The sequence below is a fragment of the Flavobacterium sp. UBA5153 genome (assembly GCA_002413745.1).
Taxonomy (GTDB): domain Bacteria; phylum Bacteroidota; class Bacteroidia; order Flavobacteriales; family Flavobacteriaceae; genus Flavobacterium.
Window position 1 is genome coordinate 135,224 of record DHXP01000031.1, and the last position, 45,570, is coordinate 180,793.

Sequence of the window (45,570 nt, forward strand, 5' to 3'; positions counted from 1 at the left end):
AATTATAGTAAGATTAGCCTCGCTCCTATCAGATAGGAGAGCAGGATTTACCTCGAAAGCTTTGGTTTATAGCGGTCGATACAGGTGAATCGTAAATTTAAACCTAGATTACCACAAGCTTCGGGTGGTTTTCGAAATTAAGAAGCTAAGTGTTGTGCGACTGTTTCTGGTCAAACACAATATCGAAAATCTAATCAGGAAATAAGCGTGTAGAAAGTTTTTTAGTTGCTTGTTTGGACCCGGGTTCGATTCCCGGCGACTCCACAAAACAAAACCGCAATCACTTATTAAATAAGTGATTGCGGTTTTGTTATTTGAACATTTGAATGATTTATGTACAAAAAGTCAAAATGGGCCATTATTAACCTGTTTTAATCCATAAATCAACTATCATATAAATTCGGATTTCAAACTACAGGTTTTTCAACAAGGGATAAACGCGTTTGAATTTTTCAAAACTTTGTTCATAGACCATTTTATGCGTTTTATTAGGTAAAAATAATTTTTCTTTTTTCTTTTGGGAGGGATTGTCAATGCCGGTAGCTTTAAAGCCAATCATTACCGCTCCCCAAGCAGAAGCCTCAATAGTTTCGGCCACGACAACTTTCATTTGGAAAATATCGGCGACCATTTGTAACCAAAGTTCACTTTTTCCGAATCCGCCACTTGCCATAATGGTAATTCCTTGTCTCTTTTCTGGGTCAGGGAGTAATATTTCAGTGATACTGAATAGTCCAAACAGTATCCCCTCTAAAGTAGCTCGAATCAGGTGCGCCTTGGTATGGATAATTTGTATGCCTAAAAGTGTTCCTTGGGCGGAAGCATCCCAAATAGGAGCTCTTTCCCCTAATAAATAAGGAACGAAAAGTAAACCTTCAGACCCCGCAGGAATTGTTTTGGCTTGTTCGAACAATTCTTCAAAAGATTCGTCCGTTTTCAGGATGGATTCTTTTAGCCATTGTAAAACAATTGCTCCATTGCTTACAGCTCCTAAAGTAAGGTACTGATTTCCAATCAAATGATAGCACTGTGTCCGCATTTGGGAATCAATATAAGGCTTGTTAATAGGTAATCGTACCGCTCCGCTGGTTCCAATTGTCAAGGCGATTCGTCCTTCTTCCATTGCTCCGGTTCCTAAATTGGCCAATGCACCATCACCACCTCCAATAACATAAATAACATCATCTGTTAGTCCTTCGCTTTGGAACGTAGGACTGACTATTTCAGATAGTTGTGAAGGCTTTATTTCCAAATAATCCAAAATATCCGATTCCCATTGTAGGGTATGAATATTCATCAGTCCTGTGCCGGAAGCCATAGAAGAGTCAATGACGTATTTGCCTGTAAGTTGGTGCCAAACATATTCTTTGATGCTGATAAATTTGAAAGCTTGTAAAAATATTGTTTTATCAAATTTTTTGAGCCAGGCGATTTTGGTCATCGGAGAAAAAGCATGAATCGGAATTCCTGTTTTTTGATAAAAACTTTTACCTTGTTCCGTCTCTTTGAGTGCCTCAGCTAATAAATGAGCCCTATTATCAGCCCACAGAATCGCATCGGTGAGTGGATTTCCGGCATCGTCTATAGCTATTATACTTTGCATAGCTGAACTAAAACTGATAAATTGTGGTTGAATATTTTTTGTGATTTGGCGGATACATTCCAAAACAGCAGCCAATATTTCATCGGTTTTTTGCACAGTCCAACCTAGCTCAGGGTGATACATTGGGTAAGCCTTTGTATATTGGTTTATCACTTTGCCGGTCTTATTAAAAGACACCGCTTTGGTGGCTGTAGTGCCTATGTCTATTCCTATATATAGTTGCTCCATTTTTTCATTCTCGTTTGTTCAGATATATTCAAAATTGCCTTGTTATCCCACAAATAAATTCAGAACTAATACTCCTATCAATCCCATAGTTCCCACAATAGTTTCCATGACTGTCCACGTTTTGAATGTATCAGAAATGCTAATCCCAAAATATTCTTTAAACATCCAAAAACCAGTGTCATTTACATGAGAACACATTAAACTTCCTGCTCCGATGGACAGTACCATCAATTCTGGACTTATGCCTGAACTAACCACCAAAGGCTGGACAATACCTGCCGCCGTTAATCCCGCTACTGTTGCTGAACCCAATGCAATGCGAATGATTGTAGCGATAAGCCATCCCAACACCAATGGGGAAAGGGTTGAATCTTCAAAAAAAACAGCTAAATCTTTGCCAATTCCGCTATCTATAAGTAGTTGTTTAAAAGCACCGCCAGCTGCAATAATCATAATAATCATTGTAGCTGAATTCAGGGCCGAACTGGATTTATCCATAATATCCTGCATCTTTCGTCCACGTTTTATACCTAAAAAAACGACTGCAAACAATACCGCAATAAGCATTGAAGTTGTTGGATTTCCAATGAATCCGAGTATATGACGCAATGAAGATGCTGTTGGCAAGATTAATTCGCTTGTTGTTGCCAATGCCATTAAGATAACAGGAATTAGAGCAGTCAGAAAACTAATGCCGAAAGAAGGCATTTCGTTTTCAGGGAGTGTTTTACTTTCGAATAATCCTTTGGGTGGATTGGCGACAATTTTCTTAATGAATTCTGGAAAAACAATCCCCGCAATCCCTAAAGTAGGAATGGCTATTACTAATCCATAAAGTAAGGTTTTGCCAATATCGGCTTTAAAGATTACGGCAATGGCTGTTGGTCCCGGATGAGGTGGTAAAAAACCGTGTGTCACCGAAAGTGCCGAAGCCATAGCAATTCCCAGATAAATAATGGGTTGTTTGGTACTTTTTGCTACAGCAAAAACCACTGGAATCAATATCACAAAACCAGCATTGTAAAACATGGATATTCCTACGGCAAAACTGGTAAGTAACATAGCCCATTTGATGTGTTTAATACCAAAAAACTGAATCATTATCAAACTAATCCGTTGCGCAGCACCACTATCTGAAAGAATATTTCCTAATATAACTCCTAAAGCGATGATCAATACCAAAGAACCTAACGTGCTTCCGATTCCTTGTTGAAGAGAGTCAATAATATCAGGAAAGAGCATGCCCTTAGCAATTCCTACAAAAAAAGAAGCGATTATCAATGAAATGAAAGCATTGAGTTTTATTGCGGAAATCAAAACAAGTAATAAAATGATACTTGCAATTAAAATCAATATAGACATATTTTTGAATTTGAAATTATACTTCGATTTGTTTAAAAATGACTGTTATTTACATTAGTCATTCGTTTCCACTGCATGACCACCAAATTCATTACGAAGTGCTGCCACTACTTTTCCGGAGAAGGTATCCTGCATTTGGGAACGGTAGCGCATCATTATCGAAAGGGCAATCACAGGAGTTGGGACACCTAAGTCTAATGCCGTTTCCAGTGTCCATTTTCCTTCACCGGACGAGTGCATAATTCCTTTAATGCTGTCTAAATGTGGATCTTTTGAAAAGGCGTTTTCTGTTAATTCCATCAACCAGCCACGCACTACGGAACCATGATTAAACAATTTGGCTGTTTTTTGAAAATCAATATCAAATTCAGAATGTTCGAACACTTCGAAACCCTCAGCGATGGACTGCATCATACCATACTCGATACCGTTGTGAACCATTTTGGTAAAATGCCCGCTGCCTGCAGCACCCGTATATAAATGACCATTTTCTACTGAAATGTCTTTGAAAACTTGCGCTACATATTCAAACACATCTTTGTCTCCGCCAATCATCGTGCAGGCACCGTTCAGTGCACCCGAAGTGCCACCCGAAGTGCCACAATCCAAAAAGTCGACACCCTGTTCTTTGAGTTGGGAATAGCGGCGTTTGGAATCTTTATAGTTTGAGTTTCCTCCGTCAATGATAATGTCACCCTTTTCTAAAAAGGGAATTAAGGAAGTGATAACTGTATCCACAATTTCTCCAGCGGGCACCATCAACCAAATGACTTTTCGTCCATTCAGTTTTTGACATAATTCGGCTACCGAATGAGCTGTACTAATTCCTTTCTGACTTATTTTTTCAACGAAGTCTGCATTCACATCATTCGCTACTACTTCGTATCTATTTCTCTGTAAGTTAAGGGCAAGGTTGAAGCCCATTTTTCCTAGTCCTATAATTCCAATTTGCATTGTTGGTAAGTTTTAAAAGTAATTTAAAGAAACCGATGATAACATTTTCCGGTAAAAATATTGGTTTTAATTTATTTAATAGTTGTTGGTTATAAGAAATATTTAATCTTATGAAAATTAATATTTTAATCTAATTTAAAAAGTGTTAATTAATTCCATTTATTCCATAGACTTATTTGAAAATGAATAAAAAAAAGCCTTGAAAACCATATGATTCAAGGCTTTTTTTATTTACCAAAGCAGTAAATTTTATGCTTTTATTTTTTTTTCTTATTTACTTCCAGTTCTCTAATGTAATTTACCAACTTCCATCGTTGATCTTCCGTCAATAACTCTTCATAAGTCGCCATTGGAGCTTTTCCATGGGTTATTTTCCAGAAAATGTTACCATCAGTTTCATTTACAACTTTTAAAGCGAGAAAATCCGCTGGTTTTCGCTCAAGGCTTAATCCAGCTTCACCATTACCTTCCCCTGTTAGACCGTGGCATAAAACACACATCTGGTTAAAAATTCTCTTTCCATCGGCTGTGGCGTTTGAATTTCCTTTAAATGGATTTTTTGGGGAATTTGAATATTCTGGAGCTGACCAACTGCTGGGTTGAGCAACGATTTCATTACTCCCAATAATTATCAATGCTATTACTATTAATACTGAACAATTTTTTTTCATTGGATTAAAGTTTAGATTAAGTATAGTAAAGTTACCATAGTTTTTTGAAAAATAAAATGATATTTATCACAAATTAATTAAAAATTCAAATTAATTAAACAATTTAACCAAATTAAGAATTTGATTTGGATAAAAAACTGTTGCGGCTTACTTTTTATAAAAAAAAATCAACTGCAAAATATAATTCGTACTGATAAAATTGGATTCTTTTCTATTTAATACTATTATTAACCCGTTGGGTGCAATTAATAGAAATTTCAAATTGTACTAAAATATAAAATTTTAACGCATAGATTCATAGAAAAAAGAACTAGATAGACCAATTCTTGGTTGCGCATAGCTATGTTTTGCTATACAAAAGTGAAACGTCTATACAAAATCATTAAAAACTATGTTTCTATGTGTTAAAAAATAATCAAATTTGAATTACACCCAACGGGTTATTATTATATTCATTCCCTTTGAAGCTACAAAGTAAAAAATAAATTTTATCTTCCTAATTAAGTATACAGCCTGTCTTTTTATCCTATTATTCAAATAGTTCCATTCCATATTCGAATTCATAAAAAAAACCGCAACAGTCATAAACTGTTGCGGTTCCTATTTAAAAAAAATCAATTACAAAATATAATCCGTATTGATGAAATTTGATTCTTTGCTGTTCAATAATTCCTGTAAAATTTTGTTGTTGTAATCAATGTCTTTTGAAGCCACAAAGGTTCTAATAGAGAACGATCGCAACGCATCGTGAATACTTAAAGTCCCCACAGCAGAATCTTTCCTTCCCGTAAACGGAAATACATCAGGCCCTCTTTGGCAAGAACTATTCAAGTTCACTCTACAAACCAAATTGACCAAAGTATCAATAAGCGGTGCAATAGTCTTTATATTTTGACCAAACAAACTTACCTGTTGACCATAATTAGACTCAGCCATATCGTTTAATGGTTCTTGAATGTTTTTGAAAGAAATAATTGGCACAACCGGACCAAACTGTTCTTCATGATACACACGCATTTCCTTATTTATTGGATACAAAACAGCCGGAAAGATAAAATTATCTGAAAGCTCTCCCCCTTTTGCGTTAATAACTTTTGCCCCTTTACTTGTGGCATCATCAATCAATTCTTGGATATAAGCGGGCTTGTCTTTTTCCGGTAAAGGAGTAAGAAAGACTGATTTGTCCCAAGGATTTCCAAAAGTTAGTGCATCCACTTTGGCAGCAAATCGCTTATTAAATTCATCCGCGATAGTTTCATGAACATATAATATCTTCAATGCCGTACAACGCTGCCCATTAAAGGATAAAGATCCTGCAACGCATTCCTGAATAGCCAAATCTAAGTTAGCATCCGGTAAAATTATCGCTGGGTTTTTTGCCTCTAACCCTAATACTAAACGCAATCTATTTTTGTTGGGATGCAAATCTTGCAAAGCAATCGCCGATTTACTATTCCCGATTAAAGCCAAAATAGAAACCCGCCCCGATTTCATAATTGGTGAAGCTACCTCACGACCACGACCATATAATATATTGATTACTCCTTTTGGAAAACTGCTTCTAAAAGCCTCCAATAAGGGCGAAATTAATAAAACTCCATGTTTGGCTGGTTTAAAAATAACAGGATTTCCCATAATTAATGCCGGAATCAACAAAGAAAAGGTTTCATTCAAAGGATAATTATAAGGCCCAAGGCATAATACAACACCTAGCGGACCTCTTCGTACCATGGCATTTATACCTTGTACTTTACTAAATCGAGCACTGCGGCTGTTTAATTCTTTGTAACTTTCAATAGTATCATAAATATATTCTACGGTTCTGTCAAATTCTTTTTCTGAATCACCCAATGATTTACCAATTTCCCACATCAAAAGCTTAACCACTTCACTTCGGGTCGCTTTCATTTGTGTGACAAAATTATCCATACATTTTATGCGATCCACCACTTTCATTGTAGGCCACAAACCTTGCCCCTTATTGTATGCGGCATCTGCGGCATCAACGGCTTCCATGGCTTCTTTTTCTCCCATAAAAGGGATTGAACCCAACAAAGTAGGTTCGTATTTTTCGGTAGACGAAATCGTGGAAAAAACAGATGTGGTTTGTCCTGTCCATTTTTTTAATTCACCGTCGACTAAATAAGTGTCTTGAATAAGTAGTGAGCTAATTTGAAATTCTTGTGGTATTGTATTCATTATAAAAGTGTTATGTTTTTTATTTTAAAATATAAAAAAGAGGCGCACACCTCCTTTAATCTTCCGGATAAACTATATCTCCACTCCATTCTATAATTCCTCCAAGTAAATTATAGGCATGGTCAAAACCCAATTCGTCCATGATTTCACATGCCTGTTCACTCCTGATACCTGAGCGACAGTATACATAATAATTCTTGGTTTTATCTAATGCTTCCAGTTTTTTAATAAACTCATATCCTTCGTAAATATCCATAATTATGGCATTCGGAATAATTCCGTCATTGCACTCCTCTTCGGTTCTTACATCCAATATTACTGAATTTTCATCAGCCTCAAGTTGAGAAACCCATTCTTCTTGTGTTAAATTCATTATATAGTTTTTGGTAAAAATACAATGTTTTTGCCTAACAATAATCGACACAATTGTTAATTAGACAATAATTTGAAGAAAACGTTTTCGCATAAACGTAAAATACAATAAATTATGAATTTATCAAATAAATCACAAAATAATTGATTAAACATACCAATGATACTGTTACATTATTTTTTATTCATATTTATTACTAATTTACACATTGAACAATTCATTTAAAACACACTCTTTTTGGATAAATTTTCCATAAATTTAATTCAAATTAATTTTATGTATTAGCCAAAAAAATAGCACACAATCTTTGCGGCAAAATTTTAATATTACATTTATAAAAATTATTTATATAAAAAAATTATCAAAACATTTGTACATACAAACAAAATTATTGTATATTTGTATCTACAAATTACATATATACAAATATGAAGATTGAAGAAGAAATAAAAAGCACAATCCCATTAGATAATTCCAAAAAAATTATCTTGAATGTCTTGTATACGCAAAACGTGATCACTGATAGATTTAATGAAATATTGAAGCCCTATGAATTGTCGGGAGAGCAATATAATGTATTGAGAATATTAAGAGGTCAAAAAGGAAATCCGGCAAATATGTTCGTTATACAGGAACGCATGTTGGCCAAAACAAGCAATACCACTCGATTAGTCGATAAATTATTATTAAAAAAATTGGTGACACGAAACGTTTGCCCTGAAAATAGAAGGAAAATAGAAGTCTTAATCACTCCAAAAGGGTTAGACGTTTTAACCGAATTGGATCCCAAAGTAATAGAACACGAACAATTTTTTTCAAAAAATTTGAATCCGGAAGAATTGGAACAATTAAATCAATTATTAGAAAAATACAGAAATCAATAAACATAAATCACAAACTATGAGTCATTTTTTAAACAATCAAAACTGGAGATATGCAACAAAGAAATTTGATGCTGCCAAAAAAATTTCAACCGAAGATTTAAATACTCTAAAAGAGGCAATTAGATTAAGTTCTTCTTCTTTTGGTTTACAACCTTACAAAGTAATTATTGTGGAAAATCCTGAATTGAGAGCAAAATTACAACCTGCATGCTGGGGACAATCTCAAATTGTTGATGCTTCCCATTTAATCGTTTTTGCAAACCAAACTAATATTGGAGATAGAGAAATCGATTCCTACCTGAAAAATGTTAGTGAAACCAGAAGCATTCCAAGTGAATCTTTGGCGGGTTATGGTGACTTCATGAAATCTAATATTACCTCTCTTTCTGAAGATGCCAAAAACATCTGGACATCTAAACAAACCTATTTGGCTCTAGGAAATTTATTAAATGCCGCAGCCGAATTGAAAATAGATGTCACTCCAATGGAAGGTTTTGTTCCGGCACAAGTAAATGAAATATTAGGATTAGACAAATTGGGGCTTAACGCATCTTTAATGGCAACATTGGGCTACAGACATGCAGAAGACGCAACGCAACATCACAAAAAAGTCAGAAAGTCTAATGAAGAATTATTTATCACACTTTAATTATTAATTCACAAACAAATTTAACACAATGAAAAACTTAAAATCAATTGCATTAGCATTAGTAATAGTTTTATCTACTTTATCAGTAACAGCCCAAACCAAGAAAGTTGACACTTCAAAAAGTTCAATCAACTGGTTAGCAAAAAAAGTGACCGGACAACATAATGGAACCATAAATCTGAAGGATGGCGCTTTAGTTTTCAAAGGGAAAAAATTAGTTGGCGGAACTTTCTCCGTTGATATGACAAGCATAAATGATCTTGATTTAACCGGAGATTACAAAGGAAAACTGGAAGGTCACTTAAAATCTGACGACTTTTTTGCTGCTGAAAAATTCCCAACCTCAACACTTGTTTTCAAAACTATTGCCGCAAAAAGCAAAGATAATTATACTGTAACCGCTGATTTGACCATAAAAGGAATTACAAATCCAGTTACTTTTGACATAGCTGTCACCGAAAATTCTGCTACTGCCAATTTAAAAATTGACAGAACAAAATATGACATCAAATTCAGGTCAACCAATTTCTTTGAAAACCTGGGAGACAAGGCAATCTATGATGATTTTGAGTTAACTGTAGCTTTAAAATTCTAATTTCAAATACAATCTTCTACAAAATCCCAACGAGAAATTGTTGGGATTTGTTTTTTTAATTGCATTTCAGCACATAAAAACATAACAAAATCATAAAAAATAGTATTTTTTGTTTATTCTGTTTGGATAATCAAATTTCATTTATATATTTGTGGCAAGAAATCATGAAATGAGCATAAAGAAAATTCATCGCTAACACTGATGAAAATATGCGAATTCCATATTCCTTTAAAGAAAAATATTAGATTCGTATGAAAACAATTACAAACAATACTTGGTGGTGGAACAATTTACGTCAAACGTCGTGAACAAAGCTCCTGTAGTATTAAAACTATAAATATAAAAGGCTTGTCATCACGACAGGCCTTTTTTTATGCTCATCAGTACTGACAAGTCGCGAGTTGTCTTTATCAAAAAACAAAAATGAAATGAAAACATTTACACTAAATACAAATTACAAACAAATCCTTGCCGATACGATAACTCCCGTGAGTGTGTATTTTAAAATTCGGGATCAATTTCCCAACAGCTTGCTGCTGGAAAGTAGCGATTATCACGGCAATGACAACAGTTTTTCCTATATCTGCTGCAATCCGATTGCTTCCATAAAAATTGAAAACGAAACCATCCTCAAAACCTATCCCGACGGAAGTTTTGAGAAAATTGCCATTGATGCGAATACCAATATCCCGCAAGTAATTCAGGAATTTTCGGGACAATTCAAATCCGAGAAAAACGATTTCAAATTCATAACCAATGGATTGTTTGGTTACATATCCTATGATGCCGTTCGTTATTTCGAAAAAGTAACTATCGCCAAAAAAGACAACAGTATTTCTATTCCAGATATCTATTATGCTGTTTACCAAAACATCATAGCCATCAATCATTTTAAAAACGAAGCTTATATTTTCTGTCACAGTTTAGACGGGAAAAATAATATTTCGGAAATCGAGCAATTATTACAATCCAGAAATATTGCTTCCTATAAATTTTCGAAAGAAGGAGAAGGTTTTTCGAATTTGACAGACGAAGAATTCAAGCATAATGTGGCTTTGGCCAAAAAACATTGTTTTAGAGGCGATGTGTTTCAATTGGTTTTGTCCCGACGATTTACCCAAGATTTCAAAGGAGACGAATTTAATGTTTATAGAGCGTTGAGAAGCATCAATCCTTCGCCTTATTTGTTCTTTTTTGATTATGGCGATTTCAAAATATTTGGTTCCTCTCCCGAAGCCCAAATTATTGTCAAAAACCGTAAAGCCGAAATTCATCCTATCGCCGGAACTTTCAAAAGAACGGGAGATGACGAGCAAGATGCCATTCTTGCCAAAGAATTATCCATAGATAAAAAAGAAAATAGCGAACACGTAATGTTGGTCGATTTGGCCAGAAACGATTTAAGCCGAAATGGTCACGATGTAAAAGTGGAAAAATATAGAGAAGTGCAATTTTTCTCCCACGTAATTCATTTGGTTTCAAAAGTGACAGGACATTTGCACGAAAAAGCCACAACAATGCAAGTCGTTGCCGACACTTTTCCGGCAGGAACTTTGAGCGGTGCCCCAAAACACAGAGCGATGCAACTCATTGAAGAATATGAAAAAACCAATCGGAATTTTTATGGTGGAGCCATCGGTTTTATGGATTTCGAAGGGAATTTTAATCACGCCATCATGATTCGAACTTTCCTCAGCAAAAATCATCAGTTGCATTACCAAGCCGGAGCCGGAATCGTGGCGAGTTCTGATGAAGAAAGCGAAATGCAGGAAGTGTATAATAAATTGAGAGCGCTGAATGCGGCTTTGGATTTGGCAGAAACAATTTAAAATAATTTAAAACAATTTAAAGATTTAATAATTTAAGAATTTAAAGATTGCTGAAACACTAGAATTTTTCAATCTTTAAATCTTTCAATTTTTCAATAAAAAAATGAAAAAAATACTAGTCATAGACAATTACGATAGTTTCACCTACAATTTGGTGCATTATCTTGAAGATTTAGATTGCGAAGTAACCGTTTACAGAAACGATGAATTTGATATTGACGAAATTGCAATCTTCGATAAAATATTGCTTTCTCCTGGCCCTGGAATTCCGGATGAAGCTGGGTTATTGAAAGCCGTAATTGCCAAATATGCCCCGACCAAAAGCATTCTTGGCGTGTGTCTTGGACAACAGGCAATCGGAGAAGTTTTTGGAGGAACGCTTTCGAATTTGGACAAAGTGTATCACGGCGTGGCCACAATGGTGAAAACATCGGTTGATGATGAGCTTTTATTTGAAGGTTTAGGAAATGAGTTTGAGGTGGGACGCTACCACTCTTGGGTTGTCGACGCTAATTTGCCTGATGTTCTCGAGGCTACGTCCTTCGACGAAAATGGACAAGTAATGTCCTTGCGACACAAAACTTTCGATGTGCGTGGCGTACAATTTCATCCCGAAAGCGTGTTGACACCAAACGGGAAAAAGATTTTAGAAAATTGGGTTAAATCCTAGTTGGCTGTGTTCATTCGCAGTTTACAGATTTTAGATAAAAATAATTAATGCAAATCGCAGAAAAAAATCTGCAATAATCAGTTAAAATCCGCGTCCCATTATATGAAAACCATATTAAACAGACTTATCAATCACGAAATGCTTTCGAAGGAGGAAGCAAAAAACGTATTGGTCAATATCTCCAACGGAAGTTATAATCCGAGTCAAATTGCGGCATTTCTTACCGTATATATGATGCGAAGCATCAGCATCGAAGAGCTTTCCGGTTTTCGAGAAGCCTTGTTAGATTTATGCATTCGGGTAGATTTATCAGCCTATAACACCGTCGATTTGTGTGGAACCGGTGGTGATGGCAAGGACACTTTCAACATTTCCACTTTGGCATCATTTGTCACAGCTGGTGCAGGAATAAAAGTGGCGAAACACGGTAATTATGGCGTTTCTTCCATTTCGGGTTCCAGTAATGTGATGGAAAAATTAGGCATCAAATTTAGTAATGACAATGATTTTCTGGAAAAATGTATCGACAAAGCCGGGATTTGTATTTTGCACGCACCATTGTTTCACCCTGCCATGAAAAACGTAGGGCCCATCCGAAAAGAATTGGGTGTAAAAACATTTTTCAATATGTTGGGGCCAATGGTAAATCCGTCGTTTCCAAAAAACCAATTGGTGGGTGTTTTTAATTTGGAACTGGCCAGAATCTACGCCTATTTATACCAAAATACCGACATAAATTTCACCATTCTGCATTCATTGGATGGTTATGACGAAATCTCCTTGACTTGTCCGACCAAAACTATTTCGAATACAATAGAGGGAATGTTAACCCCTGAGGATTTTGGAGTTCGCCTTTTGGCGCAAAGCGAAATCGAAGGCGGTAAAACCATCGAAGAATCGGCACAACTATTTACCAATATCATTTCCGGAAAAGGAACCGAAGCCCAAAACAATGTGGTTTGTGCCAATGCCGCAATGGCCATTGCAACGGTTACAAAATGCACGCCATTGGAGGGCTTTGAATTGGCAAAAGAAAGTTTACTTTCAGAAAAAGGTCTCGCGGCATTGAATACTTTGAAAGAATTGAGTAAATAAAATGGTTTAAAGTTTAAGGTTTAAAGTTGTTGGAATGTATTATTTACCTTTAAACAATTTTAAGAATATTGCACAACTTTAAACTTTAAACAAAGAAAACTTTAAACAAAAATTAATGAACATACTCGATAAAATTATAGTTGACAAAAAAAGAGAAGTGATTCTCAAAAAATCAATCATTCCCGTTTCGCAATTGGAAGCTTCGGCGTTGTTCGAAAGAGAAACTATTTCTTTAAGTAAAAACTTAAGAAACAGCAATTCGGGAATCATTGCCGAGCACAAACGTCGTTCTCCTTCAAGAGCAGAAATAAATTATAGTTTCACCGTTGAAGAAGTTGTCAAAGGCTATGAAAATGCCGGTGCTTGCGGAATTTCGGTTTTGACGGACGGCAAATACTTCGGTGGTTCTTTGGACGATTTACTTTTGGCAAGAGCTTCGGTGCACCTTCCGCTGTTGCGAAAAGAATTCATAGTTGACGAATATCAAATCTTGGAAGCAAAGGCGTACGGAGCCGATTTAATTTTGCTAATCGCGGCGGTTTTGACAAGAGATGAAATCAAATCCTTATCGGAATTTGCTAAAAGTTTAGGTTTGGAAGTCTTATTGGAAGTTCATAATTTAGAGGAATTAGATAAATCGATAATGCCAACCTTGGATATGATTGGCGTGAACAACCGAAACCTAAAAACATTCGAAGTTAGTTTGGATTTCAGCAAGCAATTGGCGTCGCAAATACCGGATGAATTCGTGAAAGTTTCCGAAAGCGGCATTTCGTCTATTGAAGCCATCAACGAACTAAAACCTTATGGATACAAAGGATTTCTGATAGGTGAAAACTTTATGAAAACGAAAAATGCGGGTGAAGCAGCAACAGAATTTATAAATAATTTAAACACAAATTTCACAAATTAACACAAATTCAATCTGTGAAAATCCGTGAAATCTGTGGCAAAAAAACAAAAAAAATGAAACTCAAAATCTGCGGAATGAAATATCCCAAAAATATTACAGAAGTGGGTTCACTCCTACCCGATTATATGGGCTTTATATTTTGGGAGAAATCGGCTCGATATTTTGATGGAATCATGCCTGATTTACCAAAATCAATTCAAAAAGTAGGCGTTTTTGTAAATGCTTCGTCTTCTGAAATTTTAGAAAAAATAGAAAAATACAATTTGCAAGCGATTCAATTACACGGTCAGGAATCTGTAGAATTTTGTTTAGATTTGAAGAATAAAATTGGAACAAAAATTAAAATCATAAAAGCCTTCTCGGTTAATGAGGATTTTGACTTCGCTATTTTGAAACCTTTTGAAGACGTTTGTGATTATTATCTTTTTGATACCAAAGGAAAATTACCCGGCGGAAACGGAATCACTTTCGATTGGAAGGTGCTAAAAAATTATCCGTCGACAAAACCATTTTTTCTAAGTGGCGGCATCGGATTAGACGAAATCAGCGCCCTAAATGAAATTTTGAAAACCAATTTACCCATACACGCCATTGATATAAACAGTAAATTTGAAATAGAACCCGGATTAAAAAATGTACAATTATGTAGAGACGTTGCATTGCAACGTCCCTACGAAATAAAAAATAAAAATATGTCATACAACGTCAACGAAAAAGGCTATTACGGAGAATTTGGCGGAGCCTACATCCCCGAAATGCTATATCCAAATGTAGAGGAATTACGCCAACAATACCTAAAAATTACGGCGGAACCCGAGTTCCAAGCCGAATTTAATGCGCTGTTAAAAGATTATGTAGGTCGCCCTACTCCGCTTTATTTTGCCAAACGGTTATCCGAAAAATACAACACTAAAATCTATCTGAAAAGAGAAGATTTGTGTCACACCGGCGCCCATAAAATCAATAATACTATTGGGCAAATCCTACTCGCTAAACGTTTGGGTAAAACCAGAATTATTGCCGAAACCGGTGCAGGACAACACGGCGTTGCTACCGCAACGGTATGTGCCTTAATGGGACTGCAATGCATCGTTTATATGGGCGAAATCGACATCAAACGTCAAGCGCCAAATGTGGCTCGTATGAAAATGCTGGGCGCCGAAGTTCGTCCGGCACTTTCAGGATCAAGAACGCTGAAAGATGCCACAAACGAAGCCATTCGCGATTGGATCAACAATCCCGTGGATACGTATTATATCATCGGATCTGCCGTGGGACCGCATCCCTATCCTGATATGGTTTCCCGTTTTCAAAGCGTAATTTCACAGGAAATAAAAGCCCAATTATTGGAAAAAGAAGGCCGTGAAAATCCGGATTACGTGATTGCCTGTGTGGGAGGCGGAAGCAATGCTGCCGGTGCATACTATCATTTTCTTGACGACGAAAAAGTGACACTTATTGCCGTGGAAGCCGCAGGTTTGGGAGTAGATTCCGGCGAAAGTGCCGCAACTTCCGTTTTGGGAAAAATCGGAATTATTCATGGCAGTAAAACGCTATTGATGCAGACTCCCGATGGACAAATCACCGAGCCGTATTCTATTTCTGCCGGATTGGATTATCCGGGCGTTGGCCCAATGCACGCCAATTTATTTGCAACAGGAAGAGCTAAATTCATCTCGATTACCGATGATCAAGCCATGCAATGGGGATTACAACTTTCGAAAATGGAAGGCATCATTCCAGCCATCGAAAGTGCGCATGCCTTTGCCGTTTTGGACGAAATGAAGTTCAAACCCGAAGATATTGTGGTCATCAATCTTTCGGGACGCGGCGACAAAGATTTGAATACGTATATAGATTATTTTAAATTATAATTGGGGTCTAACAAAAATTAAAACCATGATAAAATTATTCACCTACGGTACTTTGCAACATGAAGATATTCAAGAAAATCTTTTTGGACGTATTCTGCAAGGAACATCTGAAACATTAATTGGATATGCGTTACAGGAAATCCAAATCGAAGAAGAATTTGGAATAGTACAGTACGATATCCTTGTGGAAACGGGTAATCCGGAAGATACCATCAACGGAATAGTTTACGAAATTACAACCAAAGAACTTTATCAAGCGGATCTATACGAGGGATTGCATTACAAACGCGTTGAAGTGCACTTGCAATCGAACCAAAAAGCCTGGGCATACAGTGCTGTAACATAGGCTATTGAATTAATTATACCCGCTCCACAATCCCGAAATTTCGGGATTGTGGAGCAAATAACAATAACATCAAACGACCTGCAAGGTTTCTAAAACCTTGTAGGTCTTAATTGCAAAACCAAACCTACGCAGGTTTTTGAAACCTGCGTAGGTTAAAAAAGAAAATAATATGAACAGAATAAACCAAAAATTACAAGAAAACAAAAAGATACTTTCCATCTATTTTTCGGCGGGATATCCAAGTTTGAACGATACGGTACAAATCATTCAGGATTTAGAAAAAAGCGGTGTCGATATGATAGAAATCGGCTTGCCGTTTAGTGATCCATTAGCCGATGGTCCAACAATTCAAGCGAGTTCGACCCAAGCCTTGCATAACGGAATGACAACCCAGATTTTGTTTGACCAACTAAAGGACATTCGGAAAACGGTTTCCATTCCATTGATAATTATGGGGTATTTCAACCCGATATTGCAATACGGCGTGGAAAATTTCTGCAAGAAATGCGCAGAAATTGGCATCGATGGATTAATCATCCCCGATCTTCCCGTTGATGTTTATGCCGATGAATACAAAGCCACTTTTGAAAAATACGGGTTAATCAATGTGTTCTTGATTACGCCACAAACTTCTGACGAGCGCATTCGCTTTATTGACAGTGTTTCCAACGGATTTATTTATATGGTGAGCTCGGCGAGTGTTACCGGTTCCCAGTCTGGTTTTGGAAGCACACAAGAAAGTTATTTCAAACGCATTGCCGACATGAATTTGAAAAATCCCCAAATCATCGGTTTCGGAATCAGCAATCAAGAAACTTTCAATCAAGCCACGCAATTTGCCAAAGGCGCGATTATTGGCAGCGCCTTTATACAGCATTTGACAGAGAATGGTGTTTCTAGCATTGGAAAATTTGTTGGGAATATAAGATAGAGAACTATTTAGTCCATTCGCTATCAAAAAAATCCCGATATCTCGGATTTGACAACACGGAAATAGTTGTAGTGCCTATTCCAACTATCAATCCAACCTAAATGCGAATTCGCAACCTTTAAAATTCACCACCCAATTATATACAAAAAAGAGGCCTGAAAAAGCCTCTTTTAAATTTTATCACTATTGAATTTTACTTATAGCTAATAACTCTCCGCTACAACAGCAGCATCAAATTCCATTGCATCCTCCATTTCAACAGCATTATTTTCAGGCTTGGAAGCTTTTAGCGTATTAAACTTTTCTAATTGTTCTAATTCTCCTTCTTCACCAGAAAAATAAGGAAATACATCCATAATCGGAGATTCCGAAATGGCAGGAATAGTATAATCGCCCATGGTGCCATTCATCACTTGAACCGTGTTGTCAAAAGCTTCTTTGACATCGTTGGCTTGCACTAATAAATACATATTGGTCTTGCGTTCTTTACCGCTTTCTTCGTCATAAGCCAATAAAGAAACTCTAGATTTAAACCAACGATCGGCATTTTCGAAAGGATGTATCTCGGCATAATTCGCCACTTTAATATTCGTGATTTTAAACTCTTCACTAATATAGGCAGCCATTTCTTCATTAATTCTGGATTCCGCTTCGGTATAGGATAGTGCATCTACCAAATAAGGTTCGGTTGTGATTTTTTGATTTCCAGTATCATCTGTTTTTCTGTATTTTACTTTGCATTCGTACCACATTGCGCTCATAACTTTTTTTTAAGAATGCCAAAGATAGATTTTAGAGGAGAAAAAAAACATCATTCTTAAAATAGATATTCACAATTTCGAATCAGTTCCGTAAAGTTTTCTGCTTCAGGGTAGTGGGTTTAAAACCTAACTTATTTTTCAATAACTAATGATTTATTATGTCAGTCAAAAGTTGAGTGTACTTCCTTAAAGTGACTTTTCCAAAATAACAAAATCCCCTCAACATTCGTTTATCGAAAGGTTTGAGGGGATTTTTTTGACAGTCAAACCAGATGTTAAAGAAAAGTTAAAGAAAAATTAAACAGTTGTTTAATTTAAACGGTTGTTTAATTTTGATATTTTTAAAACCAAATGCATTGAAAACCGAATTCAACGACAAACAAATTGAAATTCTCGAAGTAGCCCAAACACTATTTGCCGAGAAAGGTTTTGACGGAACTTCGATTCGGGATATTTCGAAAGTGGCGAAAATCAACATCGCCATGGTTTCGTATTATTTTGGTTCGAAAGAGCGTTTGCTGGAATCCTTGATATTATTCAAAACCGCCGGCCTGAAAGTGCAATTGGAAAATTTATTGGAAGAAAACCTTGAGCCTGTTGATAAAATCGATAAACTAATCGAGCTTTACATCAATAGAATTAATTGTAACAGGGGAATTTACCGCATTCTGCATTTTGAATTATCCTCAAAAAAAAGGGTATTGGATCTTCAATCTTTTTCAGAATTGAAAAAGGTAAACTTAAAATCATTGGAACTTATTATTCAAGAAGGGCAAGCCAAAGGCGTTTTTAGAAAAGATGTCATTATTCCGCTTATAACCCCAACAATTCTTGGGACTTTCTTTCATTTTCAGATGAATAAACCCTTCTTTGAAGAAATATTAAACTTGAAAACCGAAACTCAATACAACAATTATATACAAAACGATTTGACAAAGCACATTCAACAAACCATAAAAGCCCTTTTGATATATGAAAATTAGTCAATTATTACTCTTGGGGATTTACTTTATTGGATTTTCATCAATAGATGCACAAGAAAAAACCAGCTTAACCCTCGACGAAGCCGTTAACATGGCCTGGAGCAAAAGCAATGATGTTATCTTGGGAAACACCAAAGTAAATACCAAAAAATACGAATTACAAGCGGCAAAAAATAGTCAATATCCCGATTTAAAAATAGCGGGACAATACCAAAGATTGACGAAAGCCACGATAAACCTAAAAATAAATCAAGGCAATAGTTCACAGGCTCCACCTATCGTAGATCGCTTGATGATTGGGCAAATCAATGCCAGCCTTCCCGTTTTTGAAGGTTTCAAAATACAAAACAGCATCCAAGTTTCCGAAAATCTGTATCAGGCCGAAGCAGCGACAGCTTCGCAAACGAAGGAAGAAATTGCGATGAAAGTCATAGAATATTATGCCAGTTTGTATAAGTCCCAGAAAACGCTCGAAATCCTGAAAGAAAATCAAAAACGGGCGGAACAACGCGTGTTCGATTTTAGCGAAATGGAAAAAAACGGAATTATTCCAAGAAATGATTTACTGAAATCACAATTGCAAGTTTCGAGAATACAACTTTCCATTGACGAGACGAACAACAATTTGAACATTGTAAACTATTATCTGGTTACACTTTTAAAACTACCTGCCGAAACAAAATTAGAAGTTAGAGAAAGTGATTTTTTCAATTTTAAAATGGATAATATTCCGACGGATGAAAAACCAGCACTTGAAAATCGCAAGGATTTAGAAGCGATGCGATTTGAGGAAAAGGCAAGCAAGGCAAGCATAAAAATGGCACGAAGTGCCTATTATCCTAAGATTACACTCGTTGGTGGTTACACTTCATTAGATTTGAAAAATTTGGTTACGGTTCAAAACGCAATGAATTATGGAGTTGGAGTTTCCTATGATTTGAGTGACATTCTAAAAAATGGTGCCCTGGTAAAACTGGCTGAAAGCAAATCCCTTGAAGTACAAAATTCACAAGAAATCCTAACCGACAATATCAAAATTCAGGTTGAGCAGGCCATTGAAAACTATGATTTGTCGCTAAAACAAAGCCAGGTTTACCTTCAGGCATTCGAACAGGCGTCGGAAAATTACCGGATTGTAAAAGACAAATATGACAATGGACTTTCGGACACCAATGATTTACTCGAAGCCGATGTTGATCAGCTAAATTCCAAGATCAATACCACATTGGCAAAAGCCAATATTATCCAAAAATATTACGAGCTGCTTTCGGCAACAGGACAATTATCGCAATCTTTCAATCTCCCGATAGCTATCGGGACAAAAAACTAATATAATCATTCCCATGGAAAAGAAAAAAACAAATACAAAATTCATAATCATCTTTGTGGTTTTGGTGGCTATAGGCATTACTTATGGTAGTTTCAAATACATTCATTCCTTGTCTCATGAAAGCACAGATGATGCGCAAATCGAGAAAAACATGAATCCAATTATTCCTAAAGTTTCTGGTTATGTCAACAAAGTGTATGTGAAAGACAATGCCTTTGTCAAGAAAGGAGATACCTTATTCACCATCGACACACGAGATTTTCAATTAAAAATAGAGGAGGCAAATGCCGCAATGGTGGCAGCCGAAGGTAATTTTGAAGTTGCTAAAGCTGATATTGGAAGTGCTATGGCCAGTATTTCAGTTTCTGATGCCAATATGCGTTCGGCAGGTGGAAATATTGAGTCAGCAAAAATTAGATTGGGACGAGTTACGAGCGATTACATTCGATATGATAATTTATACAAAAATCATTCCATCACCAAACAGCAATTTGAGCAAGCCTTGGCAGCAAAACAAGAAGCTGAAAATCAAGTTCGAATATTACAACAACAAGAAAAAGCAAGTTCTTATCAAAAATCGGCCATTATAGCCAAATCGAAAGTTTCAAGTAAACAAACCGAGGTTGCCGCCGCCAATATCAAAAGAGCAAAAGCCCAACTTGATGCAGCAAAACTAAATTTATCCTATACCGTTGTAACGGCTGCCATTGACGGACAGGTTTCGAAAATTGACATCCAACCGGGACAATTGGTTCAACCGGGACAATCGTTGTTTTATATTATCAATAATGCAACTGCATGGGTAATTGCCAATTTCAAGGAAACGCAATTGGACAAGATGGTCATTGGGCAAAAAGTAACCATAAAAGTGGATGCCTATCCTGATTATAAATTTGAAGGTGAAATTGCGTCCTTTTCGCCTGCAACGGGATCTGTATTTTCTTTACTGCCTCCAGATAACGCTACCGGAAACTTCGTGAAAACCATCCAACGTTTACCCGTAAAAATAAGTTTGAATGCGTCAAACGATGCCAAAAAAATAAAATTACTTCGTCCTGGGATGAATGTAAATGTTGATGTTCATTTGAATTAAAACCACCTTCTTTTAGAAAAAGACAAATAATTAATCTAAAATAGCAAAATAAACGGTGGAAGACGAATTAGTAGAATACGGTTTCAGAAGGATTATTATTACGGTAACAGCCGTACTATGTGCCTTGCTTGAAATCGTGGATACCACAATTGTAAACGTGGCTTTGAACAATATGCGAGGTAGCCTTGGCGCCACTCTTACGGATATCGCTTGGGTGATTACGGCTTATGCTATTGCCAATGTAATTGTAATCCCGATGACAAGCTGGCTTTCACAGCAATTCGGTCGACGCAATTATTTTGCGGTTTCGATTATTATTTTTACTGTTTCCTCCTTTTTATGCGGCAATGCCGATAATATATGGGAACTCGTCGCCTTCCGATTTGTTCAGGGACTTGGAGGTGGAGCCTTGTTAGTAACAGCACAAACCATCATTACCGAAAGTTATCCTGTTGCCAAAAGAGGAATGGCACAAGCTATTTATGGCATGGGAGTTATCGTGGGACCTACGCTTGGACCACCTTTGGGCGGTTATATTGTGGATCATTTTTCTTGGCCATTTATTTTTTACATCAACATTCCAATTGGGATTATCGCTACCATACTAACGCTAACGTTTGTTAAAAGCCCGAAATATGGCGACAAACTAAAAGCAAATCAAGTCGATTGGTGGGGAATTGCCTTTTTGGCAACATTCATCGGTTCCTTACAATTTGTCTTGGAACACGGGCAACAAGATGACTGGTTCAACGATAAGTTAATTTTGGGTTTAAGTATTGTATCCTTATTTGGATTGATCCTTTTTATCAAAAGAGAACTCACTTATAAACATCCTATTGTCAACTTAAAAGTGTTGAAAAACACCAATTTGAGAGTGGGAACCATCATGAGTTTCATTATGGGATTTGGTTTGTATGGCTCCACTTTTATAGTGCCCATTTACACCCAATCCGTTTTGGGTTGGAGCGCTTTGGATGCAGGTTTATTGCTAATTCCAAGTTCCATAACTACCGGAATTATGATGCCTTTTATTGGAAAAATGATTCAACGAGGTGTGCCACAAGCTTATATGGTGGCTGTAGGATTCATGATATTTTTCTTTTTTACTTTTTGGATGCACAACATAATTACGCCAAATACCAGCGCAGAAGAAATGTTTTGGCCATTAATATTAAGAGGCATCGGACTTGGATTATTGTTCGTGCCAATCACTACACTTTCCTTATCGACACTTTCGGGGAAACATATTGGAGAAGGAGCCGCTTTTACGGGTATGATGAGACAACTTGGAGGTTCTTTCGGGATTGCCATCATCACCACTTTCATTGCGATATTCAATCAAGGACACCGTGTGAATTTAATTTCACACCTTGACAAAACTTCTTTTCAAGTACAGCAAACTGTGCAGAAAATGCAACAAGGTTTTATGTCAAAAGGATTTAGTTTCAATGAATCTTTGGCAAAGGCCTATAAAGCTATCGAGTTTAAAGTTATGGTTCAAAGTTCCGTATTGACGTATATGGATGTGTTTTTGTATTTGGGTATCCTGTTTTTACTTTGCATTCCTTTCATTCTTATGATTAAAAAAGGAAAAGGGAAAATTAATCCTGCTGATGCAATGCATTAGATTATCGTGTAAAAACCAAATGATTTCCTTTTGACAAATTGGAGTCAAATTGATAGCCTTCATAATTGAAACCTTTCAAATCTTCAATGGTTTTTGCATTGGTATCGATAATATAACGCACCATCATTCCCCTCGCCTTCTTGGCAAAAAAGCTGATTATTTTTAGTTTTCCGTTTTTGTAATCCTTGAATTCGGGCGTGATTACAGGAACTTTCAATGCTTTTATGTCAATAACCGAAAAATATTCGTTGCTCGCCAAATTGATAAAAAGCTCGCCTTTTTCGAGTTCTTTGTTCAATGCTTTTGTAATGGCGGCTTTCCAAAATTCGTATAAGTTTTTGCTCTCGCCAATGGGCAATTTGGTTCCCATTTCCAGTCGGTAAGCCTGAATTAAATCCAATGGTTTCAGGATTCCATACAAACCTGATAGAATTCGAACGCTGTCTTGCAAAGTTTCTAATTTCTCCGTTGGAATCGAATAAGCATCCAAACCAGCATACACATCACCATCAAAAGCAAATAGGGCAGGACGGGCGTTTTCTGGAGCAAAAGGCGTTTTCCAATCTTGATTGCGTTGCCAATTCAAATCGGCCAGTTTATCCGAAATATCCATTAATTCCGAAAGGTCTTTGGGCGATTTTTGTTTCAAAACTTTATGAACCTGTCTTGCTTCTTTTAAAAACAGAGCCTCCGAGAATTTTGCTGTTGGCAATGTTTTTTCAAAGTTCAACGATTTGGCTGGCGATAGTACAATTTTCATAATTATTTGTTCTCTTGATTGGAATTTTCAAAAGTACAAATTGAAAAACCGAAAATGAAAATTGTCTGTCATTATATTTATGTATTTTTGGATTTGAAAATGAACACAGATTGCACAGATTCCCACAGATAATTTTTAGATTTACAAGAATCTTTCAGTTGAATTATCTGTTCCGTTAGGAACTAAACATTGGTAGAAATTAATTTTTAGGTTTGCAAGAATCTGTTTGATTAGATTGCTTGTTCCGTTAGAAACAAAATATAGGTAGAAAATTTTTTTTTTAGATTTACAAGAATCCGTTTCATTATATTGCTAGTTCCTAACGGAACAAAAAACTGACTAACTTTTATGAATCCGTTAAGTCCATACCAATTTAAAATTCCACATTTTTTTATGTCCAAAATCGAAATCAAGAAAGCAACAATTTCCGATCTTGAAATTATTCAGGAAATCAGCAAGCAGACTTTCACCGAAACTTTTGCAGCCGTGAATACGCCAGAAAATATGGCCAATTATGTCCGTGAAAATTTCAATCCAGAACAAATGACTTCGGAAATAAACAACCCGGAATCGGCTTTTTATCTTGCTGTTTTAGAAAATAAAACCATTGGCTACTTGAAAATAAACTTTGGCAACTCCCAAACCGAAAAACAAAAAGAAAACACTTTAGAAATTCACAGAATCTACGTATTGCAAGCCTTTCACGGGAAAAAAGTGGGTCAATTGTTGCTTGACGAAGCGATAAAAATCGCAAAATAAACTAACGTTGATTGGGTTTGGCTGGGCGTTTGGGAAGAAAATCACAGAGCGCTGCAATTTTATTCTAAAAATGGTTTTGTCGAATTTGACCAACACGTTTTCACCTTGGGCAATGATGTACAAACCGACTTGTTGATGCAACTCAAAATAAACAATTAACCAAGTCACTCCCAGTGAATCGAATTTCGTATTTTTGAAGAATGAGCACAACACCTGATTCTGAAGCCAAAGGATATAACAATTACGGAGCGCACTTGCGCAAAAAATACAACGGACAACGTGTCTATAAAGTGATTGTCGACGGTGGTTTTTCCTGTCCCAACAGAGACGGAAGCAAAGGCTACGGCGGTTGCACCTATTGCAATGTCGATTCCTACACGCCGGAAATTTCGAGAACTTCGACTACAATGCAAGCGCAGTTAAAGGACGGAATGCAGCGCGCCAAAAACTTTTACAAAGCCGATAAATATATCGTTTATTTCCAGCCAAACACCAATACGTATGCTCCAGTTCATTATTTAAAAACGATGTACGACGAAGCATTATCCGTCAACACCGACGATGTTGTGGGGTTTTCTGTTGGCACGCGACCCGATTGCATCGATGCCGAAAAAGTGGCGTTATTGGAAAGTTATTGCGACCGATTTGACGTGGATTTGGAGATGGGAATGGAATCGATTTATGACGAAACTTTAGAGCAAATTAACCGAGGTTGCAGCCACGCCGAGTTTGTTGCCGCGGTAGAATTGCTCAAAGACAGTCCACTCGATTTGTGTGTGCATACCATTTTTGGATTTCCTTGGGAAACCCGGGAAATGATGTTGGGTTATATCCACGAAATCAACCGATTTCCACAAATAAAATTCGTGAAATTCCATCATTTGCATATTGTCGAAGGCTCGATTATGGGAGCCAAATACAAGAAAAACCCATTTAAACTCTTCACTTTGGAAGAATACACCGACTTGCTTTGCGAGTTAATCCCGCTTTTGCGACCCGACATCGTGATCCAGCGCTTGTTTGGAATATCCGATTGGGATTTGCTCATTGCGCCCAATTGGGGATTGAACAAATCGAATATTCAAAGCTATATCGAGAAGGAAATCGACCGCAGGGGAATTGTCCAGGGTTCTGATTATGCTGGTTCGGATGAGATTATTTTTAAAAAGTAAGTAAATTTTTACTTTGTTTATTTTGTTATATTTGAAGGGAATAAAATATATACTTTCGAAAACACATTAGATATAGTGCTTTTTTGAGTTGCGTATATATACGAGTTAGCGGTCATACTAAAAAAAAGTAGAAATTAATATATAAATTATGTTATCAGAAGAAGAAAAAAGAAAAATAATTTTTGCATTGAACCAAAAAATTCCCAATTTGAAATGTCCAATGTGTAATCATAATAAATTCTCTTTGACAGAAGGTTATTTCAGTAATTTTATACAAGATCTGAAAAACATTTCATTAGGTGGTCCAAATATTCCAACAACTGCAATAATATGTGAAAATTGTGGATTTGTAAGTCAACACGCTTTAGGAGCTTTAAAATTATTACCACAAGAAACTAAAAATGAAGAAGATGGCAAATAATATTAACCCCGACAATATGAATAATATTGACCTAAATGATGAGTTTTCTAAAAATATGACTGTTCACAAAAATGTTGAGCAAGAAATTATAATAACAACTTCTGATAAAATAGAACTAGTTCTAATTAAAACAAAAGAGATATTAACTTCCCAAAGAGATTGGTGGACACCATTTGGTTTATTACTTGCTTTTGTTACAACATTTTGTACAGCCGATTTTAAAGAATTTGCTGGTATAACTAAAGATACTTGGGAAGCACTTTTCATATTGCTTACAATCGGTGCATTCATTTGGCTTTTGAAAAGTCTAATAAAGCTATGGAAATATTGGGGAAAAGATGATTTGAAAATGATAATCAATCAAATAAAAGTTAAAGAATAAAGTACGAACCGCTAACACCCCCGTGCTTTGCGATGGTCTCCCGACCTCGTAGCCTGTTTGCCATAACGAGAATATTATTTACGTGATTATCCAATCAGAAGATAATGGATGGAGCGATTCTAATTAGCAACAGAAACTCATACCAGATTATTAACACTTGAAAATGCAGATAATCCTGTTGCTGATATTTTAAATTTGAACATTTTTTTAAGAGTACTGCTGCGAGGTCGGGAGACCTTCGCAGAACAGGGGCTTAATTCAAAGTTAGCCTTGTGCTCGAATTATAAGAGTCTAATTTATGCTAATTCCATTTTTTTCAAGTATTGTAAAAAGATAAATACTTTCATTTGGATCATATTTTTCTATACCACTTAGATACCATTTCGCTATTATATTAAGCTGAAACGATGTGTAACCATCAGTCTCAATACTTAATCCAAGCAAACCTGACAGAAGAAAATCTTCTAAAACTTTATTGGTAACAATACATTGAGGAATTCCTTCAATAATAGAGCCGTTCATTCCCTCATAATCCATCCTTCCGGAATCGAATCCAGAATTAAAAGCGTCCCCTTTGTTGTCGCAATTAACTTGCAGGAATGGATTCAAACCATTTGAATATCCTTCAAAATAATCTTGTCTATAGGCAGGGCTAAATATATTTTTAGTATTCATGAAATGATGTATTTTAAAATTTCATTCCAAAAATATCAACAATATTTAACTAAATATACAAAAATCGTTGAAAGGAAAAAATACCCTTTAAATTACAATGGCAATGCCGTTTGTCGATAAAATAGATACTAGACAACAGCACAACTAAAGTTCCGCATAATACCTCTCCTCTATTCTCTTGATATCCTTTATGGAATTCCGTGCCCAAGCCAAACGTTTTTCCAAGATTTCTTCTTCGGATAAATGCCAATCGATATCCGATTTGCGTAACCTACTCATTAGATTTTGAATGATGATGGCTGCCGAAACCGAGATATTCAAACTTTCGGTAAAACCAACCATTGGGATTTTAAGAAATCCATCCGCCTTTTGCAATATTTCTTCCGACAATCCGTCTCTTTCCGTTCCAAAAAACAAGGCACTTGGTTTCGAAATATCAAAATCATCCAGTACGCAATCATTCTCGTGCGGCGTCGTGGCGATGATTTGGTATCCTTTGTTTTTTATGGAATCCACACAATTCGAAATACTGTCAAACGTTTTTATATCGACCCATTTCTGGGCACCCATCGCAATTTCCTTGTCGATACTTTTTCCGTAACGCTGCTCAATTACATTCAATTCCTGAATCCCAAAAACCTCGCAACTGCGCATCACCGCGCTGGCATTATGCATCTGGAAAATATCTTCCACCACGACCGTAAAATGGTTGGTCCTGTTTTCCAGCACTTTAAGAAACTTGTTTTTTCTGTTTTCGGTTAAGATATTTTCGAGAAAATGAAGGTAATCAACATCAATCATTGCAAAGTTTTTTTGGTAAAAATACTAAAAAAACACTAACTTTATTTTTCTTACCTTATAAGAAAATCCGTGCTATCAGCGTCCAAATTTTAAAAAATGAAAAAGAAACTAGTTATATTAACCGGAGCGGGAATTAGCGCCGAAAGCGGCATCAAAACCTTTCGAGATGCAGGCGGACTTTGGGAAGGACACAACGTTATGGATGTCGCAACACTCGAAGGCTGGAAGAAAAATACTGAATTGGTTCTTGATTTTTATAACCAAAGACGCAAACAATTACACGAAGTGCAACCCAACGTAGGACACGAAATCCTGGCTGAATTAGAAAAGCATTTCGAGGTTTTCATCATCACCCAAAACGTCGACAACTTGCACGAGAAATCAGGAAGCTCGAATGTTTTGCACCTCCATGGCGAATTATTGAAAGTACGAAGTACAATTAATAAAAATTACATTCTAGATTGGACAGACGATTTAAATTTTGGCGATGTTGACGACAAAGGGAACCAATTGAGGCCTCACATCGTTTGGTTTGGCGAGGAAGTACCCGCATTAGAAGAAGCCTTGGAAATAACGCAACAAGCCGATATTTTTGTGGTCATAGGAACTTCGCTGCAAGTCTACCCAGCGGCGGGATTAATTGAATTTACAAATCCTGAAATCCCCATTTTCTATATCGATCCAAAACCTGCCATGATGCGTAATTTGCGAAATCCCGTGGAAATTATTCCAATGAATGCAACAGAAGGTGTTTTAGTTTTGAAACAAATGTTATTTGATTTACACTAAAAAACTGAACTCGGAATACGGAATACTGAACACTATTCCTTATTTTTGTGCTTCAAAACAACACAATAACAATGAATACATTAAACGAATTAAACGCCGTATCTCCAATAGACGGAAGATACAGAAGCAAAACCAGTTCACTTTCAAAATATTTTTCGGAAGAAGCCCTAATCAAATACCGTGTATTGGTTGAAATTGAATATTTCATTGCGCTTTGCGAAATTCCTTTGCCACAATTAAAAGATGTAAATCCCGATTTATTCGAAAGTTTACGTAATATCTATAAAAATTTATCTACCGATGATGCACTTTGGATAAAAGAAACTGAAAAAATAACCAACCACGACGTGAAAGCGGTCGAATATTTTATCAAAAATGCTTTCGAAAAGTTGGGAATTTCTGAATATAAAGAGTTTATCCATTTTGGGCTGACCTCGCAAGACATCAATAATACGGCGATTCCGCTTTCGACCAAAGAAGCTTTCGAGAAAGTATATATGCCGTCATTGATCACTTTGACATCAAAATTAAAAGATTTAAGCGTTGAATGGCGCGACATTCCAATGCTTGCCAGAACACACGGGCAACCCGCTTCGCCAACACGTTTGGGCAAAGAAATTGGTGTTTTTGTGGAACGTTTGGAAGAGCAAATGCGTTTGTTATTCAACATTCCGTTTGCGGCAAAATTTGGTGGTGCAACCGGAAATTATAATGCCCATCACGTAGCCTATCCTCAAATCGACTGGAGAAATTTTGGAAGTAGTTTTGTAGAGGAAACACTTAGCTTACATCACTCTTTCCCAACCACCCAAATTGAACATTACGATCATTTTGCAGCGTTTTTTGATGCATTGAAAAGAATAAATACCATCATTATCGATTTAGACAGAGACATTTGGACGTATGTTTCAATGGAATATTTCAAACAAAAAATCAAGGCTGGAGAAATTGGTTCTTCGGCAATGCCACATAAAGTAAACCCAATAGATTTTGAAAATTCGGAAGGAAATTTAGGAATGGCGAATGCCATTTTCGAACATCTTTCGGCTAAATTACCCTTGTCAAGATTGCAACGCGATTTGACTGACAGCACGGTTTTGAGAAACATTGGCGTTCCTATGGGACATACTTTAATTGCTTTTGAAGCCACTTTGAAAGGTTTGAATAAACTGCTTTTGAATGAACCAAAATTTGCCGAAGATTTAGAGAAAAACTGGGCCGTTGTTGCCGAAGCGATTCAAACAATCCTACGTCGTGAAGGCTACCCAAATCCGTATGAAGCCTTGAAAGGATTGACCAGAACCAATGAAGCGATTGACAAAAAAGCAATCCATAATTTTATTGCAACGCTAGAAGTTTCAGATGAAATTAAGAAAGAATTGATGCAGATTACACCGAGTAACTTTTTGGGGATTTAATAAAAAAATACTCTTAAAGTACAAAGTAATTATGAAGAATTGCCTACTGAAAAATATATTGCTTTGCACTTTGTTTCTCCTATTTTCCTGTGAAAATAAAAAAAGCAAACAAGAAATCAAGCCTTACCAAGCGGGAGTCGTTTTATCCTTTGATGATGCTTATGTAAATGAGTGGTTTGATGCTGATAAATCATTAAAAAAATACGATTGGAAAGCCACTTTTTGTGTGAGTAAAATAAACACTTTAGACACGATTGAAATAAATAAACTCCTAAAATTACAAAAGGAAGGTCACGAGATTGCAGGTCATGGACTCCATCATTACAATGCGGTTAAGTTTATTTCTAAATACGGAATTAATGAATATATAAACCAGGAAATAAATCCGATGCTTGCCATAATGAAAAAACTCTCGTTGAATGTTACTTCATTTGCCTACCCGGATGGGGAAAGAAATGCGACACTTGACACCACTTTATTAAACAAATTTCAGATAGTGAGAGGAAGAGCGTTTGGAGGAGAAAGTCCTTCAAAACAAGTCTGTTATTTCAATAACTCGAGAATTGTATATGGTTTCGACATTGACAATAGCCATATTCATTTTAGCATTCCATATCTTTTGAAGTTACTGGATTATGCAAAGAAAAATAACAAAATTTTGATTTTGGTTGGTCATAAAACAGTAAAAGATGTAACTGCAAATTATCAGACAAAAATGAAAACATTGGAGCTAATCTGCAGTTATGTCCATCAAAACAATATGAAGTTTTATACTTTATCTGAATTGAATAATTTAGAATAAAATATATTTTCATTACAACAATGAAATGCGATTCGTAATTTCATTGTAACACTAAAAATTTAAAAGAAAATTAAAAGTGAGTTATTGCATATAATCCTATTAATTATTTGGTTATTAGCTAAATAAAAAAAATAAACCCCGTTAAAGCGAAAATAACACCATCTCGATTTGACGGGTTTTTCTGTTTATTGTGATAATAATATCATAAAAATTGGCTTCGAAGGAAGGTTACTTTTTTTATACTGAGCATTATTTATTAACTTTCATCAAGCATATCCTCTATCAGAATAAAGCTGTTATTTTTAACAAAATAGCCTGATGGAGACAGTAATATTTTTTGTACCTCCCCTTACACAAAAAAAGGAGAACATTCCGATAACTTTCGAAAGCAGAAATCTAAAATTTAACGTAGCTAAATAGCTTTAAAAAATAGAAACTATGCCAAAAAACAAAATCTTGATCCTGTTTTTTCATCCGCTATTCGAGAAATCGAGCACGAATAAGGCTTTGGTGCAAAATATTCCCGATTCAGAAAACATTACTTTTCACGATTTATATGAGGAATATCCCAATTTTGATATTGATGTAAAACGAGAGCAATTGCTGTTAAGCCGGCACAATATTATTATATGGCATCATCCCATGTATTGGTACAATTGTCCGCCACTCATGAAGCAATGGATTGATATGGTACTCGAATATGGCTGGGCTTATGGAAAAAAAGGAAGTGCTTTGAAGGATAAAATTATTTTTCAGGTAATTACAACCGGTGGAGACAAGAAAAGTTTTTACGAAACGGGTCGTGATCGGTATGCGATTCCTAATTTATTGGAACCGTTTTATCAAACGGCAAAAGTGTGCAATATGGAATATTTACCGCCTTTTGTAGTGCACGGAACGTATAGCATGACCAAAGAAGATTATGGTAAAAACGGTTTGGTTTATGGGCGTTTTCTTGATTATTTGGAAAATAATGATTTAGACATCAATAAAATTTTGCAATACCATTATTTAAATGATTGGTTTGCCACAATAGAAACATAATATGGAAACGGACTATCTATTTCATGCGATTATATATTTATCGGCAGCGGTTGTTTGTGTTCCCATTGCCAAAAAACTAGGAATGAGTTCTATTTTAGGCTACTTGCTTGCGGGAATAATCATTGGTCCCTTTGTACTGGGTTTTATTGGTCAGGAAAGTCAGGATATTATGCGCTTTGCCGAATTTGGTGTTGTGATGATGATGTTTTTAATTGGTTTAGAATTGGAACCCGGCAAGATATGGAAAATACGAAAATTTATTCTTGGAATGGGTTCCTTGCAATTGGTTGGCACTACTTTAGTTTTATTCATTGGATGCCTCCTTTTCATGGATTGGAATTGGAAAACTACATTAGCGATTTCATTGGCTTTGGCATTATCTTCCACTGCCATTGTTTTGCAAAGTTTAAAAGAAAAAGGATTGTCAGACACCTCGGTGGGACGTTCCTCGTTTGCTGTTCTGCTTTTTCAGGATATAACGGTGATCCCAATTTTAGCTTTTTTACCCCTTTTGGCAACGGGTAATCCAAATACAACAAATGATACCCATCAATCCTTAATTTCTGGTTTTCAGAGTTGGTTGCAAACCTTAATTGTAATCGGAATTATTTTGATTATCTACTTTTCCGGTCGATTTCTATTTGTTCCATTATTGCGAATTATTGCAAAAACACGTTTGCAGGAATTGTTTACTGCCTCGGCTCTACTATTGGTCGTTGGAGTTTCCTGTTTGATGCATTTGATTGGTTTAAATCCCGCACTTGGTACTTTTATGGCTGGAGTTGTACTTGCCAATTCCGAATTTCGTCACGAATTGGAAGGCGATATTGCTCCGTTTAAAGGGCTGCTTTTAGGTTTGTTTTTTATTGGTGTTGGCGCATCGATAAATTTCCAACTGATTAGGGACAATTCATTATTTATTTTTGTTTTTGGAGCGATTTTAATTTTGGTGAAATTCTTGGTGTCATTTGCAATTAGTAAGTTTTACATAAATAAAATGGACCAAAATCTATTATTCGCTTTTGGTTTAAGTCAATCCGGAGAATTTGGTTTTGTGATTACTAGTTTCTGTGTGTCGTTATACATCATTCCGAATATTTTAGCCAACCAAATTGTGGCGATCATAGCGATGAGCATGGTGGCTACTCCTATTTTACAGCTTATAAATGAACGTTTTATATATACAAATTCAAAAATCAAAGAAAAAGAAAACAAAAAAGAGAGTGATATTATCGACGAACATAATCCCGTTATCATCGCTGGTTTTGGACATTTCGGGAGCACTGTGGGTCGTTTGTTGAGAGCCAGTAACGTAAAATCGACTATTTTAGATTACGATTCAGACCGAATAGACGTATTACGAAAAATGGGATTCAAAGCGCATTATGGCGATGCCACGCGATTGGAATTATTGAAAGCTGCAGGATGCGAAAAGGCAAAACTCTTTATTGCCGCAATAGATAACCCCACGGTGAATTTGCAGGTAATTAAAATTTTACAAAAGCATTATCCGAATTTAAAAATCCTTACCCGTGCCAGAAACCGAATTGATGCTTACGAATTAATCGACCATAAAGTAGACCATATTTATCGTGAAACCTTATACAGTGCCGTTAATATGGGAGTTGATGCTTTGGTGGTATTAGGACATCGGAGATATACTGCCACCCGACATGGACAGCAATTTATAAAATATGATGAAATCACGACTCTTAAATTAGCCGAAAAACGTCATGATAAAGCGGCTTACCTGGTTACCATAAAAGAAGAAATAGAACTGCTGGAACAACTTTTAAAAAGTGATTTGGATTCTCAAGTTGCCGCCACTAATCACAGTTGGGATAGCGAGCACCTGAATAAAAAAATGCGGAAGTAATGTTTTGAGAAGTGAAAAGGAAAAATAAAAAAGGCATAAGAACTAAATCTTACGCCTTTTGACTTTCGACTTTTGACTAAAGTCTATCTCGAATAATTCGGAGCTTCTTTGGTAATGGTCACATTATGTGGATGACTTTCGTTGATTCCGCTTGCGGTGATACGAACAAAACGCCCTGTTTCCTGTAATGTTGGAACATCTTTTGAACCGCAATAACCCATTCCGGCGCGAAGTCCACCAATGAACTGTTGCATACTTTCTTCCAATTCTCCTTTGTAAGGCACACGACCCACGATTCCTTCGGGAACCAGTTTCTTGACATCGTCTTCCACATCTTGGAAATAACGATCTTTTGAACCACCTTCCATGGCTTCTACAGAACCCATTCCGCGGTAAGATTTGAATTTTCTTCCTTCAAAAATAATGGTTTCCCCAGGGGATTCTTTGGTTCCAGCCAAAAGTGAACCTAACATCACACAATCGGCACCGGCAGCAATTGCTTTGGGAATATCACCAGTGTAACGAATTCCACCATCGGCAATAACCGGAACTCCAGTTCCTTTTAAAGCTGCTGCAACTTCTAGAACGGCAGAAAATTGTGGAAAACCAACGCCTGCAATAATACGAGTGGTACAAATAGAACCTGGACCAATTCCAACTTTTACACCATCGGCACCATTTTCAACAAGAAATTTTGCAGCTTCGGGAGTGGCAATATTTCCAACGATAACATCTATTTGGGGAAAATTAGTTTTTACATCTTTCAACACATTGACAACTCCCTGCGTGTGACCGTGAGCAGTATCAATAATTATGGCATCTACACCGGCTTGAACGAGCGCTTTCGCTCTTTCGAGTGCATCTGCTGTTACGCCAATGGCAGCAGCAACACGCAAACGACCATAAACATCTTTATTGGCGTTTGGTTTTTGGGTTAATTTGGTGATATCTCTAAAAGTGATTAATCCGACTAATTTATTTTCGTCATTAACCACTGGAAGTTTCTCGATTTTGTGTCCCTGCAAAACAACTTCGGCTTGCCCTAAAGAAGTTCCTTCGGCAACGGTGACCAAGTTTTTGCTGGTCATCACTTCTATGATTGGTCTGGCATTGTTTTTTTCGAAACGTAAATCTCGATTGGTAACAATTCCTTTTAATATTTTGTTTTCATCGACAATTGGAATACCGCCAATCCCGAATTCTTTCATTGCATTTTTGGCGTCGGCAACGGTAGAAGTCAATGGCAAAGTTACCGGATCGATAATCATTCCTGATTCGGCACGTTTTACTTTTCGCACTTTGGCAGCTTGTTGCTCGATGGTCATATTCTTATGTAAGACACCAATTCCTCCTTCTTGAGCCATTGCAATTGCCATTGCACTTTCGGTAACGGTATCCATCGCGGCGGAAACAATTGGTACATTAAGTGTTATGTTTCTTGAAAATTTTGATTTGATACTCACTTCTCGAGGAAGTACATTGGAGTAATTCGGAACTAATAATACATCATCGTAAGTTAGACCTTCGCCGATAATCTTGGAGTTGTGTGCTATCATTGCAATTTGAAGTTGTAGTTAAATTGCATGCAAATTTAGGGAATCTTAAGCAGAAAAACACCATAATTTAAATAATAAATAATTAAATTAGCAGTACAAAATTATTTCACTCTTCTAACCTCGTTTTATCATTTTTAAAAATGAAAAAACCACTATAATTTTCCAATGGAAAAAACAAACCATTCATTAAGAGGACTTTCTGACGAAGAAGTGATGCGGTCAAGAGAAAAGAACGGTTACAATTCTTTGGAACATCAAGATAAAAACGGTTTCCTTATTTCTTTAATCGAAATGATTAAGGAACCTATGTTTTTATTGCTGGTAACAGCAACAAGCATCTATTTTATTACGGGGGCTTATGCCGACGGAATTTTTATGGCTGCAGCCATAGTATTGGTTTCCACCATTTCACTTTACCAAGAATCAAAAAGTCGAAATGCTATTGAAGAACTAAAAAAATTATTACAACCCAAAAGCAGAGTCATCCGCAACGGCGAAATTACTGAAATTCCCAGCGAAGAAATTGTCTTGGGTGATTTAATCCAAATAGAGGAAGGCACCTTTGTCCCGGCGGATGGCATCATAATTCAATCCAATGATTTTTCGGTAAACGAATCCATTTTAACCGGTGAATCGCTCGCCGTATTCAAAAATGAAAAATCCCAAATCAATCAGATATTTCAGGGAACAATCGTTGCCAGCGGCTTGGCTATTTGTGAAGTTACCGCCATTGGCAACCAAACCCAATTAGGCAAAATTGGCAAAAGTTTGGAAGCAATAGCGGAAGAAAAAACACCTTTGCAGATGCAAATCGGAGATTTTGTAAAAAAAATGTCAATTGTTGGTCTGATAATTTTTGGTATTGTTTGGGCAATAAATTTTTATAATTCGGGTCTGTTTTTAGATAGTTTATTGAAGGCATTAACCCTCGCAATGAGTATTATTCCTGAGGAAATTCCGGTAGCCTTTACCACTTTTATGGCTTTGGGCGCCTGGCGATTAATAAAAATGGGAATCATTGTAAAGCAAACCAAAACCGTTGAAACCCTGGGAAGTGCCAACGTAATTTGTACGGATAAAACAGGAACCATCACCGAAAATAAAATGAGTTTGGCGCAATTATACTTGTTATCATCAGACAAAATTGTAAATCCAAAAGAGGAACTTGACGACGAAGAATTGGAATTGCTTAGAATTTCAATGTGGGCGAGCGAGCCCATTCCGTTTGATGGAATGGAAAAAGCACTGCACGATGCTTATTCGAAATTAGAAATCAAGGATGAACGCCCTGACTTTAAATTGATTCACGAATATCCATTGGATGGAAATCCGCCAATGATGACACATATTTTCGAAAACAAAAACGGAACCAGAATCATTGCAGCCAAAGGAGCCGCAGAAGCATTAATGGCTCATTCCAATCTTTCGGAACGTGAAAAACAACAAATCAATATCGCTTTGGAAACAATGGCGAAAGAGGGTTTTCGGGTATTGGGTGTTGGCATTTCCGAGTTTTTAGGGAATGAATATCCAAAAACACAACAAGAATTCCCTTTTAAATTTAAGGGATTGATTGCTTTTTATGATCCTCCAAAAGAGAATATCAAGGCAGTATTTGACACCTTTTATAATGCGGGAATCCAAGTTAAAATAGTAACTGGAGACAACGCCACGACAACCTCAACTATCGCCAGACAAGTAGGATTTAGAAATCCCGAAAACACATTAAATGGAGATGAATTGATGGCGATGGATGAAGCCACATTAAGAGGAAAAGTAATGGAAACCACCATTTTCACCAGAATGTTTCCCGAAGCCAAACTCAAAATAATAAAGGCATTAAAAGAAAACAACCAAATCGTGGCAATGACGGGTGACGGAGTCAATGACGGTCCCGCTTTAAAATCAGCACATATAGGAATTGCAATGGGTAAAAAAGGAACCGAAATTGCCAAACAGGCGGCAAACCTCATCCTGATAGAAGATGATTTGGCAAAAATGATTGATGCCATCGCTATGGGAAGAAAAATATATGCCAACCTAAAAAAAGCCATTCAATATATCATTTCCATACATATTCCCATCGTTTTAATTGTCTTTATTCCGCTGGTTTTGGGTTGGATTTATCCGAATATTTTCTCACCTGTACATATTATTTTTCTGGAAATAATTATGGGACCAACCTGCTCTATAATTTACGAGAATGAACCTATGGAACCCAATCTGATGTTGCAAAAACCGAGACCGTTTACGACCACTTTTTTCAACTTGAAAGAAATAATCATCAGTATTGTCCAAGGACTTGTCATCACGCTGGGACTTTTATTCGTCTATCAATATTGTGTCCAAGAAAGCTGTTCCGAAAGCGTTACCCGAACAGTCGTTTTCCTAACATTGATTGCTTCCAATATCTTCCTGACATTAGCCAATCGTTCCTTCTATTATTCGATAATCACGACCTTAAAATACAAAAACAATTTAGTTTTGATAATCATTGGAATAACCGTTTTAATTACCAGTTTGCTTTTGTTTGTTCCCGCATTCTCCCATTTTTTTATGTTTGATAAAGTATCGGCTTTTCAAATAATATTAAGTATTTTAGTGGGGTTTGTTTCGGTGATTTGGATCGAAATTTACAAAGGATTCAAGCGAAGAAATCAAAAATAAAATCCTGTTTTAATCAGGCGTATTTTTATCTGGAAAAAAGACATTGAGTCCCAATTGGAACGACATACTATTGGCTTTAGAAACATCTCTAAATTCCAATAAATTGTCCGCCATCATATAAAAATTGACTTTACCGATAGTTGTAGATAATCCCAATCCAATGTTTTTAACCGAAAATGAATCCACAGTGTAGGTTGCTTTCATTTCTAGAGATTCGAAAATTTGCCGTCTATAATAAGCCGTCAAGGCCATTAAAGGCATTCTTGGAGTTGTCATTGCAAACAATTGCGCCCCAACGGAATTTTTATATTTCATTTCATTTCCGCTACAACTACACTCAGAATTCCTGCCGTCTCCAAATGAATATTGAACGGAAGAATTAAATTTTACAGGTCGCCAAGTAGTGTATTTGTTATGCAAAGTGTCTAAAGGAATGGCCTTTTTAAATGCTTGATAGATATTTGTTGATGAACCCGAAAGAAAATCAGGCGTTAAGCCCATATAATTATAGGTGCCTTTAAGGCTATAATTTTCTATATCCTTAGCGTGTTTTATAAAGCCAACATCTATGATACTTGCCGTAAACTGGATGTTCTTTTGGAAATAATAAGTAAGTCCGGCGTCAAATCCCAATCCCAGATTGCCTCCAAATAAAGTCTTTTTGGTAATATCACTTTTGGCATTCCCGGTATAATTACGAGTATAATTCAAAAAGCCGGAAGTGTTGACCAATATGTTTGAATTAATAACTTGTTCATAAATGGAATTTGTGGACGGAATGGTATAAAAATATCCTGAATTTTGGGTTGAAGAAACATTAAAAACACTGGAATAAATTTTCCCTCTAACCCCTATTATTAATTTATCGCTTATGTTTTTATGGTATCCAACGTGAAAAACAGAAAGCATTTCGCCTTTCATACTCAAATCGCCAAAATTAAAAACTTTTCCTAGATAATCCTTATTTCCATCCAAAGCCAATATGGCGGGATCTTTGGGCATATAGGTTAGAACATCTAATTCTTGGTACATTCCAGAAGAAATATAAGCACTTTTCTGCCAATCCCCAATTTTAAAACCACCACTAAAAAGTTCCACTTGTTCATTTATCACCAGCTTGTCATTCCTTGAAGAGGAGAAAACAACATTCCTTAATTTAGTATTAAAATCCACCCCGTTATTGGCAAATAAATCATAGGCAGAAAATCCGCTGGAACCTACGTTTGCAGAAATGCCGGACAGTAAGGGAACGCCAATAAACCAATTGTATTTAACATCAGAACCCGGATTACTCAACAAGGATTGAGGTACCGAAGTAAAGTTGTATAAAATTTCCCTGTTTTGGGAAAAGCAACTAATTGATACCGAAAAGATAAAAAGCAATAGTGTTTTTCTCATCGCACCACTAAATAAACGGTGGCACTTGAACGCATTTTTAAACTCCCTAAACTGCTTTCGCTTAAAGGCGGACCGGTCAACATTGTAATGGTAAAAGCTATTTTTGTGGTGCTTTTCAATAAAACAAGATTGTTATTTTCGAATATTTCGGTTTTGGTCACCAAATTTTCCGCACCGCTATAAGCCGGAACGTTAAAAGGAATAGTGTAAAGTGGTGTGTCATTAACGTCTAGCAATACCAAGTCTATGGAGTATGCCCTGTTTATGGTATTGTTGATTTCAAAAAATAATTCGGCTTTTTTTAAACTTTTATCAAAAAAAGAATCCTTGAACACGTCAAAATTTGCCACATCAAGAAACACGTCTTGTTCTGCTCCGTTAGTGACAAATTGATTTGCGGAAACATCAAAAGACGCCAAATTTGCTACGAAAACCGGCTCTAACTTTAAATTATTGACCTGATTAAAGTCTAAGTTGCTAGAGCAGGAAAAGGAGAAAATTGCGAGGATAAATATCCCTAAAAATTTATTCATAATATTCAATTTCAATGTCAATTTCAATAAATTCAATTGCAATTACAACTACAACGAAGGTATTTTCATTTTATTATTTCCTAATGAAACGCACCAAATAATTTTGAGGCTTCATTATAAGCACTTTCAAAACTCATTGGGCTCAAATTCGTATTTCCTTTTTTTGAAGTGAAATAAGAAAGTAATTTCTCAGTAGGCATATTGCCCGTTAATTCATCTTTCGCCATTGGGCATCCGCCAAAACCCTGTATGGCGCCATCAAAACGACGACATCCTGCATTGTAAGCGGCGTCAACTTTCTCGAACCATTTGTCCGGAGTGGTGTGCAAATGGGCACCAAATTCAATCTTTGGATACCTGGGAATTAAATGCGAAAACAAATACTGAATCACGTCTGGAGTTGAACTGCCAACGGTATCCGAAAGCGAAAGGATTTTTACTCCCATATTGGATAATTTTTCGGTCCACTCGCCCACTATTTCCATACTCCAAGGATCTCCGTAAGGATTCCCGAATCCCATCGAAAGATACGCCACTACTTCTTTATTGCTTTTATCGGCAATTTCCAGGATTTCCTGCAAGGTTACCAGTGATTCGGCAATGGTTTTGTGTGTATTACGCATCTGGAAATTCTCGGAAATCGAAAAGGGAAAACCCAAATATTGAATGGGTTGATGATGTGAAGCGGCGGTTGCCCCCTGTGTATTGGCAATTATGGCCAATAATTTACTTCGGGTTTGCGATAAATCAAGTTGTGCCAAAACTTCGGCAGTGTCCTGCATTTGCGGAATGGCTTTGGGCGAAACAAAACTCCCAAAATCTATAGTATCAAAACCTACACGAAGCAAGGACTGAATGTAAGCTGCTTTTTTTGCCGTAGGAATAAAAGTCTTTATTCCTTGCATTGCATCTCGCGGACATTCTATAATTTTTATCGCTTCCATAGAAGCCCAAATATAAGAAAGTTTAAAGTTTAAAAGTTTAAAGTTTCTCTAAAATCTTCTTGTTAATCGCTTTGATCAAACCAGGACCTTCATAAATAAAACCAGTATAAATTTGGATTAAACTGGCTCCGGCTTCGAGTTTTTCGATTGCATCTTCGGGCGAATGGATGCCTCCCACTCCAATTATAGGGAATGCTTTATTGCTTTTTTCAGATAAAAAACGAATAACCTCGGTTGAACGATCTCGCAGGGGTTTTCCTGACATTCCTCCTGTTTCGCTCTTCTTTTCAGATGTTAATCCTTCACGCGAAATGGTGGTATTGGTGGCAATTACTCCCGCAATCTTGGTTTCCTTGACAATATCAATAATATCCAGAAGTTGGGTGTCGGTTAAATCAGGAGCTATTTTTAGCAAGATTGGTTTTTGTTTTGGCTTTGCCAAATTCAAATTTTGCAATGCTTGCAACAATCGCGTCAATGGTTCTTTTTCCTGTAGTTCTCTAAGATTTGGCGTGTTTGGGGAACTCACGTTGACTACAAAATAATCGACATAATCAAATAAGGCCTCAAAGCAAATTTCATAATCAGAAGTGGCATCTTCATTTGGAGTCAATTTATTTTTACCAATATTCCCTCCTATGAGAACCCCTTTATTTTTCTTGAGCCGTTCAACCGCTTCTTGAACTCCTCCATTATTGAATCCCATCCTGTTAATGATGGCACCATCTTCTTTCAAACGAAATATGCGTTTTTTCGGGTTACCTTCTTGACCCTTTGGCGTAATGGTCCCTATTTCGATAAAACCAAACCCAAAGCTGGATAACTCCTTATATAGCGAAGCATCTTTGTCGAAACCCGCAGCTAGTCCAACAGGATTTTTGAACTTTAATCCAAAGACTTCCGTTTCCAAACGCTTGTCATTGACTGCATACAGGCACCTGAAAAGTGATGGGATTCCAGGTATTTTGGATAAAATTCGAATTAATGAAAAGGTAAAATAATGGACTTTTTCAGGATCAAACCAAAAAAGTATCGGGCGAATAATTTGTTTGTACATAATTAACAGAAGTTGTTCTGCAAAAGTAAAATTATCTACTCGATTTAATAAATATTTAGGGAATAAATTCATAAAATCATTCAAATGCTAAAAAAAACGTTATAGTTAACCATAGCAAAATTGCGAATATTTAGCTAAAATTAAGCTTTTTTTGACAATAAAGCATTCTTTAAAATAGAACCTTAAATTTTAAATTTTCGCAACTTCACATTGTAAGATACTACATATCAACGAATTGAAAAAAAACACCAAAATGTCCCTTTTTTTAAAATACAACTATTTTACATCGACAATAAAACATAATTATTGTTAATTTTATAATAATACAACAAAAATTAAAGATTTATAGTTATAATAACTCACAATATGATAATTATCAGGAAAGTTCCACACAAGTCGAAATATCTTTGTACAAGAAAAACACTTCAACTATTATTGAAGCGAGAACAAAAATAAAATACAGACAAAAAAAACAAAAAATAACTAATATTTAAATTCAAAAACAATGACTAAAACACAATTTTCAAAAAAATTTATAGGGCTTTGCATAAGCATTATGTTCTTCTCTATTAGTGCGGTGAATGCACAAAATTTTAACGTTATTCCCCAAAGTTCCACCGCTAATATCCATGGAACCTCTAATCTACACGATTGGGATATAAAAGTAACCAAAATCAATAGTGAATTAGGATTAAACAGTTCTAAACAGATAAATACTCTAATTGTAAAAATTCCGGTTATTTCATTAAAAAGTGGAAAAGGAATTATGGATGGCAAAACTTATGACTCTTTTGACGCCAAGAAAAATCCAAACATTGTTTTTCAACTAACAGAAGTTTCTCCTGTAAAAATTACTGATAAAGATTCAGAAATAACGTTAACCGGAAATCTGACTATGGCTGGAGAAACAAAAAAAATCAGCTTTAAATCTATAGTAAAAATTACAACAGCCGGCGATTATCATCTCAAGGGAAGTGCTTCCTTAAAAATGACAGATTTTAAAATGATTCCTCCAACAGCATTTTTTGGTTCAATGAAAACGGGTGATGCTGTTACTGTCAAATTTGACGTGACTTTTAAAGGATAATAATGTAATCAATAAACTAAATAATAATAAATAACTAATTTAAAATTCCAATCATGAAAACAATTATTAGAGTATCATTACTGATAGCAGCCTTTTGCCTGTCTGGCAACATTATGGCACAACAAGTCTCTTTTGGACAAATACAAAACCAAATTTCAAGAGGTAAAGATGGAGTTAACCAATTTGACGTAAAAAAAGACAGTGTCGAATTCAAAGGAATCAGCATAGATTTAGGCGGATCTTTTGCATTGCAATTTCAAGCTTTAAATTCATTTAACGATCAAGCAAACTTACCAGTTACAATTACAAATTACAGATTAAACAATTTAGCAAACAATTTAAATTTACCCACAGCAAACATGATTTTTGGCGCCCAATTGGCTGACGGAGTACGTGTAAACTTAGATCTTTATTTGGCTGCAAGACACCACAATGAAACTTGGGTAAAAGGCGGGTATTTGCAAATTGACAAATTAGATTTCATCAAAAAAGATTTCTTGGCAGGTTTCATGAAATATGCAACAATTAAAGCTGGACAAATGGAAAATAACTACGGTGATGCCCACTTTAGAAGAACTGACAATGGAAATGCCATAATGAACCCTTTTATTGAAAGTAATATTATGGATTCGTTCACTACAGAGCCAGGAATTGAAGTATACTACAACAGAAGTGGATTTGTAAGCATGTTTGGTGTGACAAACTCAAAATTAAATCAAAATGTTGGAGAAATTATCCCATCTGCTGCCACTCCTGCAAAACCTGATCCAAACACGGTTGTAAGCCCTACATTTTTGGCTAAACTAGGATACGACAAACAAATTGACAAAGATTTAAGAGTAAGAATCACGGGATCTTTATACCATTGCGCAAATACTAGTGGTAACTTATACTCCTCTGATAGAGCCGGTAGCCGTTATTACTATGTAATGTCTCACCAAACTTATACTAATGGAACCAAAACTGTATACAACAATATGACTTTAAATTCTGACGGAACTTCAACTGATGCTCTTGCTGCTAACCCTACCACTGGTAGATTTAACCCTGGGTTTGGAAACTGGTCTACAAACATTATGGTAAACCCATTTGTAAAATACAAAGGTCTTGAATTCTTCGGTACTTTAGAATTTGCTTCAGGAGGAGATACAAAAGGTGTTGATGCAAAACGTACGGTAAACCAATATACAGGAGATGTATTGTACAGATTTGGAGCAAACGAGAATATGTATATCGGTGCAAGATACGGTGTTGTATCAGGAAAATTGGCCAATGCGGATGCAAAAGCAGTAACTGTAAACAGATTAGAATCTAGTTTAGGTTGGTTTATGACAAAAAACATATTGGCTAAATTAGCTTATGTAAGCCAAAATTATAAAGATTACGCACAATTTACAGGAACAACTCCTAATGATTTATATGGAGGAAGTTTCAAAGGATTAATGTTTGAAGCAACGATAAGTTTCTAATTGATTTATTTGTTTTAGTAGTTGTTTAACCGGCAAGTGTAAATATTGCCGGTTAACAATTTTAAGATGTTAAACATTTTGTTATGAAAAAGATTATTGGTTTAATGGTATTATGTTTCATAATTTGTGACTCCGTAACGGCCCAAAATTTGTTTTCTGCCGAACTACAAAAAAACAGTTCCCTTACCATTAGCGGGTCAACAAATCTATTGTCGTTTAAACTGTTTCAAAACGGCGAAAAACTCTCAAGAAATAAGATCTCAATTGCAACTACACAAACCCAAAACAAAATATTTTTAAGCCAGAACCGACTTTCAGTAGCTGTTAATAATTTTGCTTCTAATAATATTATGGCTTTAAAAGATTTCTTAAAGTTATTAAAATCGGACACCTACCCCACTTTACAAGTCCAAATAAATTATCTGAATTTACAACCCATCACAGAAAAAGGACAATCTTACAACGGAAACGCACTGGTAAGCATAACAATAACCGGGATAACAAAACAATATTCCATTCCTATTTCCTTCAATAGCAACGGAGATTCATATATTGTGGATGGAAAGAAAAAAATGAGTATTCGCGATTTTGGGCTTAGCCCACAAAACAAAATGATGGGCTTGATAAAAGTAAGCGAATGGATAGACATAGACTTTCACATGATATGCAAAATCACGACATCTGGAGATATTGCGAAACTCTGAATATAACTTTTCAAGAATTTATTCCAAGGCATCCGTTACTGTTGAAAATACATTCACATCCATTACCCATACTGGAAAGACATTCAAAAATCATTCAATTTCTACTTAACGAATATCAAAAAAACTTTTAGGAAAATTTAAAAGGGCAACATTCTATATCAAATAGAATGTTGCCCTTTTTTACATAATTAAATAGTTCCTAGAATTGTTATACCATTGGTTAGTATATTTTAGTCCAATCGTTATAGCATAATGCCGCTGTATATTTCATTTAGTTCTCCCGATA

General features: G+C 36.1%; 42 protein-coding genes, 1 other RNA gene and 1 pseudogene (1 of these 44 running past the window's edge). 29 read left to right on the forward strand and 15 right to left on the reverse strand.

Annotated elements, in window-relative coordinates:
* Window positions 1-267, forward strand: a transfer-messenger RNA (tmRNA) gene (gene ssrA / locus B2145_RS06825) (it extends 130 nt beyond the left edge of the window).
* Window positions 268-412: 145 nt separating this feature from the next.
* Here ssrA and B2145_RS06830 read toward each other — a convergent pair.
* The 6 genes from B2145_RS06830 to B2145_RS06855 form a co-directional block, all read right to left on the reverse strand.
* Window positions 413-1,831, reverse strand: coding sequence for a gluconokinase (locus tag B2145_RS06830; RefSeq protein WP_291100048.1), 1,419 nt, complete (start codon window positions 1,829-1,831; stop codon window positions 413-415).
* Window positions 1,832-1,873: 42 nt separating this feature from the next.
* Entirely contained in the window at window positions 1,874-3,193 is a 1,320-nt protein-coding gene (locus B2145_RS06835; protein WP_291100050.1) for a gluconate:H+ symporter, read from the reverse strand.
* Between the two features lie 54 nt (window positions 3,194-3,247).
* Window positions 3,248-4,147, reverse strand: coding sequence for a phosphogluconate dehydrogenase (NAD(+)-dependent, decarboxylating) (gene gnd / locus B2145_RS06840; protein WP_291100053.1), 900 nt, complete (start codon window positions 4,145-4,147; stop codon window positions 3,248-3,250).
* A gap of 257 nt (window positions 4,148-4,404) precedes the next feature.
* On the reverse strand, window positions 4,405-4,818 hold the full coding sequence (locus B2145_RS06845; protein ID WP_291100056.1) for a c-type cytochrome: 414 nt from the start codon (window positions 4,816-4,818) through the stop codon (window positions 4,405-4,407).
* Window positions 4,819-5,436: 618 nt separating this feature from the next.
* Window positions 5,437-7,017, reverse strand: coding sequence for an NADP-dependent glyceraldehyde-3-phosphate dehydrogenase (locus B2145_RS06850; RefSeq protein ID WP_291100059.1), 1,581 nt, complete (start codon window positions 7,015-7,017; stop codon window positions 5,437-5,439).
* 55 nt (window positions 7,018-7,072) lie between these two features.
* Window positions 7,073-7,390 (reverse strand): rhodanese-like domain-containing protein, encoded by a 318-nt coding sequence (locus B2145_RS06855; RefSeq protein ID WP_291100062.1) that lies wholly within the window; start codon window positions 7,388-7,390, stop codon window positions 7,073-7,075.
* Window positions 7,391-7,818: 428 nt separating this feature from the next.
* Between B2145_RS06855 and B2145_RS06860 the strand changes: the two genes are divergently transcribed.
* From B2145_RS06860 to trpA, 11 genes and pseudogenes are all read left to right on the forward strand, one after another.
* Window positions 7,819-8,274 carry a MarR family winged helix-turn-helix transcriptional regulator gene (locus B2145_RS06860; RefSeq protein WP_291100065.1) on the forward strand — a complete coding sequence of 152 codons (456 nt, stop codon included), beginning with the start codon at window positions 7,819-7,821 and terminating at the stop codon, window positions 8,272-8,274.
* Between the two features lie 16 nt (window positions 8,275-8,290).
* Window positions 8,291-8,923 carry an NAD(P)H-dependent oxidoreductase gene (locus B2145_RS06865; RefSeq protein WP_291100068.1) on the forward strand — a complete coding sequence of 211 codons (633 nt, stop codon included), beginning with the start codon at window positions 8,291-8,293 and terminating at the stop codon, window positions 8,921-8,923.
* A 28-nt stretch (window positions 8,924-8,951) separates the two neighbouring features.
* Window positions 8,952-9,518: a YceI family protein gene (locus B2145_RS06870; RefSeq protein ID WP_291100070.1), complete on the forward strand. Its 567-nt coding sequence runs from the start codon at window positions 8,952-8,954 to the stop codon at window positions 9,516-9,518.
* Window positions 9,519-9,946: 428 nt separating this feature from the next.
* Complete coding sequence (locus B2145_RS06875) at window positions 9,947-11,347, forward strand: anthranilate synthase component I family protein (protein ID WP_291100072.1); 1,401 nt, start codon at window positions 9,947-9,949, stop codon at window positions 11,345-11,347.
* 103 nt (window positions 11,348-11,450) lie between these two features.
* A complete protein-coding gene (locus tag B2145_RS06880) occupies window positions 11,451-12,017 on the forward strand; it encodes an anthranilate synthase component II (protein ID WP_291100075.1) in 567 nt (188 codons plus the stop codon).
* Window positions 12,018-12,119: 102 nt separating this feature from the next.
* Window positions 12,120-13,112: an anthranilate phosphoribosyltransferase gene (gene trpD, locus B2145_RS06885; protein WP_291100078.1), complete on the forward strand. Its 993-nt coding sequence runs from the start codon at window positions 12,120-12,122 to the stop codon at window positions 13,110-13,112.
* Window positions 13,113-13,227: 115 nt separating this feature from the next.
* A complete protein-coding gene (gene trpC, locus B2145_RS06890) occupies window positions 13,228-14,025 on the forward strand; it encodes an indole-3-glycerol phosphate synthase TrpC (RefSeq protein ID WP_291100081.1) in 798 nt (265 codons plus the stop codon).
* A gap of 74 nt (window positions 14,026-14,099) precedes the next feature.
* Window positions 14,100-14,666 (forward strand): annotated as a pseudogene (locus tag B2145_RS17605) (phosphoribosylanthranilate isomerase); the annotation flags it as partial.
* Window positions 14,667-14,717: 51 nt separating this feature from the next.
* Entirely contained in the window at window positions 14,718-15,899 is a 1,182-nt protein-coding gene (gene trpB / locus B2145_RS17610; RefSeq protein WP_349677746.1) for a tryptophan synthase subunit beta, read from the forward strand.
* Window positions 15,900-15,924: 25 nt separating this feature from the next.
* The gene (locus B2145_RS06900; RefSeq protein WP_291100087.1) at window positions 15,925-16,245 is read left to right on the forward strand and encodes a gamma-glutamylcyclotransferase family protein; all 321 of its coding nucleotides are present in this window, start codon (window positions 15,925-15,927) and stop codon (window positions 16,243-16,245) included.
* A gap of 169 nt (window positions 16,246-16,414) precedes the next feature.
* Window positions 16,415-17,176: a tryptophan synthase subunit alpha gene (trpA, locus tag B2145_RS06905; protein WP_291100090.1), complete on the forward strand. Its 762-nt coding sequence runs from the start codon at window positions 16,415-16,417 to the stop codon at window positions 17,174-17,176.
* A 203-nt stretch (window positions 17,177-17,379) separates the two neighbouring features.
* Here trpA and B2145_RS06910 read toward each other — a convergent pair whose 3' ends face one another.
* Complete coding sequence (locus B2145_RS06910) at window positions 17,380-17,937, reverse strand: DUF4494 domain-containing protein (RefSeq protein WP_291100093.1); 558 nt, start codon at window positions 17,935-17,937, stop codon at window positions 17,380-17,382.
* A gap of 356 nt (window positions 17,938-18,293) precedes the next feature.
* Between B2145_RS06910 and B2145_RS06915 the strand changes: the two genes are divergently transcribed.
* Genes B2145_RS06915 through B2145_RS06930 form a run of 4 tightly spaced genes read left to right on the forward strand, consistent with a single transcriptional unit; the run spans window position 18,294 to window position 22,970 of the window.
* Window positions 18,294-18,920: a TetR family transcriptional regulator gene (locus B2145_RS06915; RefSeq protein WP_291100096.1), complete on the forward strand. Its 627-nt coding sequence runs from the start codon at window positions 18,294-18,296 to the stop codon at window positions 18,918-18,920.
* Window positions 18,910-20,250, forward strand: coding sequence for a TolC family protein (locus B2145_RS06920; protein WP_291100098.1), 1,341 nt, complete (start codon window positions 18,910-18,912; stop codon window positions 20,248-20,250). The genes B2145_RS06915 and B2145_RS06920 overlap by 11 nt, the downstream gene beginning before the upstream one ends.
* 13 nt (window positions 20,251-20,263) lie before the next feature.
* A complete protein-coding gene (locus B2145_RS06925; protein WP_291100101.1) occupies window positions 20,264-21,343 on the forward strand; it encodes an HlyD family secretion protein in 1,080 nt (359 codons plus the stop codon).
* A 55-nt stretch (window positions 21,344-21,398) separates the two neighbouring features.
* Entirely contained in the window at window positions 21,399-22,970 is a 1,572-nt protein-coding gene (locus tag B2145_RS06930; protein ID WP_291100104.1) for a DHA2 family efflux MFS transporter permease subunit, read from the forward strand.
* 1 nt (window position 22,971) lies between these two features.
* Here the strand turns inward: B2145_RS06930 and yaaA are convergent, their stop codons facing one another.
* Entirely contained in the window at window positions 22,972-23,730 is a 759-nt protein-coding gene (gene yaaA / locus B2145_RS06935; protein ID WP_291100107.1) for a peroxide stress protein YaaA, read from the reverse strand.
* 393 nt (window positions 23,731-24,123) lie between these two features.
* Here yaaA and B2145_RS06940 point away from each other — a divergent pair, with 393 nt between their 5' ends.
* The 4 genes from B2145_RS06940 (at window position 24,124) to B2145_RS06955 (ending at window position 26,464) form a co-directional block, all read left to right on the forward strand.
* Entirely contained in the window at window positions 24,124-24,489 is a 366-nt protein-coding gene (locus B2145_RS06940; RefSeq protein WP_414654632.1) for a GNAT family N-acetyltransferase, read from the forward strand.
* 200 nt (window positions 24,490-24,689) lie between these two features.
* Entirely contained in the window at window positions 24,690-25,661 is a 972-nt protein-coding gene (locus tag B2145_RS06945; protein ID WP_291100110.1) for a TIGR01212 family radical SAM protein, read from the forward strand.
* 148 nt (window positions 25,662-25,809) lie between these two features.
* The gene (locus tag B2145_RS06950) at window positions 25,810-26,082 is read left to right on the forward strand and encodes a hypothetical protein (RefSeq protein ID WP_291100113.1); all 273 of its coding nucleotides are present in this window, start codon (window positions 25,810-25,812) and stop codon (window positions 26,080-26,082) included.
* The gene (locus tag B2145_RS06955) at window positions 26,072-26,464 is read left to right on the forward strand and encodes a hypothetical protein (protein WP_291100116.1); all 393 of its coding nucleotides are present in this window, start codon (window positions 26,072-26,074) and stop codon (window positions 26,462-26,464) included. Before B2145_RS06950 ends, B2145_RS06955 begins: the two co-directional genes overlap by 11 nt.
* A 291-nt stretch (window positions 26,465-26,755) precedes the next feature.
* Here the strand turns inward: B2145_RS06955 and B2145_RS06960 are convergent, their stop codons facing one another.
* Window positions 26,756-27,139, reverse strand: a complete 384-nt coding sequence (locus tag B2145_RS06960; protein WP_291100119.1) for a hypothetical protein — start codon at window positions 27,137-27,139, stop codon at window positions 26,756-26,758.
* 144 nt (window positions 27,140-27,283) lie between these two features.
* Window positions 27,284-27,940: a TrmH family RNA methyltransferase gene (locus B2145_RS06965; RefSeq protein ID WP_291100122.1), complete on the reverse strand. Its 657-nt coding sequence runs from the start codon at window positions 27,938-27,940 to the stop codon at window positions 27,284-27,286.
* Between the two features lie 96 nt (window positions 27,941-28,036).
* Between B2145_RS06965 and B2145_RS06970 the strand changes: the two genes are divergently transcribed.
* The 5 genes from B2145_RS06970 to B2145_RS06990 all read left to right on the forward strand — a co-directional run bounded on the left by B2145_RS06970 (window position 28,037) and on the right by B2145_RS06990 (window position 33,869).
* Window positions 28,037-28,729 (forward strand): SIR2 family NAD-dependent protein deacylase, encoded by a 693-nt coding sequence (locus B2145_RS06970; protein ID WP_291100124.1) that lies wholly within the window; start codon window positions 28,037-28,039, stop codon window positions 28,727-28,729.
* 71 nt (window positions 28,730-28,800) lie between these two features.
* A complete protein-coding gene (gene purB / locus B2145_RS06975; protein ID WP_291100127.1) occupies window positions 28,801-30,147 on the forward strand; it encodes an adenylosuccinate lyase in 1,347 nt (448 codons plus the stop codon).
* A gap of 31 nt (window positions 30,148-30,178) precedes the next feature.
* Entirely contained in the window at window positions 30,179-30,949 is a 771-nt protein-coding gene (locus B2145_RS06980; RefSeq protein WP_291100130.1) for a polysaccharide deacetylase family protein, read from the forward strand.
* A gap of 438 nt (window positions 30,950-31,387) precedes the next feature.
* Window positions 31,388-31,993, forward strand: a complete 606-nt coding sequence (locus B2145_RS06985) for an NAD(P)H-dependent oxidoreductase (protein ID WP_291100133.1) — start codon at window positions 31,388-31,390, stop codon at window positions 31,991-31,993.
* Between the two features lies 1 nt (window position 31,994).
* Window positions 31,995-33,869, forward strand: coding sequence for a monovalent cation:proton antiporter-2 (CPA2) family protein (locus tag B2145_RS06990; protein WP_291100136.1), 1,875 nt, complete (start codon window positions 31,995-31,997; stop codon window positions 33,867-33,869).
* 83 nt (window positions 33,870-33,952) lie between these two features.
* On the opposite strand, the gene guaB is transcribed toward B2145_RS06990, so the two are convergent.
* On the reverse strand, window positions 33,953-35,425 hold the full coding sequence (gene guaB, locus B2145_RS06995; protein ID WP_291100139.1) for an IMP dehydrogenase: 1,473 nt from the start codon (window positions 35,423-35,425) through the stop codon (window positions 33,953-33,955).
* A gap of 165 nt (window positions 35,426-35,590) precedes the next feature.
* Between guaB and B2145_RS07000 the strand changes: the two genes are divergently transcribed.
* Window positions 35,591-38,092 carry a cation-translocating P-type ATPase gene (locus B2145_RS07000; RefSeq protein ID WP_291100141.1) on the forward strand — a complete coding sequence of 834 codons (2,502 nt, stop codon included), beginning with the start codon at window positions 35,591-35,593 and terminating at the stop codon, window positions 38,090-38,092.
* A 9-nt stretch (window positions 38,093-38,101) separates the two neighbouring features.
* Here B2145_RS07000 and B2145_RS07005 read toward each other — a convergent pair whose 3' ends face one another.
* The 4 genes from B2145_RS07005 to B2145_RS07020 form a co-directional block, all read right to left on the reverse strand.
* Window positions 38,102-39,490 (reverse strand): DUF5723 family protein, encoded by a 1,389-nt coding sequence (locus tag B2145_RS07005; protein ID WP_291100144.1) that lies wholly within the window; start codon window positions 39,488-39,490, stop codon window positions 38,102-38,104.
* Entirely contained in the window at window positions 39,487-40,023 is a 537-nt protein-coding gene (locus tag B2145_RS07010; RefSeq protein ID WP_291100147.1) for a hypothetical protein, read from the reverse strand. The genes B2145_RS07005 and B2145_RS07010 overlap by 4 nt, the downstream gene beginning before the upstream one ends.
* An 80-nt stretch (window positions 40,024-40,103) precedes the next feature.
* Window positions 40,104-40,967 (reverse strand): hydroxymethylglutaryl-CoA lyase, encoded by an 864-nt coding sequence (locus B2145_RS07015; protein WP_291100148.1) that lies wholly within the window; start codon window positions 40,965-40,967, stop codon window positions 40,104-40,106.
* Window positions 40,968-41,004: 37 nt separating this feature from the next.
* Complete coding sequence (locus B2145_RS07020) at window positions 41,005-42,024, reverse strand: quinone-dependent dihydroorotate dehydrogenase (protein WP_291100150.1); 1,020 nt, start codon at window positions 42,022-42,024, stop codon at window positions 41,005-41,007.
* 505 nt (window positions 42,025-42,529) lie between these two features.
* Here B2145_RS07020 and B2145_RS07025 point away from each other — a divergent pair.
* The 3 genes from B2145_RS07025 to B2145_RS07035 all read left to right on the forward strand — a co-directional run bounded on the left by B2145_RS07025 (window position 42,530) and on the right by B2145_RS07035 (window position 45,284).
* Complete coding sequence (locus B2145_RS07025) at window positions 42,530-43,111, forward strand: YceI family protein (RefSeq protein WP_291100151.1); 582 nt, start codon at window positions 42,530-42,532, stop codon at window positions 43,109-43,111.
* Between the two features lie 53 nt (window positions 43,112-43,164).
* The gene (locus tag B2145_RS07030; RefSeq protein WP_291100154.1) at window positions 43,165-44,580 is read left to right on the forward strand and encodes a hypothetical protein; all 1,416 of its coding nucleotides are present in this window, start codon (window positions 43,165-43,167) and stop codon (window positions 44,578-44,580) included.
* Between the two features lie 83 nt (window positions 44,581-44,663).
* Window positions 44,664-45,284, forward strand: coding sequence for a YceI family protein (locus B2145_RS07035; protein ID WP_291100157.1), 621 nt, complete (start codon window positions 44,664-44,666; stop codon window positions 45,282-45,284).
* The last annotated feature ends 286 nt before the right edge of the window (window positions 45,285-45,570 follow it).

Excerpts from the sequence above, each read along its gene's own strand:
- trpA (WP_291100090.1), top strand. The coding sequence starts at position 16,415 with ATGAACAGAATAAACCAAAAATTACAAGAAAACAAAAAGATACTTTCC.
- B2145_RS06990 (WP_291100136.1), top strand. The coding sequence starts at position 31,995 with ATGGAAACGGACTATCTATTTCATGCGATTATATATTTATCGGCAGCG.
- trpB (WP_349677746.1), top strand. The coding sequence starts at position 14,718 with ATGTCATACAACGTCAACGAAAAAGGCTATTACGGAGAATTTGGCGGA.
- B2145_RS06860 (WP_291100065.1), top strand. The coding sequence starts at position 7,819 with ATGAAGATTGAAGAAGAAATAAAAAGCACAATCCCATTAGATAATTCC.
- trpC (WP_291100081.1), top strand. The coding sequence starts at position 13,228 with ATGAACATACTCGATAAAATTATAGTTGACAAAAAAAGAGAAGTGATT.
- B2145_RS06910 (WP_291100093.1), bottom strand. The coding sequence starts at position 17,937 with ATGAGCGCAATGTGGTACGAATGCAAAGTAAAATACAGAAAAACAGAT.
- B2145_RS06835 (WP_291100050.1), bottom strand. The coding sequence starts at position 3,193 with ATGTCTATATTGATTTTAATTGCAAGTATCATTTTATTACTTGTTTTG.
- B2145_RS06970 (WP_291100124.1), top strand. The coding sequence starts at position 28,037 with ATGAAAAAGAAACTAGTTATATTAACCGGAGCGGGAATTAGCGCCGAA.
- purB (WP_291100127.1), top strand. The coding sequence starts at position 28,801 with ATGAATACATTAAACGAATTAAACGCCGTATCTCCAATAGACGGAAGA.
- B2145_RS07025 (WP_291100151.1), top strand. The coding sequence starts at position 42,530 with ATGACTAAAACACAATTTTCAAAAAAATTTATAGGGCTTTGCATAAGC.
- B2145_RS06875 (WP_291100072.1), top strand. The coding sequence starts at position 9,947 with ATGAAAACATTTACACTAAATACAAATTACAAACAAATCCTTGCCGAT.
- B2145_RS07005 (WP_291100144.1), bottom strand. The coding sequence starts at position 39,490 with ATGAGAAAAACACTATTGCTTTTTATCTTTTCGGTATCAATTAGTTGC.
- B2145_RS06985 (WP_291100133.1), top strand. The coding sequence starts at position 31,388 with ATGCCAAAAAACAAAATCTTGATCCTGTTTTTTCATCCGCTATTCGAG.
- B2145_RS07000 (WP_291100141.1), top strand. The coding sequence starts at position 35,591 with ATGGAAAAAACAAACCATTCATTAAGAGGACTTTCTGACGAAGAAGTG.
- B2145_RS06950 (WP_291100113.1), top strand. The coding sequence starts at position 25,810 with ATGTTATCAGAAGAAGAAAAAAGAAAAATAATTTTTGCATTGAACCAA.
- yaaA (WP_291100107.1), bottom strand. The coding sequence starts at position 23,730 with ATGAAAATTGTACTATCGCCAGCCAAATCGTTGAACTTTGAAAAAACA.
- B2145_RS06870 (WP_291100070.1), top strand. The coding sequence starts at position 8,952 with ATGAAAAACTTAAAATCAATTGCATTAGCATTAGTAATAGTTTTATCT.
- trpD (WP_291100078.1), top strand. The coding sequence starts at position 12,120 with ATGAAAACCATATTAAACAGACTTATCAATCACGAAATGCTTTCGAAG.
- B2145_RS06920 (WP_291100098.1), top strand. The coding sequence starts at position 18,910 with ATGAAAATTAGTCAATTATTACTCTTGGGGATTTACTTTATTGGATTT.
- B2145_RS06955 (WP_291100116.1), top strand. The coding sequence starts at position 26,072 with ATGGCAAATAATATTAACCCCGACAATATGAATAATATTGACCTAAAT.
- B2145_RS07030 (WP_291100154.1), top strand. The coding sequence starts at position 43,165 with ATGAAAACAATTATTAGAGTATCATTACTGATAGCAGCCTTTTGCCTG.
- B2145_RS06945 (WP_291100110.1), top strand. The coding sequence starts at position 24,690 with ATGAGCACAACACCTGATTCTGAAGCCAAAGGATATAACAATTACGGA.
- B2145_RS06880 (WP_291100075.1), top strand. The coding sequence starts at position 11,451 with ATGAAAAAAATACTAGTCATAGACAATTACGATAGTTTCACCTACAAT.
- B2145_RS06865 (WP_291100068.1), top strand. The coding sequence starts at position 8,291 with ATGAGTCATTTTTTAAACAATCAAAACTGGAGATATGCAACAAAGAAA.
- B2145_RS06830 (WP_291100048.1), bottom strand. The coding sequence starts at position 1,831 with ATGGAGCAACTATATATAGGAATAGACATAGGCACTACAGCCACCAAA.
- guaB (WP_291100139.1), bottom strand. The coding sequence starts at position 35,425 with ATGATAGCACACAACTCCAAGATTATCGGCGAAGGTCTAACTTACGAT.
- B2145_RS06850 (WP_291100059.1), bottom strand. The coding sequence starts at position 7,017 with ATGAATACAATACCACAAGAATTTCAAATTAGCTCACTACTTATTCAA.
- B2145_RS06845 (WP_291100056.1), bottom strand. The coding sequence starts at position 4,818 with ATGAAAAAAAATTGTTCAGTATTAATAGTAATAGCATTGATAATTATT.
- B2145_RS06940 (WP_414654632.1), top strand. The coding sequence starts at position 24,124 with ATGTCCAAAATCGAAATCAAGAAAGCAACAATTTCCGATCTTGAAATT.
- gnd (WP_291100053.1), bottom strand. The coding sequence starts at position 4,147 with ATGCAAATTGGAATTATAGGACTAGGAAAAATGGGCTTCAACCTTGCC.
- B2145_RS06960 (WP_291100119.1), bottom strand. The coding sequence starts at position 27,139 with ATGAATACTAAAAATATATTTAGCCCTGCCTATAGACAAGATTATTTT.
- B2145_RS07035 (WP_291100157.1), top strand. The coding sequence starts at position 44,664 with ATGAAAAAGATTATTGGTTTAATGGTATTATGTTTCATAATTTGTGAC.
- B2145_RS06965 (WP_291100122.1), bottom strand. The coding sequence starts at position 27,940 with ATGATTGATGTTGATTACCTTCATTTTCTCGAAAATATCTTAACCGAA.
- B2145_RS06855 (WP_291100062.1), bottom strand. The coding sequence starts at position 7,390 with ATGAATTTAACACAAGAAGAATGGGTTTCTCAACTTGAGGCTGATGAA.
- B2145_RS07015 (WP_291100148.1), bottom strand. The coding sequence starts at position 40,967 with ATGGAAGCGATAAAAATTATAGAATGTCCGCGAGATGCAATGCAAGGA.
- B2145_RS06900 (WP_291100087.1), top strand. The coding sequence starts at position 15,925 with ATGATAAAATTATTCACCTACGGTACTTTGCAACATGAAGATATTCAA.
- B2145_RS06980 (WP_291100130.1), top strand. The coding sequence starts at position 30,179 with ATGAAGAATTGCCTACTGAAAAATATATTGCTTTGCACTTTGTTTCTC.
- B2145_RS07010 (WP_291100147.1), bottom strand. The coding sequence starts at position 40,023 with ATGAATAAATTTTTAGGGATATTTATCCTCGCAATTTTCTCCTTTTCC.
- B2145_RS07020 (WP_291100150.1), bottom strand. The coding sequence starts at position 42,024 with ATGTACAAACAAATTATTCGCCCGATACTTTTTTGGTTTGATCCTGAA.
- B2145_RS06925 (WP_291100101.1), top strand. The coding sequence starts at position 20,264 with ATGGAAAAGAAAAAAACAAATACAAAATTCATAATCATCTTTGTGGTT.